The 43172-nt window shown below is 59.6% G+C and carries 32 protein-coding genes; 16 read left to right on the top strand and 16 right to left on the bottom strand.

What is annotated here, in order from left to right; all coding sequences use genetic code 11:
- The first annotated feature begins 22 nt into the window (after positions 1-22).
- Positions 23-403: a DUF5615 family PIN-like protein gene (locus JNL86_16550; protein ID MBL8044520.1), complete on the top strand. Its 381-nt coding sequence runs from the start codon at positions 23-25 to the stop codon at positions 401-403.
- Between the two features lie 362 nt (positions 404-765).
- On the opposite strand, the gene JNL86_16545 is transcribed toward JNL86_16550, so the two are convergent.
- On the bottom strand, positions 766-2151 hold the full coding sequence (locus tag JNL86_16545) for a cytochrome P450 (protein ID MBL8044519.1): 1386 nt from the start codon (positions 2149-2151) through the stop codon (positions 766-768).
- 216 nt (positions 2152-2367) lie between these two features.
- Between JNL86_16545 and JNL86_16540 the strand changes: the two genes are divergently transcribed.
- Both JNL86_16540 and JNL86_16535 read left to right on the top strand, forming a co-directional pair.
- The gene (locus JNL86_16540) at positions 2368-2730 is read left to right on the top strand and encodes a hypothetical protein (protein MBL8044518.1); all 363 of its coding nucleotides are present in this window, start codon (positions 2368-2370) and stop codon (positions 2728-2730) included.
- Positions 2731-2856: 126 nt separating this feature from the next.
- Complete coding sequence (locus JNL86_16535; protein MBL8044517.1) at positions 2857-6012, top strand: efflux RND transporter permease subunit; 3156 nt, start codon at positions 2857-2859, stop codon at positions 6010-6012.
- Here the strand turns inward: JNL86_16535 and JNL86_16530 are convergent.
- Positions 6001-9297 (bottom strand): hypothetical protein, encoded by a 3297-nt coding sequence (locus tag JNL86_16530; GenBank protein ID MBL8044516.1) that lies wholly within the window; start codon positions 9295-9297, stop codon positions 6001-6003. The two genes, JNL86_16535 and JNL86_16530, sit on opposite strands and share 12 nt — an antisense overlap.
- A 287-nt stretch (positions 9298-9584) precedes the next feature.
- Between JNL86_16530 and JNL86_16525 the strand changes: the two genes are divergently transcribed.
- Positions 9585-10880: a DUF2029 domain-containing protein gene (locus tag JNL86_16525; GenBank protein MBL8044515.1), complete on the top strand. Its 1296-nt coding sequence runs from the start codon at positions 9585-9587 to the stop codon at positions 10878-10880.
- 21 nt (positions 10881-10901) lie between these two features.
- On the opposite strand, the gene JNL86_16520 is transcribed toward JNL86_16525, so the two are convergent.
- The 8 genes from JNL86_16520 to JNL86_16485 all read right to left on the bottom strand — a co-directional run bounded on the left by JNL86_16520 (position 10902) and on the right by JNL86_16485 (position 20903).
- Positions 10902-11489 carry a class GN sortase gene (locus JNL86_16520; GenBank protein MBL8044514.1) on the bottom strand — a complete coding sequence of 196 codons (588 nt, stop codon included), beginning with the start codon at positions 11487-11489 and terminating at the stop codon, positions 10902-10904.
- The gene (locus JNL86_16515; GenBank protein MBL8044513.1) at positions 11486-13534 is read right to left on the bottom strand and encodes a marine proteobacterial sortase target protein; all 2049 of its coding nucleotides are present in this window, start codon (positions 13532-13534) and stop codon (positions 11486-11488) included. Before JNL86_16515 ends, JNL86_16520 begins: the two co-directional genes overlap by 4 nt.
- A gap of 186 nt (positions 13535-13720) precedes the next feature.
- Positions 13721-14539, bottom strand: a complete 819-nt coding sequence (locus JNL86_16510; protein MBL8044512.1) for an OmpA family protein — start codon at positions 14537-14539, stop codon at positions 13721-13723.
- 405 nt (positions 14540-14944) lie between these two features.
- Positions 14945-17659, bottom strand: a complete 2715-nt coding sequence (locus JNL86_16505) for a sigma 54-interacting transcriptional regulator (protein MBL8044511.1) — start codon at positions 17657-17659, stop codon at positions 14945-14947.
- Between the two features lie 13 nt (positions 17660-17672).
- A complete protein-coding gene (locus JNL86_16500; GenBank protein MBL8044510.1) occupies positions 17673-19040 on the bottom strand; it encodes a tetratricopeptide repeat protein in 1368 nt (455 codons plus the stop codon).
- 109 nt (positions 19041-19149) lie between these two features.
- Entirely contained in the window at positions 19150-19785 is a 636-nt protein-coding gene (locus tag JNL86_16495) for a hypothetical protein (GenBank protein MBL8044509.1), read from the bottom strand.
- Positions 19786-19836: 51 nt separating this feature from the next.
- Complete coding sequence (locus JNL86_16490; GenBank protein ID MBL8044508.1) at positions 19837-20286, bottom strand: HIT family protein; 450 nt, start codon at positions 20284-20286, stop codon at positions 19837-19839.
- Entirely contained in the window at positions 20283-20903 is a 621-nt protein-coding gene (locus tag JNL86_16485) for a hypothetical protein (protein MBL8044507.1), read from the bottom strand. Before JNL86_16485 ends, JNL86_16490 begins: the two co-directional genes overlap by 4 nt.
- A 160-nt stretch (positions 20904-21063) precedes the next feature.
- Here JNL86_16485 and JNL86_16480 point away from each other — a divergent pair, with 160 nt between their 5' ends.
- The 9 genes from JNL86_16480 (at position 21064) to JNL86_16440 (ending at position 30406) form a co-directional block, all read left to right on the top strand.
- Positions 21064-21936 (top strand): hypothetical protein, encoded by an 873-nt coding sequence (locus JNL86_16480; protein MBL8044506.1) that lies wholly within the window; start codon positions 21064-21066, stop codon positions 21934-21936.
- Between the two features lie 25 nt (positions 21937-21961).
- Positions 21962-22363: a YjbQ family protein gene (locus JNL86_16475; protein MBL8044505.1), complete on the top strand. Its 402-nt coding sequence runs from the start codon at positions 21962-21964 to the stop codon at positions 22361-22363.
- A gap of 15 nt (positions 22364-22378) precedes the next feature.
- The gene (locus tag JNL86_16470) at positions 22379-23491 is read left to right on the top strand and encodes a trypsin-like peptidase domain-containing protein (GenBank protein MBL8044504.1); all 1113 of its coding nucleotides are present in this window, start codon (positions 22379-22381) and stop codon (positions 23489-23491) included.
- A 104-nt stretch (positions 23492-23595) separates the two neighbouring features.
- Complete coding sequence (locus tag JNL86_16465) at positions 23596-25347, top strand: AAA family ATPase (GenBank protein MBL8044503.1); 1752 nt, start codon at positions 23596-23598, stop codon at positions 25345-25347.
- Between the two features lie 2 nt (positions 25348-25349).
- Entirely contained in the window at positions 25350-26870 is a 1521-nt protein-coding gene (locus JNL86_16460) for a proteasome accessory factor PafA2 family protein (GenBank protein MBL8044502.1), read from the top strand.
- A gap of 2 nt (positions 26871-26872) precedes the next feature.
- Entirely contained in the window at positions 26873-27067 is a 195-nt protein-coding gene (locus JNL86_16455) for a ubiquitin-like protein UBact (protein MBL8044501.1), read from the top strand.
- Between the two features lie 136 nt (positions 27068-27203).
- On the top strand, positions 27204-27977 hold the full coding sequence (locus JNL86_16450; GenBank protein ID MBL8044500.1) for a proteasome subunit alpha: 774 nt from the start codon (positions 27204-27206) through the stop codon (positions 27975-27977).
- A gap of 59 nt (positions 27978-28036) precedes the next feature.
- Complete coding sequence (locus tag JNL86_16445; GenBank protein MBL8044499.1) at positions 28037-28876, top strand: hypothetical protein; 840 nt, start codon at positions 28037-28039, stop codon at positions 28874-28876.
- 9 nt (positions 28877-28885) lie between these two features.
- Entirely contained in the window at positions 28886-30406 is a 1521-nt protein-coding gene (locus JNL86_16440; protein MBL8044498.1) for a proteasome accessory factor PafA2 family protein, read from the top strand.
- A 69-nt stretch (positions 30407-30475) separates the two neighbouring features.
- On the opposite strand, the gene JNL86_16435 is transcribed toward JNL86_16440, so the two are convergent.
- Together JNL86_16435 and JNL86_16430 are read right to left on the bottom strand one after the other, a co-directional pair.
- On the bottom strand, positions 30476-31399 hold the full coding sequence (locus JNL86_16435) for a hypothetical protein (protein MBL8044497.1): 924 nt from the start codon (positions 31397-31399) through the stop codon (positions 30476-30478).
- The gene (locus JNL86_16430) at positions 31396-31758 is read right to left on the bottom strand and encodes a hypothetical protein (GenBank protein ID MBL8044496.1); all 363 of its coding nucleotides are present in this window, start codon (positions 31756-31758) and stop codon (positions 31396-31398) included. The genes JNL86_16435 and JNL86_16430 overlap by 4 nt, the downstream gene beginning before the upstream one ends.
- 701 nt (positions 31759-32459) lie before the next feature.
- On the opposite strand from JNL86_16430, the gene JNL86_16425 reads away from it, so the two are divergent.
- Both JNL86_16425 and JNL86_16420 read left to right on the top strand, forming a co-directional pair.
- Positions 32460-35183: an alpha/beta fold hydrolase gene (locus tag JNL86_16425; GenBank protein MBL8044495.1), complete on the top strand. Its 2724-nt coding sequence runs from the start codon at positions 32460-32462 to the stop codon at positions 35181-35183.
- 33 nt (positions 35184-35216) lie between these two features.
- The gene (locus tag JNL86_16420) at positions 35217-38225 is read left to right on the top strand and encodes a GAF domain-containing protein (protein ID MBL8044494.1); all 3009 of its coding nucleotides are present in this window, start codon (positions 35217-35219) and stop codon (positions 38223-38225) included.
- Positions 38226-38328: 103 nt separating this feature from the next.
- Here JNL86_16420 and JNL86_16415 read toward each other — a convergent pair whose 3' ends face one another.
- Positions 38329-39312: an alpha/beta fold hydrolase gene (locus JNL86_16415; GenBank protein MBL8044493.1), complete on the bottom strand. Its 984-nt coding sequence runs from the start codon at positions 39310-39312 to the stop codon at positions 38329-38331.
- Positions 39313-39458: 146 nt separating this feature from the next.
- On the opposite strand from JNL86_16415, the gene JNL86_16410 reads away from it, so the two are divergent.
- Entirely contained in the window at positions 39459-40088 is a 630-nt protein-coding gene (locus tag JNL86_16410; GenBank protein MBL8044492.1) for a class II aldolase/adducin family protein, read from the top strand.
- Positions 40089-40789: 701 nt separating this feature from the next.
- Here the strand turns inward: JNL86_16410 and JNL86_16405 are convergent.
- From JNL86_16405 to JNL86_16395, 3 genes are all read right to left on the bottom strand, one after another.
- Complete coding sequence (locus tag JNL86_16405; GenBank protein ID MBL8044491.1) at positions 40790-41194, bottom strand: hypothetical protein; 405 nt, start codon at positions 41192-41194, stop codon at positions 40790-40792.
- 712 nt (positions 41195-41906) lie between these two features.
- On the bottom strand, positions 41907-42653 hold the full coding sequence (locus JNL86_16400; protein MBL8044490.1) for a hypothetical protein: 747 nt from the start codon (positions 42651-42653) through the stop codon (positions 41907-41909).
- A 176-nt stretch (positions 42654-42829) separates the two neighbouring features.
- On the bottom strand, positions 42830-43096 hold the full coding sequence (locus JNL86_16395) for a helix-turn-helix transcriptional regulator (protein ID MBL8044489.1): 267 nt from the start codon (positions 43094-43096) through the stop codon (positions 42830-42832).
- Positions 43097-43172: the final 76 nt, after the last annotated feature.

Genomic DNA, 43172 nt, shown 5'->3' with positions numbered 1-43172 from the left:
GACGAAGAGAAAGTCATTCCGCGTGCCTGACCGCCTGACCATCCTTCTCGACCAAAATGTTCCCCAAGCCGTCGTTTCATGGCTGAAGCTGTTGAAGCCGACGTGGGCCGTCTTCCACACGGGCGATGTGGGATTGTCCGGGAAGGCTGATGAAGAGGTCTTCGCCTGGGCGCAGCAACGGAGCGCTGTCGTGGTGACCTTTGATGAAGACTTCGCCGATGGCCGTTCCTTTCCGGCACAGCGACACCATGGAATTGTGCGCCTTCGGGTGTGGCCGACAACGATCGAAGAAACCGAACAGGCTTTGGGACGATTGCTCAGTGAGGTCACCGAAGCCGAACTCACCACGTCTCTCATCATCGTAGACCGCTCTCGAATCCGCGTGCGGACCCGACCTCAATAGGTTGCACGCCCCGCAAGAAGCGAGGCGTGCAGTGTAACCAAAAGTGTAACCGTCGAGACCGTTTCCGGCGGTTTTTGACACCACACCACAGGACGAAGCACGACCCACCTAACCCAATGGTGGATCAGGGGATTCTGTGAGTTTTTGTGGCGTGGAATGAGGTGGAGAAATTACTTCGGGATCGCTTCGTCAACCGCAGGTCGGCGGTTCGATTCCACTCGCCGGCTCCAGAAAATTCCCCGACGTTTCAACCTGTTGGCGGTTTGCGACACCGGTGTGCTCATCTTTCGGCATGGCACGCCGCGACCTTTGACGCAGTGACCGTCGTCACCCTCCCTGATGGTCCGCTTACAGTGATGCGATTAGACTGCGGAAGTAGCTGGTACGTGGCTGCGTGGGTGAAGGATCATTCGGATGCCGCCTTTGGGGCGCAGGGTGACCATGAGTTCAGGCTCGACGTGTTCCTGAGCCAGGCGCGGATCGTAGTGGCGGCCGATCAGCGCGAGGAGCAACGGCCCTTCTACGGTCGCGAAGTGTGTCCCGACGCAGGCCCGCGGTCCTGCGCCGAAGGGAAGGTATGCACATCGGGTATCCGGGCGTTCACCATCCAGCCATCGTTCCGGCATGAACCGATCCGGGTCCGGCCAGAAGGCCGGGTGCCGATGCAGGTTGTACACTCCGACGAGGATGATCGCTTCGGCCGGCAAGGCGATGCCGCCGATCGTGATGGCGCTCGAGGTTTTGCGCTGAACAGCGACAGCAGGTGGGTACAGCCGGAGTGATTCGTCAAATACCGCACGTGTGTAAGGGAGATTCACGAGATCACCGGCGTTCGGTGCTCGCCCCTGAAGCACGCGATCGACTTCTTCGTGGAAACGAGCTCTCGCGTCAGGGTGGGTGGCGAGCAGATACCAGGTCCAGGCCAGTGCATTCGCGGTAGTCTCGTGGCCTGCTGCGAAAATCGTCAGGGCTTCATCGCGCAATTCTTGGTCGGTGAGGCCGGTCCCCGTTTCCTCGTCACGGGCTTGGAGCAGGAGGTTGAGCAAATCGTCGTGCCGCACTCCGCTCTGACGCCGTTCGGCAATCAGTCCATAGATCAGGCCATTCAGAAATTCCATCGCGGCGCGAAACTCACGGTTGCGAGCCGTCGGGACCCAGGGGGGGAGGCGCAACGGGTTGTGAAACGAGTCGAAGGCGTATCTCAAGCTGACGCGCAACGACTGGTTGATCCGGTCGATGTGCTGAGCCATGCTGGTGGTGAACATCGTTTGAGAGATGACTTCCAGGGCCAGTTGCATCATCTCGACCGCGATGTCGACCGGCCGCCCCTGGAGGCTGGCCCACTCAGCCAGGCGGTGTTCGCCCACTTGGACCATCCGGTCGGCCATGGCCGCCATCCGTGAACGGTGAAAGATCGGTTGAATGATGCGACGGTGCCGTTTCCAGGTTTCTCCCGAACTGGTCACCAATCCATTGCCCAGCACCAGCGCAAGGCCGGCTGGTCGCCGGGGATCATACACTTTGAGGAAGCGGTCAGCGTGGTGAACCAGGATGGCTTCCGCCAAGTCGGGATGACTGAGCAGATAGATCACCTTGGGGCCGAGCCGGAAGCGAAGTGCGTCGCCGTGTTGACGCCACCAACCCGCCATCGTTTCCAGCGGGCTCGTTTTGAACGCCTGCAAGTGGCGGAGGAATCGCGTACCGCCGGGGACATCCACCAGCGTGAAGGACTGAACCGGACCTGACATGCGCGGACCCTACCACACTGAGGCCAGGCCATCAATTCAAGCAGGGCCATTCTACCTCGGTCCATGACCGCATCCACTGGTTTCGGGGGCGGCGTCTGTGGCACCGATGCAGTGCGGCAGGGAGGTCTGCCTGTCTCGAGTAAGGATTCTGGCGCCGGCTTGTTGGCGCGCGGCGCCTGTGATACTCTGCGCCAAAAGCCGTTTGGACTGGAGTGTTTGCGCAAATCGTTACCCGCTCCTATGAACGTCACCACTATCCCGCGTACATCGCCACGCATGGGCCTGCGAGTGTTCGTGCTCATGCTCGCCTGGGTCGTCATGGCCGGTCTGTCCTGGGCCGACTTGATTGGCGTGCAAGCCGAATCGCACGGAGTACCGCCGGATGCCCAGTGGGCGACCGAGCCGGATTTGGACGAGTTGCGGGATGATGCGACGACCAAGGTCCTCACGGAAGACGCACTTCCGGCGAACCATGTGCTTTACGCGTCCGCGATCAGTTCCTCCGTTCCGTCTTCTGCGCAGGACATCCCGCTGCCGACCTGCGATCTGCTCTCCAAACTCTCCGTCTATCGATTGTAATCCGTCGAACTCCGTTCTAAGGGAGGATTCATCGACGCGGTCCTCATTCGGGGCCGGTCGTTGGTGGACTCGTCGTCCGCGCGTGGCTCGGACGTGGGCGAGGGAACGCACAGGGAGAAGGTGGGTATGATTGAGCGGTTGGTGGGCTTTGCATTGGCGCAACGGTTCATGGTTTGTCTTGCCGGACTCGCGCTGCTGTTCGGCGGCCTCTACGCGTTCCACATCTTGGACGTGGTTGCCTATCCCGATCCCTCCCCCCCGATGATTGAGGTCATCACGCAATACCCAGGCTGGTCAGGCGAGCAGATGGAGCGGGCGATTACGCTGCCCATCGAGATAGCGTTGCAGGGCATGCCGGGACTGACGGAAATCCGTTCGCTGTCGATCTTTGGGTTGAGCGATATCAAAGTCTACTTCGATTTCGGCACCGATTATTTCCGCGATCGACAGGAAATTCTCAACCGGCTTCAGCTCACCGTGCTGCCGCAGAACGTGCAGCCGACCATTTCGCCCTGGTCCGCCATCGCCGAAATCTTCCGCTATGAACTCACCGGCGACCATGTGTCCCTGACCGACCTGAAGACGACCCAGGATTGGCAGATCCGGCGTGAGTTCAAACGGGTGCCCGGCGTGATCGATGTGAGTACCTATGGCGGTACGACCAAGGAATATCATGTCGAGTTAGATCCCGGGCAGCTCATGAGCTACAACGTGACGCTCGACCAGGTCATGGACGGTCTGGCCAAGAGCAACACCGACGTCGGCGGGAACTATCTGACGATGGGGGAGCAGAGTTTCAACATTCGGGGCATGGGCCTGATCAAAAAACTCGACGACATTTCCGATACCGTCGTGACGCAGAAGGAAGGCACGCCGGTCTTCATTCGCAACCTCGGGAAGACCAGTATCGGGTCGCGTGTGCGATTGGGAAAAGTAGGCATCGATGATCGGGATGACGTCGTCGAGGGTGTCGTTCTGTTGCAGCGTGGTGCCAAGGCCCTGTCGGTGTTGGACAAGGTGCATGAGAAGGTGCAGGACCTCAATACCCGCAAGTTGCCCAAGGGGGTCCAAATCAAGACCTTCTATGACCGCACGGTGTTGATTCATACCACCATCGAAACGGTCATCGATATTCTGATTGCGGGCGTCGTGCTCGTGTCGATCATTCTCTATGTATTCTTGGGCCACTTCCGCACGGCGATGATCGTCGCGTTGACGGTGCCGGTGGCGCTTTTGTTCACGTTCGGCATGATGGTGCTCGGCGGGCAGTCGGCGAATCTGATCTCGTTGGGCGCGGTGGATTTCGGCATCATCGTCGACTCCACGCTCATCATGGTCGAGAGCATTTTTTACCATCTCGCACACAAGCCTTCGCGGGGCGTGACGGTGCCCATGCACGTGATGCGGGCGGCGCGTGAGGTCGGCCGTCCGATCTTTTTCGCCACCACGATCATCGTGATCGCATTTCTGCCGTTGTTCACCATGACCGGCGTGCCGGGGAAGGTCTTTGCTCCGATGTCGCTGACCTACGGGTTTGCGCTGAGCGGAGCCTTGCTGATGGCGTTTACCCTGGCACCGGCCTTGTGCTCGCTGCTGCTGACCGGCCCCATCAAGGAGCGGGACACGGCGGTCGTGGAATTTCTGAGCCGTCGGTACATGGCGCTGTTGAACTGGGGATTGCGGCGTGAATGGCTGGTGGTCGGGATTGCGGTGGCGGTTCTGGTGGTGGCGATGGCGGCGGTGCCGTTCATCGGCGGTGAATTCATGCCTGCGCTGGAAGAAGGCAACATCTGGATGCGCACCACCTTCCCGGTCGATATTTCGTTTGAGCAGGCTGCTCGCCTGGTGACGGACATTCGCGGCGTGTTCAGACAGTTCCCTGAGGTCATCAGTGCGGCGTCGCAACTGGGGCGACCCGACGACGGCACGGATCCGACCAGTTTCTTCAATGCAGAATTTCTCGTCACGTTGAAACCCTTCAAGGAGTGGCGGGCCGAGGTGCCGACGAAAAAGGCTCTGATCGATCAGATTGAACAACGATTAGGCGTGATTCCCGGGGTGACGTTCAATTTTTCCCAGGCGATTCAGGACAACGTCCAGGAGGCGATGTCGGGCGTGAAGGGAGAAAACGCCGTCAAGCTGTACGGGAGTGATCTGCAGACTCTGGAGCAGCTGGCGAAGCAGATTGAGACGGTGATGAAGGACGTGCAGGGGGTCAAGGACTTGGGCGTGCTGCACTTGCTGGGCCAGCCCAACCTGGTCATCGAGGTCAATCGTGAGGAATGCGCGCGATATGGCTTGAAGGTCGATGATGTCAACGATGTGGTGCAGGCTGCCATCGGTGGGCAAGCCGTGACCAGAATTTACGAGGGCGAGCGGTGGTTCGACCTGGTCGTTCGTTTTTTGCCCGAGTTCCGCAGGGACATCGAGTCGATCGGCAATATCGTGGTCAGCACGCCGGACGGCGCGCGCATCCCGCTCAAGCAATTGGCCTCCATCACGGAGCAGACCGGCGCGTTCATCGTGTATCGTGAAAACAACGAACGGTATATTCCCATCAAGTTCAGCGTTCGCGGCCGTGACCTAGAAGGAACCGTGCGGGACGCGCAACAACGCATCGAACAGCAAATTCAGTTTCCGGCTGGCTATCGGATCGAATGGCACGGCGAATTCGATCAGTTGCAGGAGGAGAAATCGCGCCTGGCCAGGATCGTGCCGATTACGCTGGCGCTGATTCTGATTCTGGTCTATCTGGTCTTGAACAACTTTCGGGACGCGTTGCTCGTACTGGCCGCCGTGCCCTTCTCGCTGGTCGGCGGGGTGCTGGCCCTGTTGGTCACGGGCACGCATTTCAGTATTTCGGCGGCGGTCGGATTTATTTCACTGTTCGGCGTCGCCGTGCAGGGGGCGCTGATTCTCATCAGTCGGATGCAGGATCTGTTGCGCGAAGGATGTGACATCCGCGAGGCGATCATGAAGAGCGCGGAGGTTCGGATGCGACCGGTCCTCATGACCTCCCTGGCTGCGGCGATCGGCCTGTTGCCCGCGGCCATTGCGAACGGGATCGGCGCGCAATCGCAGCAGCCGCTGGCGAGGGTGGTCGTGGGAGGCATGTTGACCTCTGCCGCCCTGATCCTGCTGGTGTTGCCGGTGCTGTATCAGCTGCTCCACCGTTACCGGCGACCTTCGGCCTCTTCCGAAGTGGTACGCGCTGGAGGACATCTGGGGAAACATGGTAATCGGAGTGATGGGCTGTCGGACGACACGACGTTACCCGGGTAGCGGCTCGTGTGTGATGGTCAGTGTCGTGCCAGGAGGAAAGGCCGGGCCGAGCTCGATCTTCCGGTTCGGACCCTTGAGCGTGACATGCATGACGTGCCCATCCCATTTCCACGCGATCGAGCCACCGGGAAGCAGGAGGGTGGAGACAGAGAAGGATTGCGAGATCCAGTTCGGTGGAATGCCGGCGCCGATGACGACCGGTGAATTTGCGGCCTCGGTGTCGAGATACGCCAGCATATCCTGTTGCAACAGCAGCAGCAAGGCCGCCGTCTCATAGTCCGGCGACACCGTTGTCCGGTCATGCCAGCCCCGCGCATATTGCCAGCCGTCGGCGACGTCGTCGGTCGCCGTTCTTGCTGTCGCCCAGGTATACAAGCCGGGCGACGCTTGGTTTTCCCACACATGGTGAAGGGTGCTCCACACCTCTTCCGGTCGTCCCTGTCTTAGGAGCCAGTGTGCCCTAATCAGTTCTCCCGCAATCGTCAGGTTGTTCGGCGAGGGGCTATAGGTCGTCATCGGCTGCGCCAACAGGTTGCGAGGTGAGCTGGAGACGGAGAACGCGGCCTGCTGCATCGGTGACTCGTCGAGATGAGCGTGGCCGTTGACGTTTCGGCGTTGCCAGGTCTCCAGCAGGATTCTGGCCTGGTCTTTCCATGCGGCTGCTTGGCGATGTTTGCCGAGTCGTTCCGCGAATTCCGCTCCGGCGAGCAACCCTCGGTAGCTGACGGCATTCACGTACAGCGACGGCCAGTGATTTCCGATGCGGCCGACGATCACACCTTCTCGAGCCGGTTTGGCAAGCAGGGCCATCCGTGGCTGTTGCCCGTGCAGCAGATCGTAGGGGGACGGTACGACAAATGGTGCCATGACTGGTGCGCGTGCGTGCAGCATGTCCTCGATCAGTCGGGTTTTCCGGAGTATGTGCGGCCAGAGCCATTGATCATGACGGTGATCTGCGATGTATGCCGCCGACTCCGTGAGGGCCCAGATCGCCAGACCCGGTGCGTCGGCTTCCGGTCCGGCCCCTCCGGCAAAGTCATGGGTTGCCAGGAATCGTGAAAGAACCCAGCCGACATTGGGATCGCCCGCGCGGGTAAGAGCCGACGTGATATACGCGCCCGGACGCTGCCAGGCGCGAAAGAACACTGCGGGATCGCCCGGTCTCGTTTCTCCGCTGATCAACCCCATCATGAGATGCGAGCGTTGTGCATCCATGGACCGCTGGAACTGCGGGTCCGGCAGGTCGACGTGGATCATCTGCGATGCGTTCTTACGATAGTGTTGCATCTCCATCGGCACTCGCTGGTCCTCCAGCACGAGCCGGAATTCCCGCTCCGGTTCGCCGGCATCGGTCGCAAGCGTCAAGCGGGCATAGCCCCAGCCTGATGCTCCCTTCCAGGTCGAGCCGGAGGAACGGGTGGTCAAGCCTTCAGGGCCGTTCTCGTCCCCCAAGGCGATGTCGGAGGGGGCAGGCGTCACGCGGATTACCCACCGACGGTTGACCGTGACCTCATTCCCATCCCGGTGTAATTCCGTGACTGGCCCACCGGCTGGCCCCACGCTCCGTATGAGGATCGCGGGTTGATGGGGACTATGGTGCTTCAACCGAAGCTCCCAGTGTGTGGCGTCGAGCCTCGACCAGGAGGCGTCATAGTAGGGCGTCTTGGTGGCAATCGCGGGCACAGCCGGAGATGCGGATGGCCCGAACGATTGTTGAATGTCGGCCAGAGGCATGGTTTGGCTAGTGACCAGAGGGTGTCCTTGTGCATCACACAGCCAGAATGAGACGCCGAAACTTGGCGTCTGCGGACTGAAATCGCCTCCTGGTTCGTGATACGCGTGTTCGGCTTCTGAGGACCCCGGAACCGCCAGTGGAATGTGCCCGACCGACCTGGGCCATGGTCGCCCGGGATCCTTCTGCATCTGATCAAGCATGGCCTCGCGCTGTGGCGTGAAGTGCGTGGCCAACTCGACCGACTGACGAAACTGCTGCCAATTGTTGAGCCCTGCGCACAAGGTGAGGGTGCCGGCCAGCACCAAGACCCAGGCGCGTTGTCGCCCCAAGGTCCCGAAGGCGGTCAACGCGATGAGCAGAGGAAGAAAATTCATGCTGTAGGTAAACGTTTCTTCGCCATAGACCATGTGCAAGGCCAGTTCGAACAGCAGCATGGTGGCCAGCACGGCTCGGAAGCGCCAATGCCGCTTGACGGTCAGGACACTCCAGAGGCCGGTCAGCAATAGGACTGACCACAATCCGACGGCTACGAGACCAAGCAGACTTCCTGAGCCTGGCGTCGAGAACTGAAAGGCGAGACGTTGAGAAAGACGGAAGGAATCTTCTCCATACTGGATATACCCGTCATCGTCCATGAGTCGTACTGCCGGGGCGACCAGCGTATGCAACGCAAACGAAGCGGCTTTGTGCTGCATCTGTCCTGATTGTGGATGGTTGACCCAATTGGTTTCGCTCCGACTTCCGATGAAAAACTGGGCGGATGGGAAGATGAACTTCTGAGCACCCCATAGGAGCACCACGAGACAGAGGGCGTTGACCGACAGTTGGATCGCCTGTTTCAAGGGCCACCGTGCCACGGTGGCCAAGAGACCGCTCATCCAGTTGGTGACCGTAATGCTGAGGGTGAAGGCGCTGGCGACCACATAGGCAGTGGCTCCCAGCCGCCGTCCCTCGTCAACCAGCAGCAGGATCAGTGCAAGCATGATCGTCCACGAGCCCCAGGTGCAGGAGTTGGGGACGGGCAGCCAGAAGATCGCCGACGCGCTGGAAAGACTGAGTAGGGTGAAGATGCCGGCATCGAAGGATCGGCATCCCATCACCCGTAACATCAGGAATAGGGTTCCGCTCCACAGGCCGCCAAGGAGTCCCGTCACATAGAGTACGGCTTGCAGTGCCGGTATGCCGAACATGTGTTTGACGAGAAAGACGGGTGTAAACGCAAGAATCGAAAAGAGGGGGTGCACCGAGGTGCGGGAATGATCGTCCGTCGTTGATGTCATGTTCGAGACTTCACGGATCGTATCGGCCTCGAACCAAAAATCCATCGATTGCAGGAGAAACAAGGGAATACTTCCGGCGATGACGATCGACGTGACCCCGACGGAGACGACCAGGCATGCGACGATGAGCCAATCGACCAAACCGAGGGCCACCTGCTCAGGAGGCGGCTCGGGGGCCGGCGGTGAAATCGATTGCGGCGAAACAGGTAGCGCGTCTGGTTCGAGCGGGGGCAGTGGGCGCGCGGTATTTCCGTCGATCATCATACAGATTTCAGATTGAGTACAGGCCGACTCGAACACTCACGAACGGAGTGTTGTAGTGACAGATCGGACAATTTGTGCCGTGACTGAAGCAGGGAAACAACGAACCACAGTCATGTAGAAGCGGCTCAGGCAGCGTGCTGCAGCGATGCCCGTGGGGACCGGCCCAAGCAGGGCGTCAAGTTGTGCGGACGTTCTGCCGATAGGGTCGAATGCCCCTGCTGTACACCCTGCTGTGTTATGCCGGAATCCTCTTATTGGGTTTGTGGTGGTGTGGTGCCTTCCGGTCCTCTCCCGTGCCACGTAATGGGCGCTTCCTGGCCGTCCTGGGAGGGTTCGGCATTTGGCTCGGGATATGGAGTCTCTCCGAGCCGACCGTGCCCTTGTCTGATTTCAATGTGGCCTATTACCCCGCCGGACGTGCGGTCATCGAAGACCTTCCTCATCTCTTCAAGCGATGCTGGGATACGCCGGTCTGCGGGTTCGTGAATATTCCGATCGTGGCGTTGTTGTTTGCCCCGTTTTCAATGCTGACCCTTCGGCATGCGCAGTGGCTGTTTGTCGCGATCTCGTTGGTCGGGGTGGTCGTGACGGTGTTGTTACTGTGGAGCCTGACTGATCGGCACCCGTCGCGACGATGGGTGATCCTGATGCTGTTTGTGATGAACGGGCCGCTGGTGTACAGCTTGAAGGAAGGGAATCTGACGCACGCCACGTTGCTCGTGTTGGTTGTTGGCGTGGTCTGTCTGGATCGTGGCTGGGAGCGAAGTGCGGGGGCGTGTTTCGCGCTGGCGGCCATCATCAAGCTTCCGCTGCTCCTGTTCGCCCTGTACTTTGTCGGAATGCGGCAGTGGCGAGTTGTGTTTGGATACGGGGTGACCCTGTCCACGATCACGGGCCTCTCCCTCTGGTATGCGGGGTGGGCCAGTCATGTGGCCTGGTACCGCGAGGTGATTCTCCCGTTGTCCGATAAGGGGCTGAGCGCATTCAATGTGCAATCGATCGAAGGAGTATTGCTACGGATGCAGGATGATGCACGCCTATATGAGTGGACGCCAACGGCAGTTTCCCCGAACATCCGGATGGCGGGGCGAATCTCTGCGGCCTTCCTCCTCGGGCTCTCGTCTCTGCTGTTGTTGCGCCGTCCCGGCACGATGCATCGGGACACCATGTATCTCGAATTGTCGATGGTGCTTTGCCTCGCGCTGCTCATCAGTCCGATTTCTTGGACGCATTACTATCTCCTCCTCCTGTTGCCTTTGTCGTTGTACGCGGGGAACCGCCTGACGATGCCTGATCGCGGCGGGTGGCTTGTGGCGGTGATGGCCGCGACGGTACTGCTTGCACCTCCAGTGAGGTTTACGGCGGGGGCCGTTTCGAACGGACTGGTGGAGACCCTTCTCCTCTCCCACTATGTGATGGGGGCGTTGTTGTTGTGGGGCGTGTTGGCCTATGCGCGCTGGCGGGTGGTCGAGGTCCAGCATCTCCGGCTGGTTGCGGCGAAGTCCGTGGCAGTGCAGGACCATCTATCCCCCAGCGTGCACGAGGCGGATGTGCCGGTTGACGCACCGGATCGAAAAATCGCCTGGTAGGCAGCCTGCCACTTGATCCCCTCAGTCTGTGCGCTCCGCTCGGACTACATAACGTAGCGGACCGCCTGGCGTGATGGCGTCAAATGGAAAGCAGGTGACAAAGATCACGTCCTGACTGTCCCGTGCCATCGGCAGCCCGTCCCGCCGCGAATCCAACACCCGCTGTTCCGTGACTCGATAGTGAATCGTTGTCCCGTCCGTGCCTGTGAGCTCCAGGCGATCGTCGGGGCGGACAGCTTTGAGGAAGTGGAAGTGTGTGTCCCGGTGGCCGGTGAGGATCACGGTGCCCCTATCCCCAGGTCGCGCACTCGAACTCACATGGCCGGGCCCGAACGCCAGCGTTCGCCCATAGGCGCCGGCCAGTACGATCTCATCTACGGCCAGCCGATTCAGCTGAAGGCGCGCGACCGGCCAGGTGTCGGCCCAGGGCCAAGGCTTCGGGTTGGCTTCTCCCGACAGTGCACGAATCCAGGCTCGCTGCAGCAGATACTGCGCGAGCCTGGCCTTCGCCACGATCCACGAGCCTTCTCCAACCTGCCAGAGGCTGATGGCGAGCAGGGCCGCCATCAACCCGGAGAGCAGAGGGTTCGTCGGTCGAAGAGAAGTCATCCGGCCGTCGCCCTGATTTTCCACAACAGTGCGGCAGACAGCAGGGCCGACAGGCCGAGCAGTAGATGGAGAGGCGCACTGGTTGCGGTTCTCGGCAGGTCGGCCAGTACGGTCTGCTCCTGGGCGTGCGCCAGGTTCGTGGCGCGATTCCGATCTGCATCCGGTGTCCCGGTCGGCCGTGCCGGTGTCACATCGACGGCGATCAGACTCGTATACCGGCTGACCAGATGGTGCGACAGGGCGAGATCGAGCACGGTCTGCCGAACCCTGTCGTCAGTCCCTCCCCTGGACGCCTCGTCCATGAGGGCCGAGATTTTTTGTCGCGCCCAATTGATCGAGAGTCCGTTCTGGGTCGCAGCATGGTGGAAGGAGACCGGAAGCGACCAGGGAATGGTTCCGGCCTTTCCGCGCAAGGTCGCCTGCTCGGGAAACGATGTTGCTTTGATTGCGAGGACAATCGGCTCGCCCTCGTACAGATCACCGATGGTGGCGGGATACGACTCCAGCGTCGACCAGCCGGCGCTGTCCAGTGTGATATCGCTGAGCACCGGCCGCTCCAATTTCTTGAACAAGGCATCCAACTGCTGCTTCACCTCCTCGACCTTGCCGATGTAGGTAAAGGTGCCGTGGCCGAAGTCTGCCGCCTTCCGCATCAAGTAGCTGTTCGGAGTCGAGCCGATGCCAATGGTGAACAGGCGGCGGTTGCCGACGCGATGGTGCAACAGTTCGAACAGCTCCTCTTCATTTCCGATTTGGCCGTCGGTGAGGAGAATGAGTTGCTGGAGTCGAGCCTCGTCTTGCGGACTGGCCAACGCCTGTCGCAAGGCAGGTAACACTTCCGTGCCCCCATCCGCCGTGAGGCGTTCGGTGTAGCGGACGGCTTGCTTGATGGTGGCGGTCGTGACCGGTTGTGGAGTGGCGAAGAGTGAGCGTACCTGGTTGTTGAATTGAATGATGTTGAACCGATCCTGTGCGGTCAGGCGTGTCAGCGCCGTCGCTAGGGAACGTTTGGCCTGCTCGATGGACGGACCAGCCATGGAGCCGGAGGTGTCGATAATGAACGTCAGGTCTCTGGGCACCCGTGCGGCTTTCGCGTCATGCTGAGTCGGGGGAACAACCATCAGGAGCGCATAGGCGTCTCCGTTCTTCTGTTCGGTGAAGATGGTCGCCAGTGGTTCGGTTTGCGGCGCCTGGCGCCAGGTGAGCTGAAAGTCGCGATCGGGTGGAACGGTCTCCTCCGTTAAACTGATGTGATACACCTGCTCCGCATCCGGGATGGAAATGATGGGGTGATACGGTGACTCGATTTGCTCGATGGGGAACCCCGGACTGAGCGTGATCGACAGGCTGAGCGGATTCACGACGCTTTGGTCCGGTGGTTGTACGGGTGGCGTGATGCGTGACGCGTCGGGGACCCGGTCGGTATCCAGCATCGTGCCGGACCCCTTGGGCGGCTGTCCCTCGATGATCACCGGCGTGCCGGGGATGTATCGCTGTCCCACCGCCATGGGAAAGCGGAGCAGGAATTGTCCGTTCTCATACCGGACGGTTTCCTGGTACTCGATCTCGACGGTGATGCGTTCCCCGGGTCCGATGTTCGCCACGGAAGTGGTGAAGAGATTCGGGCGCTCCTGTTCCACGAGACTGGTTCGTTTGCCCTCCTGTTTCGCTTGTTCATACCTTCGCTTGGCCTCGGCCCGTTCCTTGATCTGCCCTTCGATGATTCGTTCCCCGACCTTCATGCGCAGCTGGTCGACTGCAGCCGTTTCTGGGAGGGGGAAGACGTAGACGCCCTCCAGCCAGTCCTCTTTCCGCGTGCTCGGGTTGGTGAACTCCTGCGTGACGGTCGTGCGGGCGATGGTCCCCGTGATGGCCATTTGCACGTCGGTGTGCAGAATAGGGGCCGGGAGGTAACGGCCGGGCTGGCCGGTTCGGAAGAGGAGGGCTCCTTCCGTGGCGTCGTTGAGCCCCATAGTGGGAATGACGCCGGTGCTCAGCGTGGCGGGTAGTTCGGCGGACTCCGCCGGTGAGGGCGCCCCCCCCATGCCTCCAATGAAAAGCAGTGCACACAGTATCAGGCGGGCGGCGAGCCGTCCTGATGGATGTCGATGGGCAGCAGAGCGTCTAGCAAGCATGTGAACCTCATATGGTCTGGAGTGATGATCATGAAGCGGCGACCGGAGGGCCTGGGAAAGACACGGGGTCTTTCCCAGGGGCGCTCCGACGGGACATTAATTGCCGGTGCTCGATTCGAGGGTTGCGGCGGCGTGGTCGGCATCGGACGAAGGGGCGGAGGGGATGTCGCTGATCGACTCGGCCAGGCCTGGCTCGGTCGATCGCTCGAGGTTCTCGTTGAGGGAATCGGTCATGGCTTCGGTCGCGAGCGGCGCAAGCACCATATGTTCCAGGCCGATCTTTCGCAGTTCCAAGTGCACGCGTCGGTTCATCCGGCGGCAGACATCGCTGTTGTCGAGGCACAGGGCGCCTTCCTCGCCCAAGCTAACGGTGCGAATCGCGGCTTCCGGGACGCCCAGCGCCATCAACTCGTGCTTCACGGTGTCAGCGCGTTTCAGTCCAAGGATTTTGTTAAAGCTCTTTGAGCCCTGTTGATCGGTATAGCCCTGGACCAGCACGCCCCAGTCCGGCTCGCTCTTCAGGAACTCGGCATGGCGTTGCAGCGCGGCCTTGCCGTCGTCGGTCAAGCCTTTGCGGCCGACTTCGAAGGCGATATCGTCATGCAGGATATCCATGCTCCTGCTCGCCAGGGGGGCTGTCTCCACTCGGCTGGTCGGAAGTGACACCGGAACCGGTCCCTGCTCGGTCGAATCTTTGAGAACCTGAGACACCTGCGCGCTGTTCAGCGCCTCCGCTGAGCGGTTGGTATGGGCTGCCTCGTCTGCCTGGGAGTAGTACCAGAAGGCGGCGACGACGACGGCGAGGAATCCGACCAATCCGCTCAGGATGTAGACCTCCTTCATGTCCCTCTCGGGTCCCATGATGGCGGGGGAAACCGGTCCTGCACTGACAGTGGCTGTGGGGGCTTTCTGCATGATGTGGTGCTCCTTGTGTACAGGCCGCATGCTGCGACCCGGTGGTTGTTGATCGACCGATCGACTGGTCCCTGTGGCGCGGGGCCGGCTGGGTGATGTTCACCTCCTTCCTGCCGGGTTGCCCGTCGTTGGCTGGTGCCTAGAGCAAGGCCGAGGCCAGGTGCCGCAGCGCGGCTTATGGTCAGAAAACAACAACGGAACAAGGAGTTAGCGAATAGTGATCACTGCGTGGAAACGGCCATTCATGCGTGGATCAGTGGGGAATGCGGGGCTAGCCCCGCATGAGCGCGAGGGGATCACGTCGCGAGGCTTCGGCAGATGTTCCGATTGTCGGTCACTGCTGAGGGTTGGGTATTGATGGCGTGTGGCTCTTGGGCGGGCCGGACAGCGGATCCTGCTGGCGACTTACGCCTTGGATTGAAAATGCCGCCGCACGAGCGTTTCGACGGACCTGAAGTGTCGTTCGGGCAGGTTCTTGAATCGCCGCTTGCAGTCGAGCAACGCCTCGTCCACATCGGCGAAGGGCGCGATCGTCTCCATGAGATGAGCGGTATAGTCCATCAGTTTCAGTTCAACGGTGCGCAGGAGAGATGGATCTCCGGCCAGGGCCGAGGCGGCCTTGGCCTGGTCCCCCGATGAGTCCACGAGCGCTTGGAAGCAGAGCCCTTTCAGGCGTTGGGTGACCGTGCTGCGGTCCCAGCCCAGGGCTCGAGCCGTGGCTTGCATGTCGAACCGGGTCCGGCGTAGCTGGTTCAGTACCGCGAGATCGCCGGCCGGATCCGGCAGTATAGGTTCACCGATAGCAGTTCCGGAAGCCGGTGCCGACGCGCCGGGCAGTCGGAGATCATTCAGCGTGATGATCGATCCCTCGGTCAGGGCCACTGCCTGTTCGAGGCACTGACGCAATTCTCGCACGTTGCCTTTCCACGTGTGTGTGGTGAGCGCCGCCAGGGCTTCCTGTGAGAGTGGCATCGGCGGCTGATGGCTCCTCTGGGCGGCCTCTCGTAGGCAGGCTTCAGCCAGGAGTGGAATGTCCTCGGCGCGATCACGGAGGGGCGGCAGCTGCAGGACGAGCCCCTTGAGCCGAAAATACAGATCTTCACGAAACCACCCTTCCGACACACCCCGTTGCAGATCCTTGTTCGTGGCGGCGACGATGCGAACATCGACCGTGGTGGGACTGGTCGCCCCGACGCGATAAAAGGTTCGATCTTGCAACACGCGCAGCAGCTTGCTTTGGTGGTCCAGGCGGAGATCCCCGATCTCGTCGAGAAAGATGGTGCCTTGATGCGCCAGTTCAAAGTAGCCTTTTCGATCTGAGTGCGCCCCGGTGAAGCTGCCGCGCACATGACCGAACAGTTCGCTTTCGAAGAGCTCCGGCGAGATCGCCGCCATGTTCACGGCAATAAACGGTCTGGCGGCGCGAGGGCTCAACCGGTGCACCGCCCTGGCACACAGCTCTTTGCCGGTTCCGGCTTCGCCGGTGATCAGGACGGTGACCGGCGCGCGTGCCCCTTTCTTGAGATCGCGAAACATCGTCAGCATCAACGGATCTCTCGTGACGATCCCGGATTGTTCGCATTCGCGCTGGAGTTGTTCCTGTTCGAGATTCCCCAGCGGCGCCGCGCTGATCGTGGCCGCCCGCAGGTTGTGCAACTGCCCTTCGAGTTCCTGCATCCGTTGCCTCGTTGCCTCTTCCTGCGCCTGGGCCTCAGCGACTTTGCGTTGGAGATCGGCGGCGAGTTGGGTCGATTCGGCTTCCTTCGAGGCGGAATGCGACATCCTGGTGTGAGCCGATTCCAGGTCTTCCTCCAGACTTTCTACGGCTGTTTCCTGAAAGATCAGTGCTTCCCGCACCGCCACCAGGTTTTGCTGGACCAGCAGCATGTCCTGTTCGAGCAGCACCAGACGTCTGGTGGCCACGATCTGGCCGAGCAGGCTGCCGGCGACGAGGACGAGGAGGCTTGCGGTGACGGACGTCATGAATGGCAGGACCCACCGGAGTTGGGTGAGACACATCAGGCCGATCATCAGGTACAGCAGCAGGAGTCCGGTTCCCAGCACGAGGCCTTTCCAATCGGTCCACCGGAAGACGGCCCAGGCGACGCTGATGCAGAGCATGAAGGCGACGGCTTCTCGTTGCCATGGGAGCAGTTCTCTCATCCAGTCCTGCGAGAGGACTGTGTGGAGGAGTTGTGCTTGCAGCAGGACGTCGGTGACGTCTTCGCCGGACGGAATCGTCCGTTCCGGTTGAGGCCGCGGTTGTGTGGTGACGATCACCGCTTTGCCGTTGACCAGGGCGGCAAGGCGTTCCATCTCCTTCTGGTCTATCAGCCGGGAGATGTTCAAGACTGTGGCGGTGGGGATCAGCGCACGTACCTGCGGCCCGGCGAAGTTGAGCAACAGGCGGCCATGGCGGTCGACGGGAATCGTGACGTCGGCAGTGGGGCCGTCCGGGCCCTGTGTTCGGGGGATCCGCACTGAGCCGGAACGTCGCTCGATCCGTTCGAGAGGCGTCTGCCAGAAGCCGGCAGCCAGTGAGAGGCCCAAGGAGGGAAGTTCGCTCGGGCCGGTGCCATGGTAGAGCAGGGCTCGGCGCGCTACCCGATCGAGATCGAGCACCGGTTGCAGCGTGCTCTTTCCCTGCACCAGCGTTTGCGGGGGCGGTGTCGATGGGAGGCCCTCCTGATCGAGCGGTTGAGCCAGAACTGCGGGATAGGAGACGGTGCCGGCGGACTTGATGGCCTCGATCAACAAGGCGTCGCTGACGGCGCCGCCAAGGTTGGGCGGACTCGGGAGATCGAGCGGAATATCGATGCCGATCGCGCTCGCGCCGGCGTCATGCAGCGCGGTGATGAGTGTTGCGGTAAGGCTGCGATCCCACTGACCCGCGCCGAACTGCTGGTCGCTGGCCTCGTCCCGGGTGATAACCAGCAGGCGCGAATCGGGAACCGGCTGAGGGCGGAGTCGTACCCAGGTGTCGTAGGGTGCCCATTCCACGGTCTGGTAGGTTGCCGGTGCCGCCGTCCACAGGATCTCGGTGAGCAGGAGTGCAGACAACGCCATGACCAGGGCTTGCAGCCAGAGAGTCCTGACGAACAAGCGGGTGGCGGTGCTCATGCGATGGTGGCGGCTATGGTTTAGGCGGTTCGGGTGCGGCTTCGTCGAGGATGCGTTTGACGTCTTCCCGTGGGAGCCCTTTCAGGTAGCTCTTGGCTTTGGCGAGATCCGGGGCCAAGCCCAGGCCCTTGGCGTAGATTCGAGCGAGTGCCATGCGGGACGAAACCGCGCCGTCGGCGGCGGTGGATTCCAGATAACTCAGAATCCATTGACCATGGGGCGGCAGTTGGCCGTCGAGTCCCTGCTCATACAGGTGTACGAGTGTCGCATGGGACATCTCATTCAGCGCATAGGCTTCCCGTAGAAGGACCGGCAGGGCCTCGGCGGTGCGTCCCTGCTTGAGCAAGGTGGTGCCGACGGTTTGGTTCGGCTGGTCCCGGTCGAGGTCGGGGAAATCCAACCAGAGTTGATCACAATAGTTCTTGAAGGCCTCGGCTGCCGCCTTGGATTGTTTCGTCTGCAGGTTCCCCTTCACCGCCGCGAGCCGTCTGAGCTGAGTCAGTGCCTGTGAAGCTTCCGGCAAACCTTGCTCAAATGCCTGTGCCCACCAGGTGATGGCCATGATCTGACTTTTTTCGACACCTTGCCCTGAGCGGTAGGCATTCCCGAGGAAGTATTGCGCCTTGGCCAGACCGGCCAGTGCCGCCGCTTCCAGTTCCTGTGCCGCATCCTTGTCGCGCCCGGCAACTTTCAGGACCAATCCCAATCGGTAATGGGCTTCGGCAAAATCCGGTTTCAGCCGCAAGGCCTCCTGGTAGGCCTTGATGGCGGACTGAATATTTCCACGGGTGTAGTGAATCGTGCCCATGCTGTAATGCGCTTGCACGAGCGTGGGGTCCAGGCGGGCCGCTTCCTGAAGCTCCGTCATGGCCGTTCGCCAGTCTTGTTTGGCCATGAGTGCGGTGCCGAGATCCACATGGATCTGCGCAACCGTGGGATGGAAGCGCAAGGCGGTTCGGTATTCATCGATCGCGCCATCGGTATCGCCCAGTTGGAACAGTGTTCTTCCCAGCGTGAGTCGTGGCTCCTGGGCGTCCGGTTCGGCATGCAGAGCCTGGCGAGCCTGCGACAGCAGCTCGAGCGGCGTCAGTGGAGCTGGCGGAGGAATCGACGGTGTCGGAGTGGGTGATGGCGAAGCCGGCGGCGGCGGGGGAGGAGGCGTGGGTTCGTTCGGAAGCGGTTCAACGCGCACAGCTTCCTGCGAGGGAGTTTCCCCTGGCGGCGGAGGCGGCGGTTCGACGTTCGGTGATTCGGGTTGAACAGATCCGGGAGACAGGCTCGGGGAGGGCTCATCTTGTGCACCGACCGGCAGGGACTGCAGCGGCAACGTGACGGTGATGAGCAGGACCCATCGTCCAAAGGCGATGCGTTGCAAGAACATAAGCGCCGACAGGCCTCCACGAGAAAAAGATCGCTCTATATACACATAGATGGGAAGAAAATTCCACGGGATCTGATGGGGAATCTCGCGCCGGATGCAGCGGGAGCGATCAGGATGAGGTCGTGAAAAGGGCGAGAATCAAGCTCGTCGCGGCGAGCAGGAGCAACAGGCCCCAAATGAGGTAGCGCCACCAAGAGAGTTGATCCTGAATGGGCATGAATCCGAGGCTGACCCCTTCCGCGAGCAGCCAGTTCCGGAACTCTTGCGGCGCCACGAGACTGAGGCCACGTTCCGTACAGGAGGCAATGAAGCGATCGACGACGATCCCGCGTAACGCTTTGCGAATCAGCGTTTCCAACCAGCGTGGAAGTCGCAGCCGTTCGCCGGTCCTGGTGGCCCATTGCTCGACCAGCGTCTCGTACTCTGCTCGCACTGAGTCCAGGGGGCGGTCTGTCGCTGCGTCGGCCCTTGCGGCGGCAGGGAGGGTGTGCAACCAGGTGCGGAGTTGTTGTTCCAGTCGCTCAACCGTTTGTTGGGATGCGTCCAACAGCCCGGCCAGGATTCCGCCGACCAGCGCAAGGAGAATGGCGATCGCCGTCAACGACCAGCTACCCACGAGCGCCCAGGTGCCGTGCCCTGTCATGGAAACGCTGTAACACAGCGCGCTTCCTCCGACCAGGACCAGCGATGTCAGCAGATGAAGCGGCACGGTGCGGATCACCATCTGCGAAAATGTGCGGGGCATCGTGACATCCGGCTTGGGTGCTGGTGCGGGCATCGTGGCAGGCGGATGGAGTCAGGCCTTCGGTGGCGTGTGGCTGAGCTGCGTCGGCCACCGCTGCGTGAGGCGTTCGATCATGGAGGCGAGGGCGTCCGGTTGAAGTCGCACCGGTTCATGCGCCACGCGCCAGACCGGCTCGAGCGGTGCCGGGTCCCGGCTGAGGCGGGGAATCAGGTGCCAATGGATATGAGGAAGTTGGTTGCCAAGCAATTCATAGTTGACCTTCACGGCCCGCCATTCGTCGACGAGCATGGCCGCCACCTGGGCGACTTCTTCGATGAGCGTGCCGCGTTCCTCGCGCGAGAGGTGGAAGAGTTCCGTCGCGTGATGCTTCAACACGAGCACGGTCCAGCCGGGAAAGAACTGGTCGTCGTGCAGATAGGCTCGCGTGAGGCCGCAGTCGGCAATGAAGTGGTCCTGTCGAGGCCAGGTGCCGAGACAGGCGTTGCAGACGGAGTCGGTCATGGTTGGTTGAGAAGCCGTCCTTCCTCCGCGGTGATCAGGCCTTTTTTAATGAGCAGCTGAATGAGTTTGTCGGTCGTGGCCTTGCCCGGTGGCTGAGTCGTGGCTGCAGACCCGGCGGCGCCCTTCTGTTTGGGTGACTCACGCTTTTGTCCCATCACGCGGAAGGCTGGCGTGAAGACGGCCACGTAGTCACGGTTCCGGATGCGGACCGACACGGGGAGGCTCTCACTGTTCGGGGTGAGGTCGGGGCCGGACCCCTGCGGCACACGGAAGAACGGTTTGCCGTCGTCGGTCGTCCCGTCCTGCCCGATGATCTCCATCCTCGTGAGGAGCGATTCACCCGTCAAATTTTCGCGATCCTGGCCGGCCGTATTGGTGATGTGATCCAGCACGACTATGAGGGAGTCCGCGACGAACAGATCGGGAGACACGTTGCGGACCGTGACATCATAGCGGTACTCACTCGAAAAATTGTCGCGGCTCCGCAGAGTGACGAAGGGGGTGACTTTGCCGGTCACATCTACCAGTTGGTCGAGGGCGAACGCGGGAGCGATGGTTGCCGCCAACAGCAGACCCGTGCTGCCGGCTAGGATTTGCATGGTCCGAGTCATCCGCATGATGTCCTCCCTGATCGATCGGCCTCGGGGCCAGAATAACAAAGCCCCACCGTCAGTGCGAGGAAATCCTGTGCCTGCGCGGCGATCGGCTTGACACGTTCTTTTGGTGAACGATATTCTGCCGAGCGGTAACGTGTCGATTCCGGTGCCTCACATCTGCATGGCCACTTCACGCATCACGCTTCCTCCGCTGCTCGTGTCGCGCACCCTTGCCTCTCAGTTATTGCGGTTCTATGACTATCCTGACCCGCGTCGTCCGGGGCGCATCATCAAGGGGTACGACGGTCCCCATGCCGTCCGCACGGCCCGTATGTGCGCGGCGGTGGCTGCACGGCTGGGGCATCCCCCTGCACGTGTGAAACAGTATCAGATTGCCTGTCTCCTCCACGATTTGGGACGGGCTGGACTGGACCGGCACCTCTTCGGTCGCATTTGGTCCTGGGCCCGCGCGCACGGCATTCCGACCAGGCCTCGTGAATGGAGGGCTCTCCACCCGGACACCCGCTACGGGCGCGAAACCGAGGCGTTTGTGGCTCGCTATCGCACCGCCATGGATGATGCCGGCATCACGCTCGATTCGTGGGCCTGCGAGCAGGTGGAGATGCGGTTGGGGTATGCCCGGAGACTGGCCGCGCGCTTGCGGACGGTGAAGCCGCTCTTGCGCGAACTCGGAGTTGCCTGGGCGCCGTGGATGGGCCGGGTCATGCTGTACTATTACTACCCAGAAAAATTGGAAGGCGCACAGCCCTGGGTGCGCCAACTGGCGGAAGTGCTTGTCGCCTGTGAGCAATTCGAGGCCTACAGCAACCAACGCCGGGGTCGCGACTACTATGTGCGTCGACGCGAAGACCTGTCGGAGGCCTTTGCCTATCTGCAGACGTTGCAACGGGAACAAATTCTGAGCCGTCTGGTTGTGCGGGCCCTGCGAGAGCTTGCGGCAGAGGGTGTGTTCGATGGGGTGTTGGCGCAAGCCAGGGGGCGGGCGTTGACCGCACGCGAGCGTGCGTTTTTGCGGCGCCCCGAGAAGGAGTAATTCGATGGCGGTGAAATCACTGTTGCTGCGTGTGGCGATGCAGGGCGATTGCCAGGTGGAAAACATCACCGACCGACTGCGCGCGGCTCTTGAGGAGACGCACCTGCGCGCCGGCATTCTCACGGTGTTCATCAGACACACGACCGCCTCCGTCCTGATCATCGAGGATGAGCCCGGCATTCGCGCTGATACCAAAGCGATCTGGGAACGGCTCATTCCCGCCGACCCGACATGGCAGCACAACGAGCGGAATGTGGGGGAGGATAATGGCCACAGCCATCTGCGCGGTCAGTTGCAGGGACACTCCCTCACGATTCCGTTCAACGACGGAACGATGGTGCTGGGAACCTGGCAGCAGGTAGTGGTGTTGGATTTCGATACACGCGCACGGACCAGGGACGTGGTCCTGCAAATCATTGGTGAATAGATGGGCGCAGGAGCAATGCTCACGGCGCGGCGCGCCGGTGGATGGGTTCGGGCGGGTGTGCTCGCTGGCCTGATGGCGACTGCGTGCCCGATGTCAGAGCCTGTGATGGCTGAAGACCTGCATGGATTGTCGCCGGCTCAATCGGTCGCGCCGACCGAACTCAGTCCGGAAGAGCAGGCCACGATCGCCGTGTTCGACCGGGCGACTCGTTCGGTCGTCTTTATTGCGAACACGGCCATGCAGCGCGACCCCTGGTCGTTCAATCTGTTCGAGGTGCCACAGGGGTCGGGGACCGGCTTCGTCTGGAGCCGGCAGGGGCACATCGTAACCAACTACCACGTGATCTATGGCGCTGATTCGATCACGGTGACCTTGGCCGATCGGACGGAAATCAAAGCCAAGGTCGTCGGGGCCGATCCGGACCATGATATCGCCGTGCTGCAGATTCAAGCGCCGGAGTCGGTACTCCAACCGGTCACTATCGGCAACTCCCAGGCGTTGCGTGTCGGGCAAAAGGTCTTGGCGATCGGCAACCCCTTCGGGCTCGACCATACGCTGACGACCGGAGTGGTGAGCGCCTTGGGTCGTACTATCAAATCGATGAGCAACCGGACCATTGAAGGCGTGATTCAGACCGACGCTGCCATCAACCCAGGCAACTCCGGCGGGCCGTTGTTGGACAGTGCCGGACGTCTGATCGGCGTGAATACCCAAATCGTCAGTCCCAGCGGCGCATTTGCCGGGATCGGGTTTGCGGTGCCGGTCGATACGGTGAATCGCATCGTGCCCGAGTTGATCAAGCATGGAAAGTTGATCAGGCCCGGCTTGGGGATCTCCCTGGTTCCCGATGCGATGGCGAGACGCTGGGGCGTCAAGGGCGTCATTATCGGAAAGGTCGGCCGCGGGAGTGTTGCAGAACGGGTGGGCTTGCGCGGGGCGCGGGAAACCATGGGTGGGCGCGTTGAACTGGGCGATATTCTGGTGGCCGTGGACGGCAAGCCGGTGGAAACCATCGAGGATCTCATGGATGCGATGGAAAAACACAAGGTCGGTGAGCAGGTGACGATCGAATACGCGCGGGGGAATCGCCGCCTGCAGGCGACGGTGACACTGCAGGCCGTCAATTGAGAGGGAGGAGTTCGAAGCGGTGTCCAGGCTCGATCGTGACTCGCTGGCGCAGCTTCTCAACAACCTGTTAGGATGACCGGAGTGAGACCAGCCGGAGGAAGATTATGAGTGACCATCGCAATCCAGATCAGCCGACCCCTGGGGGCCATCAGGGGCCGCTCCGTGAAGCCGGGGTTTCGGCCGATCCGATCGAACTGATAGACGAATGTCTGGCCGCGTTTCCCGACGGTGATCCGCGCCAGAAGCTGCTCTATAAATTACGGCACGTGGTCATGGCGCAATCGGTGACGCAGGACCGTCGCGATAGCGAACTGAAGAAATTAAGTGATGTCGTTGCCAAGCTGACCGCGCCGGCCAATCGTGTTGGCCTCCTGGTCGAGTTGCCCGGGGAAGGCGTGGCTCGAATCGTGGTGGGCGGGGCGGAGTATTACGCCAATACCGATCCACGGCTTCCGGTCGAGGACCTGAAGATCGGTACGCAGATTCTCGTCAATGAGGCCTATACGGTGATCAAGGCGCTCGGCTATGACCGAAACGGACCGGTGTTGAAAGTGGCGGAGCTCCTGCCGGACGGCCGGATTCGTTTTGAGCAGGACATGGGGCGGCAGGCACTGATTCTTCAACGCTCCAGTGATTTGGTGGGGGCGGACCTGAAGCCCGGCGATGAGGTGCGGGTTGAGCCGACTCACCGCATTGCCATCGAAAAATTCGAAAACCGACAGGCGCGCGCCCATCTACTGGACGAAGTGCCGAGCGTGACGTGGGCGCAAATCGGCGGCCAACATCAGGCGATCGAGGCCATTCGGAAAGCGATTGAATATCCGCTGCTGCATGCCGACACGTTTGCGAAGTACCAGTTTACGCAGCCGAAAGGCTTTCTCCTGTATGGGCCGCCGGGATGCGGCAAGACGCTGATCGGGCAGGCGGCCGCGGCCAGCCTGTCGCAGTTGGTGCGGGAGTCGCACGGTCAGTCTGGCCCGGAGGGGAAGGCGAAGCATCCTCCGGTGACCAGCGGCGCATTCCTGCACATCAAGGGCCCAGAGATCTTGAATATGTGGCTGGGTGAATCCGAGCGGATCGTGCGCGACCTGTTCGCCAAGGCCCGCGCCAGACGCAAGGAAGGGGCCTTGCCGTTCATTTTCATCGACGAGGCGGAGTCGGTGTTGGGAACCAGACGGTCCATGCGATCGTTCAATATTAATAACACCCTGGTACCGATGTTTTGCGCCGAAATGGATGGGATCGAGTCGCTGCAAGATGTGGTGATCATTCTGGCGTCGAACCGGCCGGATTTGATCGATCCGGCGGTGCTGCGGCCGGGTCGCATCGATCGCAAGATCAAGGTGGCACGCCCGAATCGCGAAGCGGCCGTGGAGATCCTGTCGGTGTATCTCACCTCGGCGTTGCCGCTCGATCAGACGCTGCTGGATCGAAACAATCAGGATCATGCCATTGCCCGCCGCGCTGTCATCGAGCAGGTGGTGGAGCAACTCTTCTCGCGTACTGATCAGAATCGCGTGTTATCGATCCGACTCCGGAACGGGCAGAATAAAGTCCTGTACCGGGGCGATCTCGTCAGCGGCGCGATCCTTTCTTCGATCGTGCAGCGGGCGAAGGAGAAGGCGATCGAACGTGCGGTCGCCGAGGCCGGGCCCCCCTCCGGCGACGGCATCCGGACGCAGGATTTGCTCGATGCGGTGCAGGAGGAATATCGCGAGGGAGAGATGCTGCCGCCCGATGATGCAGCCGAGGAATGGCTGAAATTGCTGGATCATCATCCCGAGCAGGTGGTCGGCGTCTCGTCTTTCCGCCGTGGCAGGCCCACGGAAGAGCGGTTGGTGAATCAGATTATCTAACTATGCATCTGTTCGGCATTGAGACGGAATACGGCATTACCAGAGAAGACCTCGACGCGGTTGATCCGGTCGAGGAGTCGATGGAGTTGGTGCGTGCGCATCTGACCGGAGATTTCGAACGGCGATGGGATTATCGGGGGGAAGATCCGCACGAGGATGCGCGAGGCTTCCGGGTGTCGGGTCTGCAGCAGGATCAGGAGGAGGACGACTTCGCCAAGCTGGATGCCCATCGCCCGTATTCGTTTCACGACATGAAAAGTGACCTGGTGCTGCCGAACGGCGCCCGGTTTTATAACGACCATACCCACCCCGAATATTCCACCCCGGAATGTCGCACGCTTAAAGATCTGCTGGCGCACGATCGGGCGGGGGAGCGTATCGTGCAGCGGGCGGCCGATCGACGAAATCAACAACTCGGCGGCGCCCACGTGCAACTCTACAAAAACAACACGGATTTTCATGGCCACAGTTACGGCTGCCATGACAACTACCTCGTTCCACGCTCGTTGTCTTTTCCACAACTCGTCAGCGGATTGTTGCCGTTTCTGGTCAGCCGCCAGCTGTTGGCCGGGGCCGGGAAAGTCGGAATGGAAGCGCAGGAGTCGGGGTATGTGCCCGGTCCCTTCCAGCTCTCGCAACGGGCCGACTTCATGGAAGCGGAATTGGGGGTGGATACGATGCACAATCGCCCCATCCTCAACACGCGTGACGAACCCCATGCCGATCGAACCAAGTATCGGCGTCTGCATCTGATACTCGGGGATGCCAACATGTGTGAGTACGCGACCGCCCTCAAGGTCGGCACCACCAGGCTGGTGCTCGAGGTGTTGCAACGCGGCGCAGCCCCGGAGCTGGAGTTGGAGCAGCCGGTGGCCGCGATCAAGCAGTTGTCGCGAGATCCGGATGTCAAGGCAGTGGTGCGTCTGAAGGATGGACGCACATTGTCAGGCCTCGCCATACAAGAGGAATATTGGCATGCGGCAAGCCGGGCGTGCGCCGGCAGTGATCCCGATGCAGATTGGGTCTTGCGTGAATGGCAGGAGACTCTCCGCTTGCTGGCGCAGGATCGTACGCAATTGGTCGGAAAGCTGGATTGGGTGACCAAGCAGTGGTTGCTGGAGACCTTCATGCGCGAAGAACGGCTGACCTGGGAGGACCCATGGCTCGCCAGCTTGGACTTGGAATATCATAACGTGAGCCCCGAGCGCGGGTTGTTTCTGGGGCTGGAGGCCGAAGGTAAAACCTGGCGCATGACGACCGATCGTGACATCGCGGAGGCGCTGACGGCCGGACCTGCGGATACCCGTGGCGGGTTGCGCGGATTGTGTGTGCGGCGGTTTTCGACCGAGATCAGCGGTATGCAGTGGGAGCGGGTACAGTTCAGCGGGGGCCTGCGGTCGCGCACACTGGAGATGGGTGACCTGTTTGAGCCGGATGCCGTGCGGGCTTGTGCGGCGCTGTGGGAAACTGCGGCGTCTCCAGCCGAAGCCCTGGCTGCATGGACGAAACGAAAGGAACCATAACCATGTCATATATGATGATGCCGGATCGTCGGGAAGCTCCCGGCGACCCGATGCCGAAATCTCCGGTTCCGTCGGACGAAGGCGGGGGACCGCGCCGACCGGACACGGGTTCGCCGGATAAAGACAACCTCTTGAAGCGGATGCGTAAGGTGGATCCGAAGCAGGCGGAACGATACCGGCAGCGGACGGGGGAGTGAGGTTGGCCACCGGGGCAGGGCCATTGCTCGCGCCACGCGCGGCCTCGGAAGGCCCTCGTCGGACTCGCGCAGTGACGTCCTCATCCTGGTGTCCGTCTGACATGACGGGAGTGAATGCGTCGGAAAGGGTAGCGATATGGGGATGCAGGGGGATTTTTTTCAACTGTTGAAGGAACAGGGCTATCAGTTCGGCAATCCGGTCGCGGCAGCTACCGGGTTGGAAGTGCCGACTGCCACGACGATTCTCGCAATGAAGTATCGCGACGGGGTCTTGGTTGCGGGGGATCGTCGGGCGACCGCTGGGAACATGGTCATGTACGACCGCACCGACAAGGTGCTGGAGATCGACCGTCACAGTGTGATGGCCATTGCCGGCGTGCCGGCGACCGCCTATGAGATGGTGCGTGTGCTCGAGCATTCGTTCAAATACTACCGTCGGACGCAGTTGCAGGAGTTGAGCTTTGAGGGGAAGCTTCGTGCGGTGTCCAAGTTGCTCAAGGAAAATGTGCCTGCCGCATTGGCGGGAACGGGGGCGGTCGTTCCTGTCTTTGCCGGGTATGATCACGAGCAGGCTGCAGCCAAGATTTATTTCTATGACATTCTGGGCGCCGAGTTTGAAGCCGTGGAGTACGCCGTCTCCGGATCCGGATCGCCGACGATCCGGGGGATCTTGCACTATGTGAATACCTGGGGCCCGCAGCCACTGGCGGCCTTGCCGGAAGAGCAGGCGACGGTCCAGGCCTTACGATTGCTCTCGAGCGCGGCGGAGTTCGACTCGGCGACGGGTGGGGTGAATCGAGAACTAAACCTGTACCCGGTGGTCAAATTGATTACCGCTGCCGGGGTTCATGCTATTGCAGATGTGGATTTGAAGCGACTGTACGAACGGGACGTCGTCCGCGGGCGATAAGCTCTGTTGTTCGCTCGGTGCGACCTCATGAACGTGATTGTGAATAAAGGTGATCTCTGATGTATGAAGAACCCTATCGGTGGATCGAGGCGGTCGGTAACCGACGTCACTATCTCGATGAGCAGTTTACGAAAGGCGCGCCGGTTGTCGCCTTGGCCTATGCCGACGGGATTCTGATGCTCACGGTAAGCCGTGGCACGCCCAAGCTCTACGAAATCTACGATCGTATTGCCCTCGGCGGGATGGGGCATCCGGCGGATTTGGAAAAGTTGCGCTTTTCCCTGCTGGAGATGGCCCACATCGAGGGATTCAACCGGTCGCCGTCTGATGTGACTGGTGCTCGATTGATGAAGTACGGGTTGGCTCCGGCCATCAAGCAGGCCTTCGAAGAAATCTACAAGGCGCCGTTTATCGTGAAGATTCTCCTGGCTGAATTGGGCGCCAAGCCGGAGCGGGATTTGTTTCTGACCATCAACTATGATGGCACGTTTGAGGAGAGCCGCCGGTGGGCCTCGTTAGGTGCGAGCGCTGACGTCCAGGCCCAGATGGGTCGGTACCTGGACTCGCAAACCGGAGTCGAACAGGCTCCGTTGAAGCAGGCGGTTGAGATGGCCCTCTGCGCATGGGCCGTTGGTTCCCTGGCGCAAGCGGCCTCGGACGTTGTGGGGGGAGAGGCCGCTGCCAATTCCGTCTCTGCGGACAAGGCTGTGAGTGAGGCGTCGAGCCTGCCGGGCAAGGCCACGTTGCTGGACCATGTGCGGAAGATCGTTGCCGAAAAATCCCTGGAATGCATCCTGCTGGAGCGCAAGGGGCCCGGGTCGTCGAAATATCGCGCGCTTCGTCCCGATGAATTGGGGGGGGTGCTGCCGTCTGGCGTGGGCGTGCCGCATCCGGCCTGACCAATTGTTATGCTGAATCGTATTTTCGGACTCGAAACAGAGTATGGCCTCCTGGTCAACCAGGATCGGCCTGAATACTCTCCCTCCTGGGTTGCCCAACGCATTCGCGATCATGTTTTTCATGTCGATCGGCGAGGGGTGCTCGATCTGCATCATCGCGGTCACGATGAACCGCCAGGGAACGGCGGCTTTCTGACGAATGCCGGGCGGCTGTATATCGATATGGGGCATCTGGAGTATGCCTCGCCTGAATGCACCACCCTGGCGGATCTGGTGGCATCGGATCGAGCCGGCGACCGTATCATTCAGCAGGCGATCACGGCGCTGGAGTTGGATGGCACGGTCTCGTTGATTAAGAACAATATCGACCACGAAACTGATGCGACGTTCGGCTCGCATGAAAACTATCTGGTGAGCCGCCAGTTCCCTTTCTCCAGGCGCGGGCTTGGGCCGCTGGTCACGTTCCTAGTCACCCGGCAGATCTTCACGGGCGCCGGGCGAATCGGTTGTGCCAGCGATCCCAACGAGTGGATACAGGTCGGCGGCCTCATTTTGCATCGGCCGGGGCTGCGCGACGCCCAAGACCGGTCGATCGTACCGTTCCAGATCTCCCAGCGAGCCGACTATATCGTGAACGACTTCTTTGAATGGGTGCAGCACAACCGAGCGATCGTCAACACGCGGGATGAGCCCTTGGCCGATCCGAATCAATACCGCCGCATCCATCTTCTGTGCGGTGATTCGAACATGGCCGAGTATGCAACAGCATTGAAGATGGGGACCACGGGATTGGTGTTGCAACTGATTGAGGCGGGGCAGGCCCCGCGTGGACTCGGGATCAGTGAGCCGGTTGAGGCGTTGCAGGAGATTTCCCGTGACCCGGAGCGCCAATGGATCGTGCGGCTGGAATCGGGGCAGTCGATCTCTGCCATCGATGTGCAGGAACAGTTTCTTGCGGCGGCTCGACGCCATTGTCAGGGACAGGATGAAGAGACGGATTGGGTGCTCGATCAATGGGAGTCGGTGTTGACCGGTTTGCGTGGCGGATATGAGGCGTTGGTGGGGCGGATCGATTGGGCGTCGAAGTTGTGGTTGCTGGACACCTATCGGGACGCCGAACAGGTGGCGTGGGATGATCCCATGTTGAAGAGCCTGGACCTCGAATACCACAATCTCCACCCGGAGCGAGGACTTTGCTATGGGCTTGAAGAAGAGGGGCGTGGGCCGCGTTTGACGACAGACAGGGTCGTTCAGCTGGCGCAGGACCATCCACCGCGAAACACCCGGGCGTTCGGTCGAGGGGAGTTGGTCCGCCACCTTCTTGCCGGTGGAGGGGCCGGGCCGGAGATGGCGTCTCCGCCTGAGTACGACGACCATGCATCGTACGACTACATCATCAACTGGTCGAATTTTAAACTGCGGGGGGCTGCACCGTTCTTCATGGCCGATCCGTTCAAAACCTATGTGCAGGACGTGCGCGGCCATCTCGCCGGACGGTCAGCCTTCCCGAATCCCGAGAATCCTGGGTGAGGGCCGCGGTATCGCCGCTGACGAGTGCCTCCAGTATCCGCAGTGACCAGCCGGCCTGCTGGTTCCTTCCTACCGAGTAAGACCGACCCGTTCCATCGCCCCCTTGGACACGTCGAACGCAAACCGCAGTTGGACCGCAAAATACTTCTGAACCAGCCCCGATTGGTCCAATGGTCGGTCTTCTTCCCGATAGAAGGCCAGTTCCATGTCTTTCCAACGCACGGCGATGCCCACGATCCAGTCGAGTTCCGACGGGTTTATCGTATTGCTCGCTTCCCGGTCGGTAAATAGATTCATGTCGCCATAGAGCACGATTTTGTTTTTGTAGATATCCAAGTCGGCATGGGCCACGTAGCGAAAGAGGGCGCGGCCTGTGTTGTTCGGGCGAGCAAAGTATTGGCTGTTGTGAAACAACCAGCCGGCCCCGGCGTAGGCCGTGAGGTTTTGATTGGGGAACGTGCGCCGCCACCAGTTGGAATCCTGAACGGCCTGAAAGCGTGCGGTCACCAGCGCATCCGCATACGCTTGTTTGAGTCCGCGGCGGTCGAGCGGGGCATCACGCTCGTATTGCAGGCGCCAGTTGAACCGATCGATGACACCCGTGAAGGCGAAGGTGGCATCCCATTCCGACAGGGTGATCCAGCCGTTGTTGCGGTCCGAGAAGAAATTTTGGTCCGTGTAGAACGTCAAGTATTGTTTATAGATGTCCGTTTCCACGTGCAGCATATGACGCATGCCCACCAGGCCGGTGTTGTCGGGGCGGGCGGCGAAGGTGGGGTTTTTCACGAAGGCGCCTGTCAGCAGGTACCCGCCAAAGAGCGTCTCTTCCTCTTCCCGAGTCTCGTGTTCCGGTTCGTCCATGGAGGGGAGCGGCCGTCCATATTTTTCGAGTCCATGGGCGGGTGGTGGTCCGTCGGTCAGGAATGGAAGGCAGCCGGCCAGCAGCGCCAACCAGAGAATCCGCTGTCGTCGCGTGTGTCGGAGCGGCATCATTCCGGGCAGTTCGCGAAGATTTCTTCGCAATCGTTGGAGGCATCCACTGAACTCGGGACGAAACGATAGCGGACCTGGTTCACGCGCTGGTCCTGCAGAATGACGGTGGCCCAGCAGCCGTGGTGCACGGTCGGCCGGCTGCCCTTTGACGCCACCATGGATTCTTCTAACAGGGGTGCCTCTTTGTAATACCGCAGCATGGTGACGGCTCCCTCTTCGCGTTCTTGGAGCGGTGCGCCTGCACAGGCGAGCACGGATTGCTTCGATTGTCCCCGAAGTCCTTGTTGATGCGGATACCCTTCGGTGACAGGCGGAAGGCTCTGGCAGCCGACCTGGAGGCCGGTGGCGAAGAGTATCACAAGAGTCGCAGGGGATCTAAAGCGTATAGGCCGCATGATAGTGTGCCCATGGTGGAGACCAGCCCCAGTGGGTAGCATACCTCTGTGGTCAAAGCAACCGGCGTGATGTCAGGGGGCGGGAGGAGAAATCTTGGAGGGGTTCACGTTGACCGGTTCGCGGTCGGCCCAAGCGCGATGACCGCCACCCTCTCTTAAAACCGGATCATGAGCGGGGCAGAGGGGTGCGTCAGGACTTCTTAATGGAATGAGCGGAAGGTGGCGTGGATCAGGCGATCAGGTGCCGAAATGTGTGTCAGGATCGTGACACACGTCAGTGGACTGACTGGCTCTGACACAGTGAATGGCGAAGGAGAAGAGCGTAGTACGGACGGTCGGCCCTGTTGGGAACTACTAGGTTAATTGTAGTAGGCCGGGAGACGTGTTGTGCGGTAGGAGTTGACAAATATGTCTAATTCCCTAGAATAACCTTCGAATCTACGCCACTTTAAGTGGTCGCTTTGCGCCGACACTGAGGCTGTGCGTGCCGTGTAACCTTCCGTGCGCTGACTCTCTCATTTCTTCTCGCCCCTCTGGAATCATTCGTGCGCTTGCAAGAGTCCAGCCTCGCCCGGAGCGCAATGCGTAAACGGGCGACGATGATCACGCATTGTTCATCGAACAGCACTGGACGGACCAGCGCTCAATCTTGCGGGAGGGGATGTATGCCGAATCAGGTCGCAACGCGCAATCTGCACATGTCTGTGATCGGCCCGTGCGGGCCTGAGGATAGTGGGATCACTCCGGTCCCTGAGAGAAAAAAAACGAGTGATGCCTGGTCCCTCACCGTTGCGGAGCGACGTGCCTCCCGCCGCCTCACGGTTCGGCTCGCCACCCAGCTTCGATTTCAAGGCCAGGTGTGGAAGGGGACGACTCGGAGCATCAGTTTTGGCGGGCTCTCAATGGATTTTGTCGCGGAAGTACCTGCGATGCTGAATCAACAGATGATGTTGAGCCTCAGCCCGGATGCCGCCGGACTAGAGAGTATAGGAATGGTCTGCGGTATTCGTGCGGCACAGAATGGGGTAGGGCGAGTGCAGTCCACGATGACCTTGGCCATTCAGTTCGTGCGTTTGAGCGTCGCTGATGAGCGGGTGTTGGCCTCGTTAATGAGCGAGAGCCGGAATGGGGGGCGGGCACTTCGTGTGACTGCGGCATTGATCGCCCAGGAGCAGGAAGAAGCCCTGATTGAATCCGGTGCTCCGCCCGCACCCGTCGCTCAGGCCCGCTTGGAGCTTGTGCGAGGGCCTGAACGTCCTCGTCAGGAACGGCGACGGCAACCACGAATCATCGTTGGTCTGAGTACGGAGGTCAGTCTTCGAAATCAGGCGGGAGCGCGACTGGTGTCTGATGCAGTGACGACGGACCTGACGCCGAATGGAGCGTGCGTGCGTCTCGCGGTTGAAGAGGATGTGTTGGGTTCTGAACTCGAACTGCGATGGACACCGGCGAGCACACTCCAGGGCTTCTCGGAGAGCATCCTGCCTTCGGGTCTCTGTTCAGTGGTTGGTGAGGTTGTCTGGACGAGACCCGGCTCGATCGAGGTGCGCCCCGGTTGCGTTCCGGTGGCGGGGAAGACGGTGCTGGTAGGAGTACGATTTCTTCCGGTTGCGAAAGAGGTCGAGGATGTCATTGAGCATCTGCTGGCTCAGGTCCCGGCGGGCGGCGGAGAGCCCCGATCGGAGCAACCTACTGTGATCAGTGAGTTTTCGGAATGTGTCCGGCCATCCGGAGTCCGAATCGCGCTGTGCCACGACCGGCCCCGAACGGCTCCGGCAGGAGAGGCGCCTATCGTCGTATTGGCTCCCGGGTATGGGGAGAGCAAACGTGACTATGTCCCACTGGCGTATTATCTTGCGGGCAATGGCTTTCACGTCGTCCGCTACGACAATGTGAACCATGTCGGGGAAAGTGACGGTCTGGTCACGCAATTTCGCCTTGAAGACATGGAGCAGGATTTGGAGACCGTGCTCGATCATGTGGCCAGCCAATGGCCGGGTCGACCAATCGGCCTCGTGGCCACCAGCCTCGCCGGCCGCGTGGCCCTCAAGGTCGCGGGGCGTGTCTCGCATGTGCGATTGCTGATGCTGATCAACGGCATCATGGATGTTCGGCATACGTTGCAGGCTGTGCATCAGGAGGATCTCATCGGAGAGCATCTGGCCGGCGTGCGCAAAGGCGTGGTGAATATCCTAGGCCTGACGATTGATGCGGATCGTTGGCTGGAGCACGCCGTTCAGGCTGGTTATGCGGATCTGGCCACGACGGAGTGCGATGCCGAGCGCGTGCAAACTCCCGTGGTGTTGTTCCATGCCGAGCAGGATGCCTGGGTCGATCCGAAATCGATCGCATCGGTGGCTGCGGCGATTGGCCCGAACCTGCGCCACTCGTTTGAAGTTCCGGGAGCCTTGCATCGGATCCAGGAGAGTCCGCGGAAGGCCCGCACGGTGTATCGCCAGATTGCGGTCTGTTGTCAGCAGGAGTTGTGGCCGGAGCGGCGCCAGGAACGGACGGTCGAACCCTCGCATCGAGAGATCGGTGCACAGAATCGAACCGAACGGGAGCGGAGTAAGACGCGTCGGCCGATGCGAAAGTCCGACCACGTCGCATTCTGGCAGGACTACTTACAGAATTTTCAGACGATTCCGAACGTGGCTGACTTCTGGCGATTAATGGATCACCTCTATCGTCTGATGGGGGAATGTCACCAGGGGGAGCGGATTCTGGATGCCGGGTGCGGCAACGGCAATTTCGGCGTGTTCCTCCAGCTCAATGAGGCATTCCGACAGCGGTATGCGCGTCGAGGAAATTTCCGTTCTCCCGACTATGTCGGGCTGGATTTCGTGCCGGCGGCGCTGGCACAGGCGAAGGTCAACTTCGAGCAGGTTGGGGCGACGCTGCAGGGGCAATTCTATGAGGGGTTGCGGGCCTATATGCCCATGTCGATGCGCGTGTGCCAGGCAGACTTAGAACATCCGCTGCCGTTTCCCGACCATTCTTTTGACCGCGTCGTGTGCAACCTCGTGCTCGGGTACGTGCGGGACCCGTTGTCCACACTGCGTGAGTATCTCCGGGTGTTGGCTCCTCAGGGGAGGTTGGTGATTTCCAATCTGAAACCCTATGCCGATCTCTCTGCCATCTATCGCAACTTCGTGGATACGGCACAGACGGCGGACCAAATCGAGGAAGGCCGTCGTCTCCTCGACAATTCTGGTAGAATCAAGGAACGCGAAGGCGAAGGCACGTTTCAGTTCCACTACCAAGCTGAATTCGAAGGGCTCTTACGCGCTGCGGGTGTGTCACGCCCGCGCGTGTATTCCACATTTGGGAACCAAGCACTTATTGCCGTGGCGGACAAGGGCCTGGCCAATGTCACGATTGCTGCATGATGACTCGACTCGGGTCATGCCAGAGTACCTAATATGAAACTGCTCGCACTCAGCGCGCTCGTGAATGCGCTGGCTGCGACGGGGCTCGGACTGTTTGTCTATTTCCGGGATCCTGCCGCAGCCCGCAATCGGATCTACGGGCTGTACTGTCTGAGCATCGCCTTCTGGAGCATTTTCTACTGCGGGTGGCAACTCACTGAATCCAAAGACCTCGCGGTCAGTCTGTTGCGCCTAGTCATGGCGGGCGCCTCAGTCATTCCCGTCCTCTATTTTCACCACACGGTCACATTTCTTGATATCACGGCGCGGCATGCCAGAACGCTGAAGATCGGCTACGCGTTGGCCGGCTTCTTCCTGCTGGCGGATACGACGCCCTGGTTTGTCGCCGGAGTGCATCCCGCGATGTCCTTCGCCTTCTGGCCGGTCCCCGGGCCCTTCTTCCACCCGTTTCTGTTGTATTTTCTCTGGTACGTCATTTATGCCACGTCTCTCGTCGGGGTAGCCTTGAGAGACGCCAACGGAATCCGACGTCATCAGTATGCCTATATGCTGGTGGCCAGTGTCATCGGATACTCAGGCGGCGCGACGAATTTCCCCCTCTGGTATGGCGTTCCGCTGTTGCCCTACGGCACGGTGCTCATCACGGTGTACACCGCGTTGATGGCCTATACGATTGTTCGGTACCGCCTGATGAACATCAGCGTTGTGCTGAACAAAGGCCTCGGCTATGCCATTGTGCTCGCGATCATTGTGGTGGCCACGTCAATCGGGGCAATCCTGAGCAACCGTGCCACAGGCCATTCCACCCCGCCGCTCTTAGCCGGAACCCTGTTTCTCATCTGTGCCTTTTGGGTGTTGAGCAACAATCCCCGCTCTTCTTCCAACACGGTCTTCAGTGCCGTCTGTGGTGCGGCCTGCCTGTGGCTATTCGGCTGTTTCATGTTGTTCTCGGCGTCGCGGGAAGATGAGGCGCTTCTGTGGGTGCGGGTGATCTATACGGGTGTGGTGTTCCTGCCCGCCTTGACCTATCACTTCGCGCAGCGGCTTGCCTGGGGAGCGGTGCAGGATCGGCTGATTCTCTGGAACTACGTGGTTGGGGGGCTGTTCTGGGGCCTGCTGTTCACGCCATATTTGCTCGATGGTCAATATCTCTATTATTGGGGGCGCTATCCCAAGGCCGGCATCCTCCACCCGTGGCTGGTAGCCTACGTGGTGGCGGGCGGCAGTTTCACGGCCTACCGGCTGTATCAGGGCTACCGGTTCCATCTCGTATCGACCCCGCTCCTGGGCGCCCAACTCAAATACACCTTTGCCGCCATCGCGTTGGGATTCCTCGCCTCGCTCGATTTTCTCCAGAACTACGGGTTCAGTTTCTATCCGGTCGGCTATCTGCTGGCGGGGCTGTCGGTGACAGTCGTTGCGTACGCAATCGCCCGATACGAACTGATGGACATTTCGTTCGCCCCGAGCCGCCCCAAGGTCATATTGTCGATCAAATTGATGGGGCTGATTCCGGCCTACATGATGATTCTGCTCGTCATTCGGATTTTTACCGGCACGTTCCATTATTTCCTTGCCGGCGTGCTTTTCGGCCTGTTTGTGATTGTCTCGAGCGGCTTGGCCAATCTGCAGAAGGGGGTGGAGCGAGCGATCGGGCAAACTCTCTTTCGGGAACGGTACGACGCCTACGATACGTTGGTGCAGTTTTCCAGGTCTCTCGTGGCCATTTTGGAATTGAAGTCGCTCACCAAGGAATTGGTGCAAACGCTCGCTCGGGTCATGAACATCAAGACCGCCTCGGTGTATGTGCTTGATAAGGAGCAAGGGATTTACAGCCTGACCGCGTCCTATGGTTTTGTGACTCGTGATGTCAGCGTGCCTCCCATCAAGATGGAAAGTGAATTTCCCAGAGTGTTGCTTCGAACCGAAACCGCGCTGGTCCGAGAGGAGATCGAATACGATAAAGCCGATTCCGACCACCTAGGACTTATCGATACGTTGAGGCGACTGGAATCTGAGGTCTGCATTCCTCTCGTCAGCAAGGAGCGACTCGTTGGGTTCTGCAACTTAGGTCGCCGTGCGAATCACGGGATGTACTCTACCGAGGAACTGGCGTTGCTCAAAACGTTGGCGCAACATGCCGCCATCGCAATCGACAACGCGTTGCTCTATGAAGACCTCCGGCGTTCGCAACTGCTGATGCGCCGTACCGACCGGCTCCGTTCGCTGGAAACCATGGCCGGCGGTTTTGCGCATGAGATTCGAAACCCGCTCACCTCGATCAAGACGTTCGTCCAATTGGCCCCCGATCGACGGGATGATGTGGAGTTTATGGAACAGTTCAGCCAGGTGGTGTGTGAAGATGTCGAGCGGATTGAACGACTGGTGCATGAAATTCTGGACTATGCCCGCTACATGACGCCCAAGCTGACGTTGGAGAATCTGAACGACGTGGTATCGTCCTGTCTGTATTTTATCGAGGTGAAGGCCAGTAGTAAGGCCATTACGATTCAAAAGGAACTCGAGGCCGATCTCCCCTTCGTCAAACTTGACCGGCAGCAAGTCAAGCAAGTGTTGCTGAATTTGTTCATCAATGCCATGGAGGCAATCGGCAATGAGCAGGGGGGCCGGCTCTCAGTACGGACGAGAAAGCTGGTCAAGCCACTGAACGAGCCTTGGGTTCAGATTGAGGTGGAGGATAGTGGGCCTGGGATTGAGCCACATGACCTGGATCATATCTTCGATCCGTTTTATACGACGAAGCACGAAAGCGGTGAGCGTGAGGGGACCGGTCTTGGCCTGACCATTGCCCACCAAATCGTGCAAGAGCATGGTGGCTATGTGGAAGTGCTGAGTGAAGTGGGGCATGGGACGAAGTTCATGGTCAATCTTCCGGTCAACCCACCGATGGCCGAGTGGCAGGCTGCACAACCGGCGTATGATGATGGGCGGAAGCTGGCGGGATCGTTCCTGGCCAGACCTCACCTGGGGCTTGAGGCACAGTTCGGCAAGCCTGGCGCGACGGCCAAGACCAGGACCTGAACATGTGATCGTAGTCCCGATAGCAAGTGTCGATGTTCCCCCGACATCGACGTCCCGCTCTCGGTGAAAATTTCGGTGCCGGTTTCCGCCTGTTCCTGGCCGATCAGCGGTGCAACGCCAGCCACTCGATGATTCGATTTTCCGCCCAAAACCGGTCTTCCTCTGGAGTCTGTTTCTGGAAAAATCCGCAATGTCCGCCGAAGGGAAGCAGAGCTGTCGTTAGGTGTGAGTTGCTGCGAATGGCGGGGATGTCGAATATGGATGCCGGGATGAACGGATCATCCTGGGCCGTGATGATCAGCGTGGGAACCGCGATGTTGTGCAAGACGTGACGTGCCCCAGCGCGATCATAATAGTCGGCAGCATCCCGATAGCCTCCATCGCGAGCGGTGTACCGTTCATCGAACTGCGAGATCGTTTTGATCTTCGGGAGCACGGAGAGATCCCATCGTCCAGGCAACAACGCTGCCTTGCGCCGTAATCGTGCCTTCAGACTTGTGAGAAAGTGTGAGTGATAGAGCCAATTCCTGGGTGTTTCCAGTGCAGCCACGCACGGCGTAGGATCAATATTAGGGCTCACGGCCACGACTCCCGCCAGCGCTGACTCCGAACGTCCCAGTTCCCCCGCTGCCTTGAGCAGGAGATTGCCCCCCATTGAATACCCGACGAGCCAGATGCGTGACAAGCCATCACTGCGTGACAATTCTCGAAGAATCGCCCGGTAATCGGAACTGAGCCCGCTGTTGTAGAGCGTCGGCGTGAGGTGATCGGTGCCGCCACAGGTGCGTTGGTTCATGCGAATGACGTTAAAGCCTGCCTGATAGGCTTTTGCCGCCATTCCACGCATGTAATGAGACTCCGCTGAACCTTCCAATCCGTGAAGCAGCAGGACGGTGGGTGCTGCGGTGGGAACATGTTGCCAGTGACACATGCCGAGGAGTTGGGTGCCCGGCGCAGTGATGAACAATCGCCTGACTTGCGGAAGGCCCTGATTCCAGTGCGGTCGAGGCCAGTACCGTGGCACCAGCGTCATCAGGTGAGGATTACGGAACAGTAATGGAGGGCTGAAATTATTCAGGGAACGCATTCCGCGCGATCATAAACAAATGCTGAGGTCGCTGCCCAGTCTAAACTGCTGTTTCCTGGGGGAAAGGAGCCCTTGCTCCCTCTCAAGGGTTTGCGAGGAGTAACCGATAACAGAGGCTGGAGCATTCGTTCTTACAGGAGGCAGGTATGCTGACGGCCATCGGTGATGTGATGAGGCGGGTGTATGAGCGGGGGTGGATTACTACCAGAGATGGGAATATCAGTATGCGAAAGCGGGAGGGAAAATATCTGTATATCACGCCTTCTGGATGGCGGAAGACCATTGTTCATCCTGAGCACGTCGTGCGATTGGAAGTGATGGTTGACCCCGGAAGTGGGTTTCTGGTTCCCAACGTACGTGACGGCCAGCAGCCTTCCGGCGAACTCTGGATGCATTGGAACCTCCAGCGGGATACCAAAAAAACGCGTACGGTTGTTCATGTTCACGCGACCCATATCGTTGCCGCCATGTATGCCGGGATCGACTTACAGGCGATGAGTGCTGAATTTCCTGAAATTTCCCGGTATACCCGTGTCGGCCCAACGGTTCCCGCATTGCCTGCGCTATCCCGAGGCTTGGCTGATGTGACGGCGGAATGTTTAGGGATCAGGAAAGACGGGACCTTGGCATACGACATTGTGGGGCAAAAGAATCATGGTGTGTGTGCTGTGTCGACGGACCCTTGGGCTGCGTATGAGCATATAGAGCGGTTAGACCATATCTGCGAAATCGTGCTGAAAAGTGGAGTTGCAGCGCGGTCATCCGGGCAGTCGTAACTAATAGGAAGGTGTAACGCCAACGCTGCAGAGTAGAAGAAAGGGGGCTGTCGGTATGCTGCCGGCAGCCCCCTGGTATGTGTCTAGATTGGCTCCACGGCCTGTATCCATGTCGGACAGTACAATTCAACTGTTCCCGTCAGTCACCGTTAAGCCGTGGCCATATTTCTTGATGGACGGATTGAGCTTGAGAACGATTCCGTGGCTTTAGATTTACTGGCTAGCATATCACTGAGAAGACGTGTTATTGGCCCTGCTATTTCGAATTCCTAGGCTTCCACGATAACTCCACGCGCGAGCAATGTGGTTTTGGTCATAAGTGAAGATTCTTCGATGTTCCCATGACGATGAGGAGGATTGCCCATAGCCAGAATGAGCTGAGTATGAACCTTGTCCACTGATACCACCTGAACGCCACTCACAAACCTCTTCCCCAGTAACAAGAACTTCACACTTGTCTGGTGGCCCCTCCGATTTGATGCGCTCATCTTTAGTCTTGCCAAGCCATTGATCCCACATAGGTGCCATTTCATCTAATTGCTCTAAATAGTAGTCACTGCAATCAAGGCCAGCTGTGCAAAGCATATGGCTGCATCCTGTCATTAAAAGTCCTAGTGGTAACAACCAGGCATATTTCATATAACTTTTCCCCAAGGTAAGCAGGTTTCTACGATGTGAACTCCGGTCAACCATCCAGATCATTACTTTACTGTCGGCGTGAATGTTGCGGCGAAGCAAATGATGATAACAAGTCCAGCGATAAAACAAATCGCTGTGATCCAAAACGTCAAATCCAAAAGTGTTTCAAGACGCGAACTGGTAAACCAAATCTCCTGTCCCCACGCTTGTTTAACCCACTTTGCGGAGAGGTAATTAAATATCATCCCACTCAAAATCGCGAGATATAGCAAGCACCAACTGATGATTACACTCGGAGTCAAATGATCGAATACAGCAACATTTTTTGGAACAGGCAAGATGTCTTTAACAATTACTATGGGTAGAAAGAGCGTAGCCGTGGCTAGTGAAATAAGTATGCCTATTACCCGTTGGTATCGGTCGTTGGTTTCAATTTTCCATTTCTCTTTCGGTTCGTTATTACCCATAAATCCCGAATCGATTGTCCGCTTTTAAGTAAGGATGTTTTGCCGCAAAATGATGCGCCACTGCCATTGAAAGATCAAGCGAGCCGCAATCTATCCAAGGTGAGGTTTCCAGGGACGACCGGAACCTCCGAGTAGCACGGCAAACAGTCACACGTTCCTTCTCTTTGCTACTTTAACCATATATATCAAGTGAAGCGGGGGCTGCGCCCCCGATCCCCCCGGCCGTCCGGTCCAGTGGTCCGGAACGGCCGGGCGGCCTCGTTGGGCGAGTTCTTCTTCAATAAACCCCGTGGTCTTGTAAGTGCTCATCTTTCTCATTCCGACTTGAGACGACTTTCCAAGGGGACGGCCAAGCTGACGCATCGCCGTCATCATTTGATAGCTCTCCATCAGACGAGGCCTATCACCCCTAGAAGACGCACGGGGTGAAAGGGCCTCTTGGGTGCAACTAAGAGCAGAGGTGTTTAATGGCGGGAATTGCGAAAGGTGAGGCCAGCGCACGCGCAGCACAGCAGGATTTCTCTGGCCACGCCGTCGCCCTGGTAACAGATGCGACCCCACACCAGATCCGACTGACAGAACTCGCACAATCGATCTTGGCTGTGTGCCGCGCAGAGCCAGCCCTTTCGGGCTCGATCATAGACAAGGCCAGGGCGTCCGCAGCAGGTCGGGCCAAACAAGGACTCGATTTTTCGAACGCAGGTGTGAGCGGTCATGGTTTCGAAAAAGTCAGGCCTTTGCCTAAGACCAGTTGCAGAATGAAACCGTCAAACCAGATCGCATGCCCGGCGAGCAGGTCCTCCCAGGTTTTAAAGAGCACGACCCGAGGGATTTCGATTTCCCCTCGAATCCGGCGAAAGGCATTCCTGCTCGACCATTGATTGCGCATCTCTTCCCACAGGGTGCTCATGGGGAAACCGAGCGACCGTTTCCACGACCAGCACATATTCACGTAGCCTGATTGATCCTGAACGTATTGGCTGATGACATATCGACTCAGGCGGTTCCTGGAGCGATGCCCCGGCTGGTAGGCTTTGATCCAGACCACCGGAGCCCCGTGGAGGCCTTGCCATTGCGCAGACAGCCATTCTTGCGAGATCCAGAACCGGCGAGCGCGTTCACCATCTGGGACTCGCCAAGCCCAAAAGATATGCAACACGCCGTGACCTTCTTCCGTACGAACTTGGTAATACTCCAAGCCTCGAAAGCCGAGCTGTCGTTCGATCCGTTGACGTAATTGCTTGTGGTGATAGGTCAACTTGTCGGCCTGACCGCCTTCTGCGGTAGACAGGGTGACCCATAACACCTGAAAGTGATGGGCCTCCCAAAACCACAACAGCGAACGAACTCGCTGATATCCACGCTTTTGTTTGCGCGACCACTCCGGTCTGACTGGACGCCCGCCTGATTCAGGGTCTTGAGCGGCTGATTCAAACCTGGATGAATAAGCCTCAGCCATGAAAGGTCTCCTGAGATGGTGGAGGTGGCGAGAAAGATGGGAGAGACGAATCCTGGGGACCCGTAGAACTACAGGCAGGCAAGCCGGTGAGCCGTCGCGCACCCTGGAGTAGAAGAGCCTGCAGGCGTGAGCTGCGTTCTTCCCGCGCGTGTGAATTGATGGGGATGAAATGTACTTCAATCTTCATGTAGATGCCCATTGGGCAACATATTGTCATGAGAAAGATCAGGCGTCGTTTCAGCCTGTAACTCGAACAGCTCATCCACGGTACAGCCGAAATACTCAGCGAGTAGAAGGGCAACCTGCAGACTCGGGACCGCCTTACCCTGCTCCAGTTTAGTGACGTAGGAACGATTCACCCGTATCCTGCGTGCCAGAGTAGCCTTGGAAATGCCGCGTTGCGCTTGCCGCGCCCGCCATTCTTTCAGATGATTCTTGATCATGTGCAGCCTCCGTGAAGCGCACTATAGAGATTCGTTGCCCAGTGGTCAATATAGGTGGAGGATTTTGTGTTGACTG

The organism is Nitrospira sp. (genome assembly GCA_016788885.1).
GTDB lineage: Bacteria > Nitrospirota > Nitrospiria > Nitrospirales > Nitrospiraceae > Nitrospira_A.
The sequence above is the reverse complement of the archived record's forward strand: the minus strand, read 5'-3'. Positions and strand labels throughout refer to the sequence as shown.

What these genes read in the sequence shown, in the direction of transcription:
- JNL86_16545 (MBL8044519.1), bottom strand. Translation starts at nt 2,151, where the DNA reads ATGTCAGGTCCGGTTCAGTCCTTCACGCTGGTGGATGTCCCCGGCGGT.
- JNL86_16535 (MBL8044517.1), top strand. Translation starts at nt 2,857, where the DNA reads ATGATTGAGCGGTTGGTGGGCTTTGCATTGGCGCAACGGTTCATGGTT.
- JNL86_16520 (MBL8044514.1), bottom strand. Translation starts at nt 11,489, where the DNA reads ATGACTTCTCTTCGACCGACGAACCCTCTGCTCTCCGGGTTGATGGCG.
- JNL86_16515 (MBL8044513.1), bottom strand. Translation starts at nt 13,534, where the DNA reads ATGGGGGGGGCGCCCTCACCGGCGGAGTCCGCCGAACTACCCGCCACG.
- JNL86_16510 (MBL8044512.1), bottom strand. Translation starts at nt 14,539, where the DNA reads ATGCAGAAAGCCCCCACAGCCACTGTCAGTGCAGGACCGGTTTCCCCC.
- JNL86_16505 (MBL8044511.1), bottom strand. Translation starts at nt 17,659, where the DNA reads ATGAGCACCGCCACCCGCTTGTTCGTCAGGACTCTCTGGCTGCAAGCC.
- JNL86_16500 (MBL8044510.1), bottom strand. Translation starts at nt 19,040, where the DNA reads ATGTTCTTGCAACGCATCGCCTTTGGACGATGGGTCCTGCTCATCACC.
- JNL86_16495 (MBL8044509.1), bottom strand. Translation starts at nt 19,785, where the DNA reads ATGCCCCGCACATTTTCGCAGATGGTGATCCGCACCGTGCCGCTTCAT.
- JNL86_16490 (MBL8044508.1), bottom strand. Translation starts at nt 20,286, where the DNA reads ATGACCGACTCCGTCTGCAACGCCTGTCTCGGCACCTGGCCTCGACAG.
- JNL86_16485 (MBL8044507.1), bottom strand. Translation starts at nt 20,903, where the DNA reads ATGCGGATGACTCGGACCATGCAAATCCTAGCCGGCAGCACGGGTCTG.
- JNL86_16480 (MBL8044506.1), top strand. Translation starts at nt 21,064, where the DNA reads ATGGCCACTTCACGCATCACGCTTCCTCCGCTGCTCGTGTCGCGCACC.
- JNL86_16470 (MBL8044504.1), top strand. Translation starts at nt 22,379, where the DNA reads ATGCTCACGGCGCGGCGCGCCGGTGGATGGGTTCGGGCGGGTGTGCTC.
- JNL86_16465 (MBL8044503.1), top strand. Translation starts at nt 23,596, where the DNA reads ATGAGTGACCATCGCAATCCAGATCAGCCGACCCCTGGGGGCCATCAG.
- JNL86_16460 (MBL8044502.1), top strand. Translation starts at nt 25,350, where the DNA reads ATGCATCTGTTCGGCATTGAGACGGAATACGGCATTACCAGAGAAGAC.
- JNL86_16455 (MBL8044501.1), top strand. Translation starts at nt 26,873, where the DNA reads ATGTCATATATGATGATGCCGGATCGTCGGGAAGCTCCCGGCGACCCG.
- JNL86_16450 (MBL8044500.1), top strand. Translation starts at nt 27,204, where the DNA reads ATGGGGATGCAGGGGGATTTTTTTCAACTGTTGAAGGAACAGGGCTAT.
- JNL86_16445 (MBL8044499.1), top strand. Translation starts at nt 28,037, where the DNA reads ATGTATGAAGAACCCTATCGGTGGATCGAGGCGGTCGGTAACCGACGT.
- JNL86_16440 (MBL8044498.1), top strand. Translation starts at nt 28,886, where the DNA reads ATGCTGAATCGTATTTTCGGACTCGAAACAGAGTATGGCCTCCTGGTC.
- JNL86_16435 (MBL8044497.1), bottom strand. Translation starts at nt 31,399, where the DNA reads ATGATGCCGCTCCGACACACGCGACGACAGCGGATTCTCTGGTTGGCG.
- JNL86_16425 (MBL8044495.1), top strand. Translation starts at nt 32,460, where the DNA reads ATGCCGAATCAGGTCGCAACGCGCAATCTGCACATGTCTGTGATCGGC.
- JNL86_16420 (MBL8044494.1), top strand. Translation starts at nt 35,217, where the DNA reads ATGAAACTGCTCGCACTCAGCGCGCTCGTGAATGCGCTGGCTGCGACG.
- JNL86_16415 (MBL8044493.1), bottom strand. Translation starts at nt 39,312, where the DNA reads ATGCGTTCCCTGAATAATTTCAGCCCTCCATTACTGTTCCGTAATCCT.
- JNL86_16410 (MBL8044492.1), top strand. Translation starts at nt 39,459, where the DNA reads ATGCTGACGGCCATCGGTGATGTGATGAGGCGGGTGTATGAGCGGGGG.
- JNL86_16405 (MBL8044491.1), bottom strand. Translation starts at nt 41,194, where the DNA reads ATGGGTAATAACGAACCGAAAGAGAAATGGAAAATTGAAACCAACGAC.
- JNL86_16400 (MBL8044490.1), bottom strand. Translation starts at nt 42,653, where the DNA reads ATGGCTGAGGCTTATTCATCCAGGTTTGAATCAGCCGCTCAAGACCCT.
- JNL86_16395 (MBL8044489.1), bottom strand. Translation starts at nt 43,096, where the DNA reads ATGATCAAGAATCATCTGAAAGAATGGCGGGCGCGGCAAGCGCAACGC.